The sequence below is a fragment of the Sphaerisporangium sp. NPDC005289 genome (genome assembly GCF_040607455.1).
Classification (GTDB): Bacteria; Actinomycetota; Actinomycetes; order Streptosporangiales; family Streptosporangiaceae; genus Sphaerisporangium; species Sphaerisporangium rhizosphaerae.
The window spans coordinates 228,726-286,396 of sequence record NZ_JBEXGS010000002.1; the positions used below are offsets into that span (position 1 = coordinate 228,726).

The following is a 57,671-nucleotide window of genomic DNA, read 5'->3' on the forward strand; positions in this document are numbered from 1 at the left end:
ATGTCGCCGGTCTGCTCCAGGTGGGCCGTGGCCAGTTCTGCGTCGCTCAGGTGCGAGGTGTGCATGATCACGCGGGCGGCGCGCTGGATGCGTGCCTGGATCTGCACCTGCCACTGGTCGGGAACGGTCACCGTGCGGCGCGAGATCTCCTGGAACAGCGCCTCCGGCGAGGCCGCCGAGGTGAGCACCTCCCGGTAGGAGCCGTGGTCGGGGAACCCGTCCCGGCACTCGGCGGCGCAGATGATCGTCCCCCCGGGCCGGACGACCTGGGCGGCGGCGCTCATGCCCTTCACCGACTGGTAGAGGTTCTGGTCGAGCGGGAAGCCCGCGTTGGTCGTCACCACCACCTCGAAGGGCTCGGCGACCGGCCGCATCGCCGCGGCGCGGGCGGCGGCCGTGGCGGCGGCGTGCATCGGCGCCAGGTCGCCGCCGAACGCCCGCACGATCTTCTGCTCGCGGTTGAGCACGACGTCCAGGGCGAAGGTGACCCCGGTCCCGGCGGCTATCGCCCGGACGTCGTCGTGGACGGGGTTGCCCTCGATGACCCCCCAGGTGGCGCGCGGGTCGCCGATGCGGGCCGCGTCGTGCAGCGTCAGCACCGTCTCCAGGGCGGCGAGCCCGGGCGCGACCAGCTTGGGACCGCCGGAGAAGCCGGCGAAGAAGTGCGGCTCCACGAAGCCGGTCGTGATCCGCACGTCCGCGTCGGCCCACTCACGGTTGAGCCAGACGGGCACGTCCTTGCCGAAGCGGCCCATCCAGCGCAGCGACGAGGCGTCGCGCGCGTCGTGGTTGACGATCCGCACCGCGTCCACCACCTGATCGCCGAACATCGCCCGCAGCTCGGTGTCGGTGTTGCCGCGGTGGGTGCCGGTGGCGACCAGGATCACCACGTCGTCCAGGTCGACGACGCCGTCCAGCTCGGCCAGGATCGCCGGGATCATCAGATGGCGGGGCTGCGGCCGGGTGCCGTCGCACGCCGAGATCGCGACGGTCTGCCCGCGGCTCACCCGTTCACGCAACGGCGGACCGGCGACCGGCTCGCGCAGGGCGCGCCGCAGTTCCGCCGCCTCGTCACCGGCGGCGGCCCTGTCCACCGGGGTGATCACCGTGGTGCGCTCGTCCGGCAGGTCCACGGCGAGCCCGCCGGTGCCGTAGGCCAGGTCAACCCGCATGGTCCAGCTCCTTCCACAGCGCGTCCGGCAGGTCCGTCTCGGTCAGCCTCACGTCCTGCGTGATCTCCTCCGGGCTGCGCGCGCCGATCAGCACCGTGGTCACGGCCGGATGCCGGTGCGGGAACCGCAGCGCCGCCGCCGGCAACGGCACCCCGTACGACGCGCAGATCCGCTCCAGCTCGCCGGCCCGTGCGAGGACCTCGGGTGGGGCGGCGTCGTAGTCGTAGGTGGCGCCCCCGGCGAGCACACCGCTGTTGAAGACCCCGCCCGCGATGACCGCGACGCCGCGGCGCTCGCACTCGGGCAGCAGTTCCGCCGCCGCCGACCGGTCGAGCAGCGTGTAGCGGCCGGCCACCAGGACCACGTCGACGCCGGTCTCCCGGACGAACCGGGTCAGCATCTCGGCCTGGTTCATCCCGGCCCCGATGGCGCCGACCACGCCCTGGTCGCGCAGCTCGGCCAGCGCCGGGTACGCCTCGCCCGCGGCCTGCTCCCAGTGGTCGTCCGGGTCGTGGATGAACACCAGGTCGAACCGGTCGAGCCCGGTGCGCCGCAGGCTGTCCTCCAGCGAGCGCAGGACGCCGTCGCGGCTGTAGTCCCGCATCCGCACATACCCGGTCCGGCCGGGGAAGCCGTCCTCCTCGCCGTCGCCGGGGACCAGCACGCGGCCGACCTTCGTGGAGACGACCGCCTCGCCGGCGCCTTCGGGCAGTCCCCGCAGGAAACGCCCGAGGCGCTCTTCGGCCAGCCCGCTCCCGTAGTGCGGCGCGGTGTCGAAGTAGCGGATCCCCGACTCCCACGCCGCGGCCAGCGTCCGCTCCGCCTGCGCCTCCTCCACCGGGGCGAACAGCCCGGCGAGCGGTGCGGTGCCGAGCCCGTACGCCCCGAGGCCGGCTCTCATGACCCCGTCGGCCGTAGCCGCAGGCCGGCCATGCCGCCGTCGACGGCCAGTTCGATGCCGACGGTGGAGCCGGACGCGGGGCTCGCCAGGTAGGCGACCGCGGCGGCGACCTCCTGCGCGCCGACCAGGCGGCCGTGCGGCTGCCGGGCGGCCAGCGCGGCCCGTTCGGCCTGCGGGTCGGGGGCGGCGTCCAGCAGCCGGCCGATCCAGGGGGTGTCCACGGTGCCGGGGTTGACGCAGTTGACGCGGATGCCCTCGCGGATGTGGTCGGCCGCCATCGCGCGGGTGAGCGCGAGCACCGCGCCCTTGGACGCCGAGTACAGCGCCCGCTGGGGCAGTCCGGCCGTGGCCGCGATCGAGCAGGTGTTGACGACCGCCGCGTGCGGGGATCGGCGCAGGTACGGCAGGGCCGCGCGCGTGACGCGAACCATGCCCACGACGTTGAGGTCGAACACCCGCAGCCACTCGGCGTCGTCGTTGTCGGCGACCGTGCCCTGCGCGCCGATGCCCGCGTTGTTCACCAGCACGTCGATGCGACCGTACCGCTCGGCGACCGCCGTGACCGCCCGGCGGACGGCGGCGTCGTCGGTGACGTCGCACACGAACTCGGTGTCCCTGAGGTCCAGGACCGCGACCTGCGCACCCCGCGCGGACAGCTCCTCCGCGACGGCCTGCCCGATGCCGGAGGCGCCGCCGGTCACCACGGCCACCAGCCCGTCGAACTCGCCCCGCGGCTCGCCCCCGCTCATCGTCCCTCCCGCGCCGGTTCGCACGCGCGCGGGCCGGCGGTGCGCCCGGGAAGCGCTCGGCCGGCGCTCACGCCTGCCCCATCCGCTGACGCTGGCGGCCCAGGCCGTCGATCTCCAGCTCCACCACGTCGCCCTCGCGCAGGTACGCCTCCGGGCCCATGCCCATCGCCACTCCCGCCGGGGTGCCGGTGTTGATCACGTCGCCCGGCTCCAGCACCATGAACTGGCTGAGATACCAGACCACGTGGTGCACGCCGAAGATCTGGTTCTTGGTGTCGCCGTTCTGGCGCGGCTCGCCGTTCACCCACAGCCGCAGGCCGAGCGCCTGCGGATCGCCGACTTCATCCGCCGTGACCAGCCACGGGCCGAGCGGGTTGAACGTCTCGCACGACTTGCCCTTGTCCCACTGGCCGCCGCGCTCGATCTGGAACTCGCGCTCGGAGACGTCGTTGGCGACGGCGTATCCGGCGATCACCTCCGCCGCCTCCTCGGGCGAGGACAGATAGCGGGCCGTGCGGCCGATGATCACGGCCAGCTCGACCTCGTAGTCGGTCTTGACGCTGCCGCGCGGCACCAGGACCTCGTCGTCGGGGCCGACGATCGTGTTGGACGCCTTCATGAACACCACCGGCTCCGCCGGAACGGCCGCCCCGGTCTCCTCGGCGTGGTCGGAGTAGTTCAGGCCGATGCAGACGACCTTCCCGGGCCTGGCCACGGGGGCGCCCACGCGCTCGTACGGCCCGGCCTCGGGCAGGCCGCCCTCGGAAAGGGCCGAGCGCACCCGCTCGACGCCGCCCCCGGCCAGGAACCCGCCGTCGATGTCCGGTGTGATCGACGACAGGTCCAGGACGCGGCCGTCGGGCGCGAGCACGCAGGGACGTTCTCCGCCCGCCGGGCCCACTCGCAACAGCTTCACGAACTGCCTTCTTCCGCTTGGTTCAGGGATGGTACGAATTATGGCGAGCCTGGCAGATTCATCGGGTCGCGGTAAAGCCTCACACCCCGAGTGGATCGTCCAGATCGCCGACGACCTCGTATGGCACCATTATTCACGTCACATTGATCGGATGTTTGGATCACAGATGGATGACCTCCTGCGCCGGCTGAACGACCGGCTGAGCGCCGAGACTGCTCTGGTCGTCGCCTACTCGGGCGGCGCCGACTCCGCGTTGCTCGCCTTCGCCGCCGCCCGCGTGCTCGGCGCGCGGGCGCTCGCGGTCACCGCGGTCTCCCCCAGCCTGGCCGCCGCCGAACGGTCGGCCGCCCGCGCGTTCGCCCGGCGCCACGGCCTGGCGCACCTGGAGGTCTGCACCGACGAGGCCGAGCGGCCCGAGTACGCGGCCAACGGCCGCGACCGCTGTTACCACTGTAAGTCGGCGCTGTTCGACGCGCTCGCCCCGCTGGCGGCCGCGATGGGCGCCCGCATGGCGCTCGGCACCAACCTCGACGACCTCGGCGACCACCGGCCCGGTCAGCGCGCGGCGGCCGAGCGCGGCGCCGTCACCCCGCTGGTCGACGCGGGGCTGACCAAGGCCGACGTCCGCGCCCTCAGCCACGAGCTGGGCCTGGTCACGGCGGACAAGCCCGCCGCGCCCTGCCTGGCCTCGCGGGTGAGCTACGGCGATCCGGTGACCCCGGAGATCCTGCGCAAGATCGAGACCGCCGAGGCCGCCTTGCGCGACCTGGGGTTCCCCGTCTGCCGCGTCCGCGCCCACGCCCAGGGCACGCTGGCCCGCGTCGAGGTCCCGAGCGAGGAGATCCCCCGCGCGGCCGAGGTCCGCACCCGCATCGACGCCGCCGTCCGCGACGCCGGCTTCACGTTCTGCTCGCTCGACCTGTCCGGCTTCGCCTCCGGCCGCCTCAATGCCCTGCTTCCGCTGCTTCCGCTCTGACCGGCTTCGCCCGGCCGGGACTACAACAGGTGAGACGTCGGATGTATGACGTATGTTGAATTGTTATGATCAGCGCTCGCGGTCCGCGGCGGTGGACGGCGCGGGCGAGCGACGTCCAGGCGGTTGAGAGAGCGCTCCGCCACGGACCGGCAAGCCCCGCCGAGGCAGGTCGCCTCGGCGGGGTCGCCGGATCTCAGCCGCCGGATCTCAGCCGTGGAGGCTCAGCTGCGGGTCCACTGCTGGTTGGTCCCGCCGTGGCAGGTCCAGATGTGGATCTTGCTGCCGTTGGCGGTGCCGTTGTTCGACACGTCCAGGCACTTGCCGGAGCCGACGGCGGTGACGCTGCCGTTGCTGTTGAAGGTCCACTTCTGGTTGTTCTGGCCGTTGCAGTCCCAGATGATGACCGCGGTGCCGTCAGCGGTCCCCGCGCCGTTCACGTCCAGGCACTTGCTGCCGTAGACGCGCAGTTCACCGGCGCTGGTGGAGGTCCACTTCTGGTTGGCCTGCCCGCTGCAGTCCCAGATGTCGACCTGGGTGCCGTTGGTCTGGCTGGAGTTGGGCACGTCCAGGCACCTGCCCGACCCGGTGCCCCTGATCGCGGTTCCCGTGCCCGGGCTCGGTGACGGCGAGGGAGAGGGGGTGCCGCTCTGGGGTCCGGCCGACGCCATCACGGACTGGGCGCCCGACGGCCAGTTGCCGTTGGAGACGGTGACGTTGTTGTTGACGACGTTGCCGCGGTCGCCGTTGGTGATGTTGGTGCTGCTGTTGCTCGTCCAGTTGCCGGTGACGGTGAAGTTGCCCATGTTCTCCCCGCCCCAGTAGTTGGCGGTCGCCCAGGTGCCGATGGAGGAGAACACGTTGTTGCGGACGGTGTAGTACTTGGAGCCCTCGTCGAAGTACACCCCGAAGTAGCCGTTGGTCCGCAGGCAGTAGTTGTCGCTGATCACCGCGCTCGGGTTCCACGAGAGCGTGTAGATGCACCCGCCGTCGGTCATCTGCTGCATCACGTCGTGCACGTAGTTGCCAATGAGCTGGTTGTTCGACGCGGTCGTCGCCGTGGTGTAGCGCGGCTGGTAGTTGTACAGACCGCGGTTGGTGTAGGAGGTGTTGCCGCCCGGCTCGTTGGCGCCCCAGCCGTACCCGATCGACATGCCGGTGTAGGGCAGGTTGTAGACCTCGTTGTGCGAGATCAGGGCGGTGCTGACATAGGTGGGCAGCACCGAGACGATGCCGCGGTAGTCCAGGCCGAGGTCGTGGATGCGGTTGTTGCTGACGGTGATGTTCCGGTTCACCATGCGCTGGTCACTGGGGTGGTGGGCGTCGGCGCGCACGCCGCCGATCACGATGCCGCCCGCCGAGTTGCGGGCGATCTCCGACCGGGTGACCGTGATGTTGCTCGCGCCGAGGCCGACGCCGCTGGCGTGGGCGTTGGCGTCGTTGCCGATGCCGATGGCGGTCTGGCCGAGGTTGGTGAACTGGGAGTCGGTGAAGGTGATGTTGTTGGCCGCGGAGACCTGGACGGCGGCGGGCATCTGGAACCAGTTCGGCCGGGCGGCCTCGAACTGCTGGCAGCCCTCGTTGCAGGAGCCGAAGCTCGGCCAGTTCCAGTTGCCGGCGATGTAGGAGCCGGTCTGCTGGTCCACGAATCCCTGGTTGCTGCTCGGGCCGAGCCAGCTCGTCCCGGTGAAGGTGATGCCGCTGAAGGTGATGTGGTGCGCCGGCGCGTCGTAGGTGCCCCCGACGTCGACCAGGGACTGCAGCACCGGCAGCTCGACGCTGAGGTTGCTCATGTTCTGCCCGGAGGCCGGGATGTAGTACAGGACGCCGGTCCCGGGGTTGATGTACCACTCGCCCGCCGAGTCGAGGAACTCGTAGGCGTTCTCCAGGTACAGCGGCCCCGCCCGGTGCGGGCTGGCGAAGACGTCGTAGCCGAAGTTGTTGTTGTTCCAGGCGGGCTGCTGCATCGTGATCATGCCGCCGCTGATGCTCTGCACCGGCACGTACCGGTCGGTGAAGGAGCCGATGCTCTCCATCTCGACCCGGTTCTGGTTGGCGAGGTTGTTCAGGTAGCTCAGGGCGGAGTTGCTGAACCTCATGCCCGTGCTGCTGGCGGTGAAGTCGCCCCGGTTGACCTGGGTGCGCGCGCGGGTGGCGAGGGCGCCGTTGACGTAGAGCTGCCGGGCGTCGATCCCGGTCCCGACACTGGCCCGCCAGATGTTCTTGCCCGAGTCGGCGATCGACCAGCCGGTGACCGCCCTGGCGCCGCTGATCACCGGGTGCGCCGAAGCGGCCGCCCGCCACACCACCTGGTATCCGTTGGCGCCGGAGTCGGCGGCGGTCAGCCGCAACGGCGCGGACTGCCGGTACACCCCGTCGGCCAGCTCCACGACGATGTCACCGGACATCCCGCCGACGCGCGACCGCACCGCGGTCTGCGCGCCGGTCAACGAGCAGGGCTGGGCGGCGGTGCAGTCGGTGCCGGTGCCGGAAGGGGAGGCGTAGAGCGTCGTGGTGGCCGCCGAGACGGGAAGGACGGGCGCCACCAGCGCGGCCGCGGCGGTCAGTCCCAGCGCGGCGACCCCGGCCGACACCAACCTCCGCACCACGGATTTCGACAATTGCAACATGGGACCTCCTGATAGGGGTGGGGGGTGCGGAAGGCGGAACGCCCTACCGAAGCCGGTCCAGCGGGGCCGGCGCAGGTCTTCGTCAAGCGGTGCCGGGAGGCGCGCGGCCACTCCGCCACCGGCACCGCCGGCCACGGCGCCCGCCGCCCATCGCCGCTCACTTTCCCCAGAGCGGCCGGTGATCCCGGCCCTCTGCTGCGGAAGGTAATTCGTATGACGTAAGCCGTCAATAGGGTGTCCGCGGCCGCGCCCGCCGCGCGAGAGCCGAGGCGGGGACCAGGCGCCGGCGGCACGCCCGGTAGACGCGCAGGCCAAGCCGCCGGGCCCGTTCACCGCTCCGCAGGGATGCGGACCCGCAGGGGCATGAAAGCTTCATGGAGGCGGCCCGGCCGCCTCCGCTCCGACGCGCGCGACCACCGCCTGCCGGGCTCTTCGTCACGGCGCACCGGCGGCGATCACGGCCGAGGCTCGGACCGGAGCGACATCGGACAGGGGGGCTCGCCAAACATCACCCGTATGATGTGTAATGTCTTTACGGTGAAGTACAGTGGGGGTCAAGTCGTGACGCCGTCTGCGGCGCGCCATCCGGAGGGGACATGACGGCATCACAGCATGCAGAGGTGAGTGCTACCACTCCCCCGGTGTGGGCGCGACGACCGGCCAATCTCGCCAAGGCGGTCACCGCCGAGCTGGTGGAACGCATCGTACGCGGAGTGCACCCTCCCGGCGTGGCACTGCCCCGCGAGGCCGACCTGTGCGAGACCTTCTCGGTCAGCAGAACCGTCATCCGCGAAGCGGTGAAGATCCTCCAGGAGAAGGGCCTGGTGCAGGTCCGTCAGGGCTTCGGCACCCTCGTCACTCCGCCGACGAACTGGGACATGCTCGACGAGCTCGTCCTCGGGGTGACCATCGCCGAAGACGAGTCCCTCGCCATCCTCGACGACCTCGTCGTCACTCGGCGCCTGCTGGAGTCCGACATGGCGAACGTCGCCGCGCGCCTGGCGGACGAGGAGACCGTCGAGCGGCTGCGCGCTCTGGTCGACCGCATGGACGAACTGGTGGAGGATCCGCTCACCTACGCCGACCACGACCGCGCCTTCCACGACACGATCATGCAGAGATCCGGCAACCGCATCGCCCGGGGTGTGGTCCGCTCCCTGGAGAAGCAGGCCATCAACACCGCCCGCTACATGGGCCGCACCGAGCCCGCGTTGTGCGTGGCCTCCAACCAGGGCCACCGGCGCGTCTACGAGCGCATCGCGGCCAGGGACCCGGCGGGTGCCGCCGAGGCGATGTTCACCCACATCACCGAGGCGTGGCTGGTCCGCCGCACCGGCCGAAGCGCACCCGTCCGCCTGCAGCGATAGCACCGGGCGCACTTGTGCGCGTGCAGCGGTGACTCCGGGCGCACGGGTGCGCCTGCAGCGGTGACTTCGGCCACGGCCGTCCCGGTCACCTGACGCCCCGCCCGGGACGCCACACCGCCCCGCCCGGGACGCCACACCGCCGCGCACGAGGTGGGTGAGGTCACCGAAGCGGCGGGCCGCCGAGGCCGATCCCCGGCACGCCGTGGCGGCCCCCGGTCCAGCCGATCCGCGCCCCCGCCGTCAGGCGCCGAGCCGGTAGAACGCCGACGCGGTGCCCGACCAGATCGCCTGCCTTTCCGGCACGGCCAGCTCGCCGATCAGCTCCTCCACGGCGCCCCGCCAGGCGACGGCACCGGTCCCGAGCTCGGCGAGGGGCCAGTCGGATCCGTACATCAGCCGCTCCGGGCCGAAGGCCTCCAGCGCCACGCCGACCACGCGGCGCAGCCCCGCCCGGTCGCCGCCGCGCGGCATTCCGGCCAGCCCGGAGATCTTCGCGTAGGCGTTGGGCCGGGCGGCGAGCTCGCGCAGGCCGGCCTCCCAGCCGGCGGGGTCGCCGGTCTCGGCGATCCCGCCGAGGTGGTCGACGACGAAGCGGACCTCAGGGTGCGCGGACACGACGGCCGCGGCCGACGGCAGCTGCCACGACCGCACGACCAGATCGAAGCCGAGGCCGCGCGCGGCCAGCCCCTTCAACCCCGTCGCCACCTCGGGCCGTGACAGCCAGCCGGGATCGGGGTCGATGTGCACCAGGTGGCGGATGCCGACCAGCCTCGCGCACGCGGCGGGGTCCAGCGCGTCCACCTGCGCGGCGACATCGCCCGTGAGGTCGATCCAGCCCACCACCCCGGCGATGCGCGGGCTCGGGTGGGCCAGCAGCCGCCGTGTCTCGGCGGCGCTGTTGCTCGACTGCACGACGACGGCGGCCTGAATGCCCGTCGAATCGAGCATCCGCTCCAGATCGCCGGGCGCGAAGTCCCGGTCGATCGCCGCCATCGTCGCCGGGTCGATCCACGGCTGGGGGTCGGTCCGCCGGTTCCAGAGATGGACGTGCGCGTCGATGGAACCGCTCACGGCAGGTGCCAGATCTCGTCGAGCGGCTGCCACAGGGCGCCGGGATCGCGCTCCTCGACGATGCGCACCTGGCACGGATCGGTGTGGGTCCACCACTCGCGTGTCACGGGGTCCTCGGCGATGCGGGCCATGTCGGCGGCGTGATCCTCGCCGACGTACTCGTAGTAGGCGAACAGGGTGTCGCCGACGATGAAGATGGAGTAGTTGGTCACGTTCGCCTCGCGCAGGGTCTGCTCCACCTGCGGCCAGACGTCGCGATGCAGTTCCAGGTACTCCTCGCGGCGCTCCGGCCGGACCCCGACGACCAGGGCGTGACGCTCGACGCGGCGCCCGGCGCTCACGACCCCACCCGTTCCACCGCGGGGGCGCCGATGGGCTCGTCCTGACGCGAGTCGGGGACGATGCGCAGGCCCGCCCGGTTGGGACGGACATGCGGCCCGGTGGTGGCGGCCGGCGGGTTGGCGGCGCGCACGGCGTTGATGTGCTCCTCGTCCACCCGGATGCCGATGCCCGGTTCGTCGCCGAGGACGATCCCGCCGTCCGCGAACTCCTGGTCGATCGTGAGACCGACCGGCGAGGAGAGGTCCTGGACCTCGAAGGTCAGGTGGTTGGGCACCGCCACGGCGGCGTGCGCCAGGGGGTTGCCGTGGTAGGCCACCGGGCTCACCGGCAGGTCGAGGCTGTGGGCCACGGCGGCCACGCGCAGGAAGTGCGTGATGCCCCACACGTTGCCCACCTGGACGATGTCGACGGCGTCGGCGTCCAGCAGCGGCCGGTACTGCTCGAGGCCGGTGAGGTTCTCGCCGGTCGCGACGGCGGCGCGGATGCCCCGCCGGACCGAGGCCAGCCCGGCCGCGTCCCAGCGCCGCACCGGCTCCTCGATCCAGGTGAGGTCGACCGTGCGCTCCAGCGCCGTGACGAACCGGACGGCCTGCGAACGGTTCCACGACTCGTTGGCGTCGAACATCAGGGCGGGATGCGCTGAATTGCGCCCGAGGACGTCCCGCAACGCCTCCAGCCGGCGCAGGTCGTGCGCCAGATTGCGGCCGCCCTTGAGCTTGCCGGCGCTGAACCCGCGGTCGGCGAAGCGCTCGTACAGGCGTACCAGGGCGTCGTCGTCGAGGGCGATGTCCAGCCCGGAGGCGTAGCCGGGAACGAACCGGTCCAGGCCGCCGAGGGTGCGCCAGAGCGGCTCGCCGGCCGCCTTCGCCTTGAGGTCCCAGAGGGCCATGTCGATCGCGCCGATGGCGCCGAACGTCGCGCCCGAGTGGCCGGTCTTGAACACCCGGGCCAGCATCCGGTCGTAAAGCGCCGAGACGGCCCGGGGGTCCTCGCCCTCGACGGCGCCGAAGACGCGGTCGATGTCGCCGTGCGCACCGAGTCCGACCCCCTCGAGACCGCTGTCGGTCTCGAGGATCAGCACGTGCACCTCGGTACGCGGCTCGGGCATGACCCCGTTGGCGTCGCCGATCAGGCGTCCCCAGTCGTGCTCTGTTGTCAGGCTGCGATAGCCGGTGACCTTCACATTGCTCCTTTGGCAGGGTTTCGGCTCACTCCTTGGTGCCGCCCGCCGTCATGCCGGCGACAAGGAAGCGCTGCGCGAAGAGAAAGACGATCAGCACGGGCAGCACCGAGATGACGGTCGCGAGCGCGAGCGTCGGCAACTGCACGGACTGGGCCCCGGCGGAGCTGGGGTTGAACGCCGGGGTCGAGGCGAGCAGGGAGGTCAGCCCGACCTGGATCGGGTACCCCTCGCTCGAGGGCAGCATCACGAAGGGCAGGAAGAAGTTGTTCCAGCTCTGCACGAAGCTGAAGAACGCGACGAGCGCGATGATCGGCGCGGCCAGCGGCAGCGCGACCCGCGTGAACACCTGGAGCTCGCTGCACCCGTCGAGGCGGGCCGCCGCGAGCAGGTCACGCGGAACGCTCGTCGAGAAGTAGATGTAGGTGAGATAGACGCCGAACGGGAAGAACGACATCGGCAGGATGACCGAGAGCGGGCTGCCGATCAGCCCCACCACGTTCAGCTCCAGGAAGATGGGCAGCACCAGCGCGGTGTTCGGGATCAGCATCACGATCAGCGTCAGCACCAGCAGCAGCCGCCGGAAGCGGAACTCCGTCAGGGCCATCGCGTAGCCCGCCGGGATGCTGGCGATGAGCGTGATGACCAGCGCGCCGAGCGCGTACAGCGCCGAGTTGCCCACCCAGGCGGTCACCGCGCCGTCCTGGAAGCCGAACAGCTGGTCCCAGTTGGCGGCGAATTCGCCGAGGCTTCCGGGCAGGAACGGACTGTCGATGATGAGCCCGCGCGCCGACTTCGTCGTCGCCAGCAGCAGCCAGACGATCGGGATGGCGAAGAAGAGCACGAAGACCACGACCACGACCGCCACGATCGTGCGGCCGCTCCAGCCACCCAGGCCGCTGCGGCTCTTGGCGTGGCGGCCGGCGTCCACTGTCGTCATGGGCTCAGCCCCTCTCGAACAGGCCGCCGCGCGTCACGAAGACGGCCGACAGCGCGAGGGCGATGACCAGCAGCAGCAGCGAGATGGCCGCCGCTCCGTTGAAGTCGTTCTGCTGGAAGGCGTACTGGTAGGCGAGCTGGTTGAGCGAGTAGTCGTTGGGCACCACCGCGTTGCTGGCCTGCGAGAGCAACTGGGGCTCGACGAACAGCTGCGTGCCGGCGGCGAGCGACATGATGCCCATGTAGGAGATCCACTTGCGCAGCAGCGGCAGCTGGACGCGCCAGGCGATCTGCACGGTGGTCGCGCCGTCGATGCGCGCCGCCTCGATCACGTCGTGGCTGATGTTGTTCAGCGCGCCGTACATGATGACGATCCAGCCGCCGGCGCCGGTCCAGAAGGCGATGATGGCGAAGACCGGAGGCAGATTGCCGGGCACGATGGTCTGCACGAAGCTCGAGAAGCCCAGCAGGTGGAGCAGCCCGGATACCGGGCTCGCGGTCGGGTCGAGCACGAACAGCCACAGCAGCACGCTGGAGGCGCCCGCCAGGGCGCCCGGCAGGTAGAAGATGAAGCGCAGCGTCCGGCTCATCCACCGCACGCGCACCGCGTGCACGACGATGGCCAGGAACGAGACCAGCACCACCAGGGCGACCAGCCAGATCACCAGGTACAGCGCGACGTGCGTGACGGCCGGCCCGAAACGGAAGTCGCCGACGACCTTGACGAAGTTGTCAACGCCGGCGAAGCCGCCGTCGCCGGTGGTGAACGCGAGGTAGAGGGCGTAGAACGCGGGCAGGATCCCGAACGCGACCGCGAGGATCGCGTACAGGGCGATGAAGGCGTAGCTCATCGCGCTGCGTTCTGCGCCGTCACCGCGGCCGGCCGGCCGCCTGTGCGCGTTCACCACCGGCGGGGCGGCTTCGCCCGCCGTCGTCATCTCACTTGACCGTGTAACCATTGACCTGGGCTTGGTTCTTGATGGCGGTCTCCCATTCGGGAAGCAGGTCGACCAGGCTCTTGCCGCCGGCGATCGCGGGAGTGACCGTCTTGGCCCAGATCGCCTCCTGGCTGAAGATCCCCGAACCCCATCCGGTCCAGATCTCCGAGCCGGCCTTGACCAGCGCCTGCAGGTCGCCGGCGTAGTAGCCGCTCGACTCCTGCTTCTTGATCCACTTGTCCGCGGCCGGAGCGTAGGCCGGGAAGCCGGGAGCGAGGTTCACCTGGTAGTCGTCCGCCGTCGTGACGAACTCGACGAACTTCTCGGCCGCCTTGAGGTTCTTGGAGTGGCTGCTGACGAACCAGGTGCCGCCGCCGACGTTGCCGGTCACGGCCTCCTCGCCCTTCCATGCCAGCGGCGCGGCGACGCCGAGCTGCCCCTTGGGGACGTTGAGGGACTGCGGGTTGTTGAAGATGGCGCCCGCGTACCAGGCCGGGCCCGGCATCATGAGCACCTTGTCGGCGTACTTCTTCACGAACTCTGGGGTGAAGACGCTGATGTTGGGGGTGGTGCCGTTCTTGACCAGCGTGTCGAGCATCGCGGCGACCCGCTTGCACTCATTGGTGCCGGTGCTGACCGTCACCTCCTTGGGACCGGTGACGCCGTTCGCCTGGCACTTGCCGCTCCACATGTAGATCTCTGGGGCGAAGGCGTCTCCGACGGTCCCGACGATGTAGCCGGCGTGCTCCTGGGCGACCTTCTCACCGATCGCCTGGTACTCCTCCCACGTCGTGGGGACGGAGTAGCCGAACTTGTCGAACAGGCTCTTGTTGTACCAGAGCACCACCTGGGCGAGGTCGTTGCGGAGGCAGTAGACCTTGCCCTCGACGGTGCATGGGTTCAGCGAGCCCTTGGTGAAGTTGTCGAGCGTGCTCTGCGGAACCAGCCCGTCACTGAGCACGGCCGCGTACGCCTGCTTGCCGTTGGTCTTCTGGCTCGCCCACGCCGCGTCGTTGTTCTGCGACGAGAAGACCACGTCCGGCCAGCCGCTGCCCGCCTGGTCGAACAGCTGGATCTTGGTCCGGAAGGAGTTGGAGCCGTTCGCCGAGCCGTCGTAGGTGACCACGTTCAGCTTCGCGTCGGGGTTGGCCTTCTTGAAGGCGTCCACCGCGCTCGACCGGTCGGCGTCCACCCACACCGTGATGGGGGCCTTGTCATCTTGCGCGGCCTTCGGAGCCCCGTTGGACCCGGAGGAGGCGCCGCCGCCGCCTCCGCAGCCGGCCACCGTCAGTGCGATGGCGATGGACCCGGCACCGGCGATGCCCATCCATCGGCGCGTACGTCCCGCCTTTGTGCTATCGACCATAGGAGTGTCCCTGTCTGGACGGTCATGTTGACGAGCTGTTCATCGGGTCGAAATATAAGACCATACGTATTATGTTTGCAAGGGTTCCCTTCACCTCGTGGCGCAAGCGATAACACCTGCCACAGGGGGTGGGGCGCTCCGGCGATCCCCTCCGCGTCCCCCGAGCTCAAACAAGTGGCGCATCGGTGCAACATCACGATGAAACTTTCAGCACAAGGCGCTCGCGGACGATGTGATCCGGCCCAGCAAGGAGCGGCCGGAGTCCCGCGCGGCGCCGACGATCACCCGGGCCGGCGCTTGACGCAGCTCAGCACATCGTATTTGCTCCGCCGCATCACCTGTCCACGAGCGAGGGGCCGGCCCCGTCCAGTGAATGTTACCGCTAACACCCCGTCCGCCACCCTCGCCGCGACCGGCCGCCGCGCATGGGCGCCGTCGTCCCACCGGCCGTGGTGACGACGGCCGCCCCATCGCGCGGGCCTCTGGGACGAGAACGGCAACGACCACGATCATCGGCTTATCACGGAGGAATCAGATGCGCAGGATTCTGAAATGGGCGCTGGCGGCGTCACTGGCCGCCGGGTCCCTGGTCGCGGTCGGCGGCGCGACGTCGCCGGTCGCCGCGCTGGAGAACGGGCTGGCCCGTACCCCCCAGATGGGATGGAACGACTGGAACAGCTTCGGCTGCAACGTCAACGAGACGCTCATCCGGCAGACGGCCGACATCATGGTGTCCAGCGGCATGGCGGCGGCGGGCTACAAGTACGTCAACATCGACGACTGCTGGTCGACCAAGAGCCGCAACTCAAGCGGTGACCTGGTGGCCGATCCGCAGAAGTTCCCCAGCGGCATCAAGGCCCTGGCCGACTACGTGCACGGCAAGGGGCTGAAGCTCGGCATCTACTCCTCGGCCGGCACCACCACGTGCGCCGGGTACCCGGCCGCTCTGGGCAACGAGCGCCGCGACGCCAACCTGTGGGCCTCGTGGGGCATCGACTACCTGAAGTACGACAACTGCGGCGACCACCAGGGCAAGAACGGCCAGCAGCGCTACACCGCCATGCGTGACGCGCTGGCCGCCACCGGCCGGTCCATCCTGTACAGCCTGTGCAACTGGGGCCAGGAGAGCGTCTGGACCTGGGGAATGGCGACGGGCAACTCCTGGCGGACCACCGGCGACATCCAGGCCAACTGGAACTCCATCACCGGTCTGCTGGACCAGCAGGTCGGGCTGGACGCCTACTCGGGGCCCGGCGGCTGGAACGACCCCGACATGCTGGAGGTCGGCGTCGGCTCGCTGACCGCCACCGAGGGCCGGGCGCACTTCAGCCTGTGGGCGCTGCTGAACGCCCCGCTCATCGCCGGCAACGACATCCGCTCGATGAGCTCCGACACTCGCACGACCCTGACCAACACCGAGGTCATCGCGGTGAACCAGGACTGGGGCGGCAGGCAGGGCACCAAGATCAGCGATAACGGGAACCTGGAGGTGTGGCGCAAGCCCATGTCCAACGGCTCGGTCGCGACCGTCCTGCTCAACCGCGGCACCAGCACCGCGACCGTCTCCACCACCGCCACCGCCCTCGGGCTCGGCTCCGGCTCCTCCTACTCGGTGCGCGACCTGTGGGCGCACACCACCGGCTCCTCCGCAGGGACGATCAGCGCCTCGGTGCCCGCCCACGGAGCCGCCATGTACATCGTGTCCGGCGGCGGCACCCCGCCCAGCCCGACCCCCACGCCCACCCTGCCGGCGGGCGGCTCGATCAAGGGCACGGCGTCGGGACGGTGCCTGGATGTCAACAACGCCGGCACCGCGAACGGCACCGGCGTCATCATCTGGGACTGCAACGGCCAGACCAACCAGCAGTGGAGCTCCACGAGCGCTAGTGAGCTGCGGGTCTACGGCAACAAGTGCCTGGACGTGAACGGCGCGGGCACGGCCAACGGCACCGGCGTGATCATCTGGGACTGCAACGGGCAGAACAACCAGAAGTGGCGGTTCAACTCCGACGGCACCATCACCGCCGTCGGCGCGAACAAGTGCCTGACCGCGGCCGACAACGCCACGGCCAACGGCACCAAGATCGTCATCTGGGACTGCAACGGCGGCGCCAACCAGCGCTGGGCCCGCGCCTGACATCCTCCGGCCCCGCCCGGGGCGGTCCCGTCCGGAGCGACTCGCGCTCCGGACGGGACCGCTGAAATATTCACGGCGGAGGCCGGGCGGGTAAGCCGGCTTGGCCCAGGTAGACGCGGGCGCGGAGCGCCCGGCGGCCCGGCACCGCCTTGACGGGGCCGGGCCGCGTCGTATTTGCTCCGCCGCACACCACCAATCACGACCCCGGCCTCGACGCGGTTGGTGTTAGCGGTAACAGGCGCCGGGCCGATCGTGATCGCCGGACGAGGCGGGCCGCCGACGTCTCACGTGAGCACGAGCACCATGAGGCACCGATGTTAGCGCTAACAGGCATCGGATCCCGTCTTCGGAGACGTGCGGGGCCCGGCGCCCACCAGAGGGCCGCTCCCCGGGACGACGGGGCGCAGAGGGAGAATTCACCACCTCAGGAGTGAACGTGAGACCAGCGATTCCACAGCCCGCCAGAGCGGGGTTCAGGCGCGCAGCCGCCTGGCTCGCGGCCCTGCTGTGCATGATGACCTTGCTCCCGGCCGCCGCGGCCCGGGCGGACAACCCCATCGTCCAGACCGTCTACACCGCGGACCCGGCTCCGCTGGAGTACAACGGCCGGCTGTACCTGTACACCGGGCACGACGAGGACGGCTCGACGTACTTCACCATGAAGGACTGGCGGGTGTGGTCGACCACCGACATGGTCAACTGGACCGACCACGGTTCGCCGCTCAGCGTGGCCACCTTCAGCTGGGCGAAGTCGGACGCGTGGGCCGGCCAGACGATCTACCGCAACGGCAAGTTCTACTGGTACGTCCCGACGACCAACCGGTCGACCGGCCGGATGGCCATCGGAGTGGCGGTCTCCGACAGTCCCACCGGGCCGTTCAAGGACGCCATCGGCCGCCCGCTGGTGGAGAACGGTGAGATCGACCCCACGGTGTTCATCGACGACAACGGCCAGGCCTATCTGTACTGGGGCAACCCGCACCTGTCGTACGTGAAGCTGAACACCGACATGATCTCCTACTCGGGCGGCGTGTCGCAGATCCAGCTCACCACCGCCGGCTTCGGCAGCCGCAGCGGGGACGCCAACCGGCCGACCCTGTTCGAAGAGGGGCCGTGGGTCTACAAGCGCGACGGCCTGTACTACATCGTGTTCGCGGCCAAATGCTGCTCGGAGTTCATCGCCTACTCCACGGCCACCAGCCCGACCGGCCCGTGGACCTACCGGGGAACGATCATGCCGACGCAGGGCGGCAGCTTCACCAACCACCCCGGCGTCATCGACTACAAGGGCAATTCGTACTTCTTCTACCACAACGGCGCGCTGCCGGGAGGCGGCGGTTACACCCGTTCGGTCGCCGTGGAGAAGTTCAGCTACCGATCCGACGGCACCATTCCCACGATCAACATGACCACGACCGGCGCTCCCCAGGTGGGCACGCTCGACCCCTACGTCCGGCAGGAGGCCGAGACGATCGCCTGGGAGTCCGGCGTGGAGACCGAGGCCGCCAGCGAGGGCGGCATGAACGTCGGCTGGATCGAGAACGGCGACTACGTCAAGGTCAAGGGCGTGGCCTTCGGCAGCGGCGCGACCACCTTCAACGCCAGGGTCGCCTCGGGCGCCGGCGGCGGCAAGATCGAGCTGCGCCTGGACGGCACCAGCGGCACGCTGGTGGGGACGTGCTCCGTCCCGGGCACCGGCGGCTGGCAGGCGTGGACGACCGTCTCCTGCTCGGTCAACGGCGCGACGGGAACCCACGACCTGTACTTCAGGTACACCGGCGGCAGCGGCACCCTGTTCAACGTGAACTGGTGGCAGTTCACCGGCTCCGGCGGCCCGAGCCCCACTCCGACGCCCACGCCCACGCCCACCCCCACGCCGACCCCGACTCCCACCCCCACTCCCACGCCGACCCCCACTCCCACCCCGACGCCCACGCCCACGCCGACTCCCGGCGGCGCCTGCAGCGCGGTCTACCGCACCACCAACTCCTGGTCGGGCGGCTTCCAGGGCGAGGTCACGGTGACGGCCGGCAGCTCGGCGATCAACGGCTGGACCGTCAAGTGGACCCTGGCGAGCGGGCAGAGCATCACCCAGCTCTGGAGCGGCACGCTGAGCACCAGCGGCTCCGCCGTGACGGTGAAGAACGCCTCCTACAACGGCTCGCTCGGGGCGTCCGCCTCGACGACGTTCGGCTTCACCGGCGGCGGCAGCCCGTCGACGCCGACCCTCACCTGCACCAGCCCGTGAGGACGGCGGCACCCTGACGACGGTGTGGGTGCGCCGCTGTGGCGGCGCACCCACACCGCGTCGTCCCTACCGGGTCACGCTGAAGTCACTGAAGCCGAACTGCCCCGTCACGCCGGCGGCGTGCGAGGTGGCGATCAGTCCGGCGTCCTGCGTCTCGGCGATGCCGGGCAGGGTGACGGTCGGCCCCACCTTGGTCCAGTCGGTGCCGTTGGTGGAGTAGTAGCCGCTGACCCCGTCGGCGCCGCGGACGAGACGGACCCAGGCCGGCGCCTTGACCCCCGAGGCTCCGGCGAAGGAGTCGAGGTACCCGTTGCCGTTGGCGTCCCACTGGAAGGCGACTCCGTTGCCGGGGGTGACGACCAGGGCGGCGTATCCGGGCGACGACGCGGCGGCGGTGAGGTCGTTGCGGATCACCACACCCGCCTTGGCCCAGGCGTTGGTGTTGTCCATCTGGGTGACCCGCGCGGTCACGGTGGCGGTTCCCGCGACCGCGTCGTCCTGGTAGAGGGCGCCGTACTCGTCGAAGGAGCCGCCGCCGTCCTGCCAGATGTCGGTCCCGGAGGTCAGGATGGCGTACGCGCCCGCGGCCTCGGCGAACCGGCTCGGCACCGAGCCGTGCCCCTTGAGGGAGGTCAGCGGGTTGAGCGCGGTCACCGTCGCCGACCGCTTCAGTTCGTAGTCGGTCTTGCCGGCCCGGAACCTCACCGACACCGCGACCGGCGCGCGGCTGACCGGCGCCGCGAACGACGCGGGCGCCGTGATCTTCCAGGTCGCGGTGACCGAGGCTCCGGGAGCGAGCCCGGGCTTCGCCGGCTTGCCGGCCGATTCGGCCTGCCAGCCCTCGGGGACGGTGACCGAGGCGCTCAGCTTGTCGGCGCGGCCCTCACTCACGTTCGCCACCGTGGCGGTGAGCGTGGCGGTCTCGCCGGCGCTCACGTTGGCGGGGTCGACCGTGAGATAGGCGCCGAGCGGAGGCCGCTGCGGGTCCGGGGACCCGCGGTACGGGCCCCTGGGGCCGGCGTTGTAGATCACCCGGCCGGCCTCGATCGGCGGGTTGCCGGCGGAGATGGTGACGTTGTCACGGGTGAGGTTCCCGCGGCTCCCGTTGACGATCCCGGTGATGGCCGGGTTGGTCGTGTAGTTGCCGACGAGCGTGAAGTCGCCGGTGTGGTTGCCGTTCTGGTTGTTGGCGTGCGCCCACTGCGCGGCGGTGTTGACGAAGACGTTGTGGCTCGCGCTCAGGTACCGGGAACCCTCGTCGAAGTACAGCCCGAGCTGCCCGCTGTTCTCGCAGAAGTTCTCGTCGATGGTGCTGCGCGGCATCGCCGAGAGCGTGTAGATGCAGCCGGCGTCGAACATCGTCTGGACGACGTTGCGCACGTGGTTGCCCACGACCCGGACGTCGCTGGAGGTCGTCGGCGTGTCGTAGACCGGCTGGAAGTCGTAGAGCCCGCGGTTGAGGTACTCGGGGCTGCCCCCGGGGTCGTTGGCGCCCCAGCCGTAACCGAGCCCGATGCCGGTGTAGGGCATGTCGGAGACGTAGTTGTGCTCGATGGTCAGACGCGTGACATAGCTGGCGAAGATCGCGTCCTGGTCCAGGTACTCGCGGGCGGTCGCGTAGACGCGGTTGTCGCTGAGCCGGATGTCGCTGTTGACCATGCGGGGGTCGGAGGGGTGGTGGGCGTCGGGCCGTACGCCGCCGACCATGATGCCGCCGCCGGCGCTCGCGGTGAACGTGCTGCCCTCGACCGCGATGTCGTGCGCGCCCAGCCCGACACCGGAGGCGTGGGCGTTGGCGTCGTTGCCGATGCCGAGCGCGAGCGAGCCGAGGTTCACGAAGGTGTCACCGGTGAACCGGACGCCCTGCGCCGCCGACACCTGCACCGCCGCGGACGACTGCGCCCAGCCGTTGCGCGAGCCCTCGAATCCCTTGCAGCCGAACGCGCAGGAGGTGAAGGCGTCGGCCGGACGGTCGGGCTGGACACCGGAGATGAACACGCCGGTCTGCTGGTTGGCGTACCCGTCGGGCGAACTCGGGTGCAGCCACGTGGTGCCGGTGAAGGTCAGGCCCTCGAACCGCAGGTCGCGTGCCGGCTGGTCGTAGGTGCCGCCCACCTGGAGCAGCGACTCCAGCCGCGGCAGCTCCACGCGCGCACGCGAGAGGTCCTGTCCGGGGAGCGGCTTGTAGTACAGCGTCCCGGCGGTGGTGTCCAGGTACCACTCGCCGGGCTCGTCGAGGAACCTCTTGGAGTTCAGCAGGAAGAACGTCGGCGTGCGGAGCGGCGACTGGATGGTGTCGTAGCCGTAGGTGTTGTTGTCCCACGCGGGCTGCTGCATGACCACCGTGGAACCCGAGATGCTCTGCACCGGCGCGAACCGGTTGGTGAAGGACAGCATCGCCTGGAGTTCGACGCGCTTCTGGTCGGGCAGCGTGGCCAGGTAGCCCAGGGCGGGGTTGTCGACGGTGAAACCGGTCGCGTTGAGCGTGATGTCGCTGCGCGCGATCTTGATCCGCGCCCGCTGTGCGAGAACGCCGTCGACGTAGAGCTGCCGGCTGTCGAATCCGCTGCCGACCTGGGCCTTGTAGACGCCCGTGGCGGCATCGTCGGGTTCCCAGCCGGTGACGGGCTTGGCGCCGCTCAGTACGGGCTTGGCTCCACGCGCGGCCTTCCAGGTCACGGTGTGCCCGGCGCGGCCGGAGTCGGCGGCGTCGAACCGCAGCGGCGAGGTCAGCCGGTAGGTGCCGTCGAGGAGTTCGACGGTGACGTCGCGCTTCCCCTCGGCCGCCGCCTCGCGCGCGCGTCTCTGTGCTTCCGCGAGGGTCGCCAACGGCCGGCCGGCACTGCCCGGACCCTTGTCGTCGGCGTTCTCGGCTCCGGCGGGGGCGACCACGATCGTGTGGCCCGCCCTGGCCGCCTCGGCCTGCACGGCGACCGGTGCAATGAGTGATCCCATCGTGATCAGCAGGGCGGCGGATGCCGCGACCGATGTTCGCCTGTGCGACATGAGCGACGAACGCACGTGTGTTCCCTTCTTTCGGCACGGGGAGAGGGATGGCTGCACGACGGTCAACGTCGAAATGGGTCACCCGGTGCGACCGCCGGTATACGTCCTGAATGTCCTGTTGATCACCATCCGCGCAGGAACGTAACTCGTATGACGTCCTACGTCAATACCGATGACACACGCGTACGCCTCGGTATCGCAGGCATTGAGGGTGAAACTTACATTTCGGCCGACCGGCAGAGGCGAGGGCGATTCCTCACCGCCGCCGCGACGCGCTCGCGTGACGACCGCCCGCGCGACCGACGGCGCCCCGAGGGGAACCGCCGACGTTGAGCAGGGCATATGGCGGCGTGGACGCCATATGGGGCCGGAGGCGGCGGACGGGTTCCCGGAGGCGCGACGGCGAGGCGGGGACCTGGAGAGGCCGCACGGCACGCGGAGCCCGATGTGCTAAGTCTGAAACTTGCGTCTTGACGGACCGTCACCTTGGGCCGGTAATTAGTACCTATGTCTCCGAGAGGATCTCTCGGAGCAGGCGCAGGAAGCGTGGCAACGCCGATGGCGCCGAGCGGTTTTCTTCGACCTCGCATGCCATCACATCGAGTCCGCAAGGACACGTACAAGATTGTTAGCGCTAACACTGCCTCGGAGGCCGCCGGCGGATCCCCTGGCGGCCCGTCCCTCAAGGCCGCGGCCGCCCCTGGTCACGCCGGTCCGGCCGGCGTCTCGTCACATCGATTTCGCCTCTCACCGAAAGGACCCCCCATGAGCCGGCGAAGAGAAAGCACGGTGCGCGTCGCCGTGAGAGTCGCGGTCGCGCTGCTGACCATCGCGATGATGTCCCTGATAGGCGCCTCGGCCGCCCAGGCGGCGGTCGGGATCACGATCAACGGTGGTTCCGGCGGCCGCACCTTCGACGGCGTCGGCGCCATCAGCGGCGGCGGCGGCAACAGCCGCCTGCTCATCGACTACCCCGAGCCCCAGCGCAGCCAGATCCTGGACTACCTGTTCAAGCCCGGGTACGGCGCGGCGATGCAGATCCTTAAGGTCGAGATCGGCGGCGACACCAACTCCACCGACGGCGCGGAGCCGAGCCACCGGCACACCTCCGGCGACCTGAACTGCAACCGCGGCTACGAGTGGTGGCTGATGGAGCAGGCCAAGGCCCGCAACCCCAACATCAAGCTGGTCGGCCTCTCGTGGGGCGCCCCCGGCTGGCTCGGCAACGGCAACTTCTGGTCCCAGGACACCATCAACTACCTGGTCGACTGGCTCGGCTGCGCCAAGAACAGCCACGGGCTGACCATCGACTACCTCGGCGGCTGGAACGAGAAGGGCCGCAACCTGAACTGGTACGTCAACCTGAACAGCGCGCTGGACTCCTACGGCTTCGGCAACGTCAAGATCATCGCCTCGGACGACTGGGGCTTCGACGTGGCCAACGACGCGGCGAACAACACCGCCTTCCGCAACGCCGTCGACGTGTTCGGCGGCCATTATGTGTGCGGCTACCGCGGCGCCCAGCAGAACTGCCCCAGTTCCACCACCGCCATCAACTCCGGCAAGGTGCTGTGGGCCAGCGAGAACGGCTCCGATGACTACAACGACGGCGCCAAGGCGCTGGCGCGGGGCATCAACCGGGACTACATCGACGGGAAGATGACCGCCTACATCAACTGGCCGGTCATCGCCGCGATCCCGCCGAACCTGCCCTTCTCCACGATGGGCGTGGCGGTGGCTCCCCAGCCGTGGTCGGGGTACTACGCGATCGGCAAGAACGCCTGGGTGATGGCGCAGACCACCCAGTTCACCACGCCGGGGTGGAAGTACCTCGACTCCTCCACCGGCTACATCGGCGGCAACCGCAACAACGGCAGCTACGTCTCGCTGAAGTCGACCAACAACTCCGACTACAGCACGATCATCGAGACCATGGACGCCACCGCCGCCCAGACGCTGAACTTCAACGTCACCGGAGGCCTGTCCACCGGCCAGGTGCACGTGTGGGCGACCAACCTGAACTCCGGCAACGCCTCCGACCACTTCGTCCACACCACCGACCTCACGCCCTCGGGCGGCGCGTTCTCGCTGACCGTGCAGCCCGGTTACGTGTACACGATCACCACCACGACCGGCCAGGGCAAGGGCACCGCCACCAGCCCCGCCCGCGGCTCGCTGGCCCTGCCCTACTCCGACACCTTCGACTCCTACGCCACCGGCCGCGAGGCGAAGTACCTGCAGGACATGCAGGGCTCCTTCGAGATCACCGGCTGCGGCGGCGGGCGCACCGGGCAGTGCGTGCGCCAGATGGCCCCCCGCCAGCCGATCCTGTGGACCGGCGGCTCCCACCCCTACGCCCTGCTGGGCGACCTCGGCTGGGCCAACTACACCGTCTCCACCGACGTGCTGCTGGAGCAGAGCGGCTACGCCGAGGTGATCGGCAGGGCCGGCGGCCAGCACTCCTTCGGCCCCGAGGGGTTGAACGCCTACTACCTGCGCGTCAGCGACACCGGCACCTGGCAGATCCTGCGCAACAACATCGACAACCAGATGACCACGCTGCGCAGCGGGACCGTCGCCTCCCTCGGCACCGGCCGCTGGCACACCCTGACGCTCGGCTTCTCGGGCGGCACCATCACCGCCGGCATCGACGGCGCCCAGGTGGGCTCGGTCACCGACGGCACCTGGGGCGCCGGCCAGGTCGGCATCGGCACCAGCACCACCGAGACCGCCCAGTTCGACAACCTCACCATCACCCCCGGCCAGGGCGGCGGCACCGGAAACGGCAACCTGCTGCGCGGACAGGCCTCCGGCCGTTGCATCGACGTGCCGAACCAGTCGCAGACCAACGGCACCCAGGTGGCGCTGTGGGACTGCAACGGCGGCGCCAACCAGCAGTGGCCCCTCACCTCCGCCAAGCAGCTCCAGGTGTACGGCACCAAGTGCCTGAGCGCCGAGAACGGCGGGACCTCGGCCGGAACCCGGGCGGTCATCGGCGACTGCAACGGAGCGACCAGCCAGCAGTGGAACCTCAACGCCGACGGCAGCGTGACCAACGTCCAGTCCGGGCTGTGCCTGGACGCCAACAGCGCCGGCACCGCCAACGGCACCACGGTGATCCTGTGGACCTGCAACGGCGGGACCAACCAGAAGTGGACCCGCACCTGACCTGACACGGACGGCCCGTCGTGGCGACCACCGGCCACGACGGGCCGGCTCAGCTCCCGTGCCGCGGGCCTGCCGATGATCCGCGCCGGCGGGCCCGCGGACGGACCGGAGTCACTGCGGAGCCGGACCGCTGGTGCGGGCGGCCGGGTGGTGACCGTCGGCCGAGGAGAACAGGAGCTGCTGGATCTCCCTGCGATAGTCCTCCAGCGTGTTGTCGATGTGGGCCGCCGCGGCGCGGGCCGCCGCTTCGGGATCGCCGGCGCGGATGGCCCGGTAGATGGCGCCGTGTTCCTCGACGGCCTTGGCCGCGTGCCCGCCCACGGAGCCGCGCAGCCCGATGATGGCGGACTGGGCCTGGAGCCGGCGGGCCTCCCCCACCGCGATCTGCAGGAACACGTTGTGCGAGGAGGTGGCGATGGCGGCGTGGAAGGCATCGTCGCCCTCGTTGAACACATCCACGCGTCCGGTCTCGAACCCGTGGCGGCACACCTCGGCCGCCTCCTCGATGGCCCGCAGCTCCGCCGGGGTGGCGCGGTGGGCGGCCAGCCGGCTGGTCTCCATCTCCTGCGCCCGCCGGAACTCGAACAGCATGTAGACGTGGTCGAGGTCGGTGGGGAGGAACAGCGATGCCAGCCGCCCGGCGCCGAGCATTCCCTCGTCGTCGGCCACGTACAGGCCGCGGCCCTTCTGGGCGCGCACCCGGCCGAGCGCGGAGAGGATCTTTACCGCCTCGCGGACGACGGTGCGGCTGGTGCCCAGCCGCTGCGCCAGGTCGTTCTCGGTCGGCATGCGGTCGCCCGGGCGCAGGCCCTGCCTGGCGATGAGCTCCAGCACCTGCTCGGCCGCCACCTCGTAGCCCGGCCGGTATCCGCCCTCGCGTGGGGTGTCGGTCACGGCGCTCCTCCCTAGCGATCTCAGCCAATTATGACCGAGTGCCATGCCGCGTCAGGCGGTCCGGACCTCGCCCTTCGGTCGCGTACCACCAGGGGTTTCACATCGAGGGCCCATCCGCCCGCCAGGCGCCTTAGGACCGGACATCGGCGGTGGCGCCTCCACGCCTCCCATGCCACACTGACTGTTATAGAACTCACTCAAGAGTTATAGAACGATCGGAGCATGGCATGCGAGAGGTGTCGCCATGGCGCGAACCGGTCCCGCCGGACGGGACGATGGGCGAGCCCCGGGCGGGAGGACGGTTCGGCGGGTACGGCGGACGGTACGCGCCGGAGTCCCTGGTCGAGGCGTGCCGCGAGGTGGAAGAGGCGTTCCGGGAGGCATGGGCCGATCCGGGCTTCCGCGGCGCCCTGGCGCGGCTGCTCGCCGTGCACGCCGGGCGGCCCACCCCGCTCACACCGGCCCGCCGGTTGTCGCAGGCGCTGGGCGTGCGGCTGTACCTCAAGCGCGAGGATCTCACCCACACCGGGTCCCACAAGATCAACAACGTGCTCGGCCAGGCCCTGCTGGCCACCCGGATGGGACGGCGCAGGCTGATCGCCGAGACGGGAGCGGGCCAGCACGGGGTGGCCACCGCGACCGCCGCCGCGCTGCTCGGGCTTGAGGCCACGGTGTTCATGGGCGAGCGCGACATCGAGCGGCAGGCGCTGAACGTGTTCCGGATGCGCATGCTGGGCGCCGAGGTGGTCCCGGTGACCACGGGCAGCCGCACCCTCAAGGACGCGACCAGCGAGGCCATGCGGCACTGGGTGGGCGCGACCGGCGACGCGCACTACTGCATCGGCTCGGTCGTCGGGCCGGATCCGTACCCGTGGATGGTCAGGGAGTTCCAGCGGATCATCGGCGACGAGGCCCGGCAACAGTGCGCCGCCGAGCTGCGGACCGGCGTCCCGGACCACGTGGTCGCGTGCGTGGGCGGCGGCTCCAACGCGGCCGGCACGTTCGCCGGATTCGCCGACACCCCGGCGCGCCTGGTCGGCGTCGAGGCGGAGGGCGGCGCCGGGGCGGCCCGCGGCCGGCTCGGCGTCCTGCACGGCTGCCGCTCGCTGTTCCTGCAGGACGACGACGGGCAGATCACCGAACCGCACTCCATCGCCGCCGGGCTCGACTATCCGGGAGTCGGCCCGGAGCACGCCCACCTGCGCGACCTGGGCCGGGCCCGCTACGTCACGGTGACCGACGAGGAGGCGGTCGGCGCGGCGGTACGGCTGGCGCGCACCGAAGGCATCGTCCCGGCGCTCGAATCGGCGCACGCCCTCGCCTGGGTGATCCGCGCGGCGGGCGGCGACCTGCCGGCGGGATCGACGGTGCTGATGACGTTGTCCGGCCGGGGCGACAAGGACCTCACGACCCTGAAGGAGCTGCTGTGACCGACCCCACCACCCTGGCCGCGGGCGCGGTCGAGCGCCACCTGCGCGCCCGCCGGGACACCGGCCGCGGCCTGCTCATGCCGTACGTCACCGGAGGGATCACGGCCGGCTGGACGGACTATCTGCGGGCGTTCGCCGCCGCCGGCGCGGACGCGATCGAGGTCGGCCTGCCCTTCTCCGACCCCACGCTGGACGGCGCCACCATCCAGCAGGCCAGTGACGCGGCACTGCGCCGGGGGGCGAGCGCGCGCCGGATCCTCGCCGACCTCGCCGAGGCGGGTGATCCGGGCGTGCCGCTGGTCGCCAGCACCTACTACAACCTGGTGCTGCACGACGGCCCCGAGGCGTTCTGCGCGGCGCTGCGCCGGGCCGGCGTCGGGGGCCTGATCGTGCCCGACCTGCCGGTGCACGAGGCGGCCGAGCTCACCGGCGCGGCCGCCGCCAACGGGATCGAGCCGGTGCTGCTGGCGTCGCCCGCGACGCCGCGGCCGCGGCTGGCCGAGATCGCGCGCCGCAGCCGCGGATTCGTCTACGCGGTGTCGGTGATGGGCACCACCGGTGAGCGGGCCGCCCTCGCCGCCTCGGCGGCGGAGCTCACCGAGCGGATCAGGGACCTCACCGACCGGCCGGTCTTGCTAGGATTCGGCATCTCCACCCCGGACCAGGCACGCGAAGCCCGCCGGCACGCCGACGGCGTGGTGGTCGGCGCCGCGGTCATGCGGCGGGTGCTCGACGGCGCCGGGCCGGACGACCTGCGGGCCTTCCTCGCGACCCTGCGGCGAGCCCTCGACCAGGAGTGTGACCGACCACGATGACCCCCGACGCCGGGCACGAGGCGAGATACCGCGCCATCGCCGCCGACCTCGCCGCGAAGATCCGGTCGGGACACTACGCCCCCGGTGAGGCCCTGCCGCCGCAACGGGAGCTGAGCGCCTCCTACGGGGTGACCCTGATGACGCTGCGCCAGGCGTTACGGGAGCTCAGCGACGAGAGGCTGATCGTGCAGAAGCCCGGCAGAGGCACCTTCATCGCCCCGCCGCACACGGCCTACCAGCTCGACTCGCTCCGCAGCCTGGTCGACGACCTGCGCAAACAGGGCCATGACGTGCGCACCGCGGTGGCCGGACGGGCGGTGCGCCGGGCCCCGTCCCGCATCGCCGCGCAGCTGCGGCTGCGTCCCGGCGACACCGCCCTGCGGCTGGAGCGGGTCCGCGAGTTCGCGGGCCGTCCCGCCGTGCACCAGGTGTCCTGGGTCCGGCGGCCGGCGGCCGACCGCATCCGCGACCGCGACTTCACCGCCGTCTCCCTCTACACCGCCCTCGCCGACGCGGGAGTGACGGTCGCCCGGGCGTCGGAGGTGGTGCGGCCCGGTCTGCTCGACGCCGCCGCCGCCCGCCATCTCGACGAGCCGCAGGGCAGCCCGGTGCTCGTCAGCCACCGGATCACCTACGCGCTCGACGCCACGCCCGTGGTGTCGGACCATGCCACCATCCTGGGCAGCATGATGGAGATCCGCGCCGAACGCGCCGCCACCGGCCTGTCGCTCACCTGGGGCGCCACCAGTTGAGGCGCTGCGCCGCGACCGGTGGCCGGTCGCGGCGCGGCGCGTGGTGCCGCTCAGAGGTGCGGCGGGCCCGCGACCGTCACAGGTTCGTGATGGTCCACAGGTTGTTGCCGTTGCCGTTCGGCGTCCACATGCCGACGTCGGAGCCGGCGCCGGTATAGCCCATGCCGTCCAGGGCCGTGCCGGTGGCGCGGTTGATGATCTGGTAGCGGCCGCTGCCGGTGTCGTTGAGCCGCCACTGCTGGTTGTTGTTGCCGTTCGACGATGCCTGCTTGGCGATGGCGCCGTTGGAGCCGTTGCCCTGGCTGTCGATGACCAGGCCGTTGGTGCGGTTGACGATGCGGTACCAGCCGCTGCCCAGGTCGACGAGCTGGAACTGCTGGTTGTTGCCGCCGTTCCAGTTCCACTGCTTCAGGTTCGACCCGGAGGCGACGTTGCCGGCGCCGTCCAGCACCAGCCCGGTGGCGGCGTTGGAGACCCGCACGTAGGTGGACGGCGGCGGCGTCGTCGTGCCAGTGCCCGTCAGCTTGTACGTTTGGCCGGCCTGGCCGGTGAACCGGACGACGTCGGTCTCGGGCTTGGTCACGGTGACGGCGCCGCCGGTCGCCACGTCGACCACCTGGGAGGTGCCGGTGAAGATCCGGTTGCGCACGTTGACCGTGCCGTCGCGGTCGAACTTGACGAGGATCTCGGTGGCCGCGCCGGAGGCCCACGTCGCGTCCACGGTGTAGCCGCCGCGCCCTCGCAGGCCCTGCACCTTCCCGGCCGGCCAGGCGGACGGCAGTGCCGGCAGCACGTTCAGCTCGCCGGTGTGGCTCTGCAGCAGCATCTCGGCGATGCCGGAGGTGGCGCCGAAGTTGCCGTCGATCTGGAACGGCGGGTGCAGGTCGAACATGTTCGGCGCGAGCCGGGCCGTCGTGACCAGGAGACGGATGAGCGTCTGCGCCCGGTTGCCCTCCTCCATGCGCGCCCAGTAATTGATCTTCCAGGCGAGCGACCAGCCGGTGCCGTCGTCGCCGCGCAGCTCCAGCGTCCGCCGCGCCGCGGTGTACAGCGAGGGGGTGCCCCGCTTGGTGATCTGGTTGCTGGGGTGCAGGCCGTACAGGTGGGAGATGTGCCGGTGGTTCTGCTCGGTCTCCACCCAGTCGTACAGCCACTCCTGGATGTTGCCGCGCGAGCCGACCTTCATCGGCGCGAGCCGGTCACGCGCCGCCAGGACCCGCGTACGGAAGTCGGCGTCGGTGCCGAGCACCTGGCTGGCCTGGGCGCAGCCGTTGAACAGATCGCGCAGGATCTGGTTGTCCATCGTCGGGCCCGCGCACACGCTGACGCCCGAGTGGTGCGGCAGTTCCGGGGAGTTGGAGGGGTTGGTGACCAGGTATCCGAGGCTCGGTTCGCTCACCAGGGTGTCGAGGAAGAACTGCGCGGCGCCCTTCATCGCGGGGTAGTACTGCTGCAGGAACCCGACGTCGCCGGTGAACTGGTAGTGGTCCCAGATCATGGTGGACAGCCACGCGCCACCGGTCTGCCACATGCCCCACAACGCGCCGTCGACGACCGACGAGGCGCGCCAGGCGTCGGTGTTGTGGTGGGTCACCCAGCCGCCGGCGTTGTACTGCACCCGGGCGGTGCGGGCGCCGGTGACCGCGAGCTCGCTGATCATCTTGAACACCGGCTCGTAGCACTCCGACAGGTTGGTGGTGTCGGTCGGCCAGTAGTTCATCGGCAGGTTGGCGTTGATGGTGTACTTGGAGTCCCACTGCGGGGTCAGCGAGTCGTTCCAGATGCCCTGCAGGTTGGCCGGCTGCGAGCCGGGGCGCGAGGAGCTGATCAGCAGGTAGCGGCCGTACTGGAACAGCAGCACCGAGAACTGCGGGTCGTTGGTGCTGTTGTGCTGCGCGATGCGCACGTCGGTCGGCTGGTCGGCCGCGGAGGTGCGGCCGAGATCGAGCGTCGTGCGCCCGAACAGCCGCTGGTAGTCGGCCACGTGCCGCGAGCGCAGGTCGTCGTAGGTCCTGGCCACGGCCGCGCTCAGGTAGTTGCGGGCGATGCCCTGGTAGTCGCCGCCGACGTTCTGGTAGTTGACGTAGCTGGAGCCGATGGAGATCAGCAACGTCACGCTGTTGGCGCCGCGCACCTGCAACGTGCCGCCGGAGCTGGTGACGGTGCCGCCGTCGGCGACCGCCCTGGCCAGCGCCAGGAACCGCACCGAGCCGCTCTTGCCCTCGAAGTCGCCTGAGATGCCGTCGAGGCCCACCGTCGTGCCGTCGGGACTGCTGCGTGTCGTCCGCTGCGGGCTGTCGAACGTCGCGGAGAAGGTGATCGAGCCGGCCCGGTCCGCGGTCAGGCGGATGGCGATGACCTGGTCGGGCGCGCTGGCGAACGTCTCACGCCGGTAGTTGATGCCGTTCTGCGAGTACGTCGTCGCCGTGGTGGCCGTGGTCAGGTCCAGCAGCCGGTTGTACCCCGAGACCCCACTGGAGCCGCCGCTGAAGGTGAGCCGCAGGTTGCCGACGGTCTGGTAGGCCAGCTGGCCCGCCGGGCTGCCCAGCATGTTCTGGTCGATCAGGGTCTGGGCCTGGCTCCACTGGTTCGCGAAGACCGCCTGCCGGATCTGCGACAGCGCCCCCGCGCCGCGCGTGTTGCTCTGGTCGTACGGCCCGCCGGCCCACACGGTGTCCTCGTTCAGCTGCAACCGTTCGACGTCGACGTTGCCGAACACCATGGCGCCCAGGCGCCCGTTGCCGATCGGCAGCGCGCGCAACCAGTCGGTCCCGGCGCTCTCGTCGTACCACAGCGCCAGATCGTTAGCGGCGGCCACCTGCGCGGGCGCCACTGACGCGGCTCGCGCGGCCGCCGTCCACTGGAACGGCATCAGCGCGGCGCCGGCGCCGGCCGCGCCGAATCGCAGCACTTGCCGACGCGACAAATCAGACATATTGCTTCTCCATCCCGAAGGGGTTGCGGACGGTGCTCCAGCCCCGGCGGACACCGCGGGACGCAGCCGGGGACCGTAGAGGAGCGGCCGGCGTCGGGAGCCACGGACGTCGGGACATTGGACGGATGGTTCCTTCCTGACATGAACGTTTAGTCAGGCATGACGCGCGCCGCCGCGCTGCCGGAATAGGGCGTTGCTCGCAGAGGTGCCGCCCCTGCTTCGCAAAGGATCTCGTTGCCAGACACCCGACGTTAAGCGGGCATTTCCAGGTGTCAAGCGGGGCCGACGCCATGCTGTGCGGGGACAGGTCGGACCTCTACCTCAGCGCGGTGCGGCGTCGCCCCCGGACCAGGAGTTTCGACGCCGGCGCCGGCCGGAGGAGGGCTTCTTCGGACGCGGGAGGAGGCCGGGCGTGCCGCGCCCGCTCTGAAAGTTTCCCGGTGACATGGGATGACGACGGCACCCTCTCCCCCGCACCTCGCGCGACCGCGCACCCCCCCAGCACCCCCGAATCACCGGGTGACGGCCGCCCCGGCGAAGGTACGAGCCCAGGAAAGCCGACCGCGCAGACATCCCATGTCGAGGACGCCACTCCTCCCCCGTCTCCACCTATGCACCGGCGGCCTGCGCCGCGGTGGCGAGATTCGCACGTTCGGTTCAGGACGGCCGCCCGGGGCAACGGCCTGGTGACTACACCGACACCGCACCCCGGGCCGACCGCGCAGCGCCACGATCCGGATCCCCCGGCACGGAGCGCACAGCAGGAGATCGGCACCGGGGGCGTGCGGGCTGTACCGCGGAATCCGCGCTTACGTCGAGACGACCGTCAGACGGCCGTGCGCGACCACTGCTGGTTGGTGCCGGTGTTGCACGTGTACTGCTTGAGGACCACGCCGTCCGCGGTCGAGGCGGAGGGCACGTCCACGCATTTGCCGCTGTGGCGTGCGCGGAGCTGGAAGTAGCCGCCGTTGGCGACCATCTGGAACTGCTGGTTGTTGCCGGTGCCGCAGGTGTACTGGATGAGTTCGGCGCCGTCGGCGGTCGAGGCGCTGGTCACGTCGAGGCACTTTCCGCTGTGGCGGCTGATGACGCGCCAGTAGCCGCTGCCGGCGTCCTGGAACTTCCACTGCTGCCAGGCGTTGCCGCCGTAGGTGTACTGGTCGACGCGCGCGCTGTTGGCGGTGCTCGCCTGCTGGACGTCCATGGCCTTGCCGCTGTGGCGCACGGTGAGGCTGTAGAACGTATCCGGCGCCGGCGTGGGGGTGGGGGTGGGGGTGGGGGTGGGGTCGCCGACGTTGTCGCCCCAGGCGTACCGGACCCGGTTGGCGCCGTAGCCGTTGCGGGTGGACAGGTTGAGGGTGGTGCCGCTGCCGCCGAGAGCGAACATCGAGTAGTGGTCGTAGCCGAGGCCTGCGGTCACCTTGCCGCCGAGGGCTGGCCAGTAGGTGCCGCCCATCTGGTTGTCCCGCATCACCTGGGTCACGGCGCGGAGGTAACGCACGAAGTTGTCGGTGCTGTTCGCGTCGCCGTAGTTGAGGCCATCGGACATCGGCGCGCCGAACTCGGTCACGACCGCGCGGGAGGCGCAGTTGCCCAGAAGCGACTGCATGTGGCTTCGGAAGCCGTCGTAGGTCATCGCGCTGTAGAAGAAGGTGTAGTAGTGGAAGGACAGCAACGTCGAGTTGAAGCGGCTGTCGTTGCAGATGTCCCGCAGGTCCTGGCTGAAGCCGGTGCCGCCGATGAGCACCCGGCCGGGCGCCGCCGAGGAGTGAGTGCTGAGCCAGTTCGCCGCGACGTTGCGCCACTCCGACGACGAATAGCCGTGCGGCTCGTTCATCGGCTCGAAGTAGACGTTGCCGTTCGACCCGTACGTGCCGACCACGCTGGACCACATCGCGTTCCATGCGGCGAGGTTCGTGATCCTGCCGCCAGAGGCGGCGCCATCCTCCCAGTAGGCCAGGATGACCTTGAATCCACGGTCGGCGGCGGCGTCGATGGCGCCGCGGTAGGCGTTCCACCAGGTCGTGTTGGCCACAGTGTGCGTGTTGATGGGCAGCCGGACGGTGTTGACCCCCATCAGGTATTCCATGCTGTCGTAGATCGAGTTGGCCTTGGCCCGTACCGTCGCGTTGCTGTCGGACTGGCTCAGGCCCTGCACAACGAGCGGGCCGGTGCTGAAGTTGTCACCCAGCACGGCCCAGTTCATGCCTCGGAACTGGCTGGTGGCGGCATGGGCCGATGGCGCGGACACGAGGGCTGCCGCTGCGGTGAGCGCGGTCACCACAAGCCCGATCAGCAACCGGTGTAACGGCCGGGTGCTCCGCGATGGTCCTGATGAGCGACCATCAGAGGCCATGATCATTGCCATGAAACTCCCATCACTGGATCTGAATTACTGGGCACAAACGTGCACTTGTGCACATCGTGGTGCTGACGTACGTCCGAGCCACGAGATGTCGGGCATGCCCAGCACCGGCCTGCCGCTCGGGTTCCAACCGTTGTTGATCATGGTCCACCGATGGACGGCGGTGCCGCCCGCGGCCTGGAAGAGCTGACGGTGGCCGCAAGACGATGACAGGAGACCTCCAGCATCGTGAGCTGCGGCCGCCCGGAGACAACGGGCGACGTCGCGGCCGCCTCGCCGCAGCCGGCAGCCATGAAGCGGCAACGGGAACAACGGGCGGGAGGGCGGGCATGGCTATGGATGAACGGCGGGTGGGCCGGTCGGAAACATCGGAAAGGACCGGCTCTCCTTGTCTCCACACCTCTCCCATTGTTAGCGTTAACAAATAAATGTCGATCACCCACGGGGGCCTCACGCTAGAGAGGAGGCGGAAGTGCGTCAACAGAAAGGGAGACGACCCGCTCGAACCGCTGGTCCGCGACGGATGCCGCTGTAAGTTTCAGGCGGACTTCCTGGCCGCTCCAACGCCCGGTCGTCCCAACGCGACTCCACCGCGCCCCCGGCCGCACGCCCCGCTTCTCCCATCGCGCCCGGTTGGTTCTGCCGGGAACCTTGATCAGCCGCAACACGCCTTGCCACGACGGCTGTACGAGCGGGCTCGCAGCCGCGCGACACCCGGAAGAGAATCGGCCGCATCAAGCATCTTGATCAGGGACTCGACGGAATCGTTCATGGTGCTCGTCGCACCGTCTTCGGACATGGGGCGAGCATGCGCCTTCAAGTCGACTTGAAGTCAAGCGCCGGACAGCAGGCATGACAGGTCCCCTGGCGAGGAAGGCCGGCCTTGGTACCGGCCACAGTGAAGCCCATGTAAGGAGGCCGCCGACGCCATCGCCAAGCTCGTCCGCTCCTAGATCACAGAACTTTCGACGAAAGGTCGATCGACATGAGCATCGGTCCTGCCCTCTACAGAGACCCGGCAGGGACGTCGGCCGAGCCAAAGCCGCAGTAGTGGGAAGCCAGACTTACCGGGGCACCCCGCGCTCCCCTCAGCTTGCGAGCGGTCTTCCACCAGACGGCTGCACGGCACGTCGCTGGGGCTGAGTTCTCGTCGCATCACGACGACCATCGACCGCTCGCCTATGGCGGATCGTCCCGCATTCTGCGTTCCAGGAACAGCACGTCACGCCAGACGCCATGATGCCGGCCGATGCGCTCGCGCGTGCCGACGACGCGAAACCCGCAGGCTTGGTGCAGCAGCAGGCTGGGACCGTTCTCGGGGAAGATGCCGGTCTGGATGGTCCATACCCCGGCGGTCTCGCTCGCGTCGATGAAGGCGTTGAGCAGGTCACGGCCGATACCACGCCCACGGCAGGACGGATCGACATAAATGCTGTGCTCGACCACTCCGGCGTAGACGGACCTGTTCGACACACGCGAGGCCGCGATCCAGCCCACGACATGGTCGGTGTCCGGGTCGACGGCGACATAGCGAAGCCGGCGGAGCTTGCCCTGGTCGAAGTGGTTCCAGGTGGGGGCGGTGGTCTCGAAGCTGGCGTTCCCCGTGTCGAGCCCGGCCTGGTAGATGGCCAGGACCCGGGCGGCGTCCGCCTCGCGCATGGGGCGAATGGTGATACCCGGCGAGGAGGCCGAGCTCGCCCGTACAGCTCCCTCGGACGGTCTGGTCGCCTCCTCGTAGCCCACCCCGCCGAAGGTGTCCGCTGCACAGTCAGAGACCGACTCGCCGGAGAGCGCGGCGCCCGTCAGATCCGAGCAGTCGTGCACGGCCTCATCGTGTGCCATCGCGTGGTCCTTACTCGCAGGTGGGGGTCACCGGAGCGGGACGGCCCATCACCACGTCCGCGGCGGTGGGAAAGCAACGTACGCAGGTCTCGTTGATGCGGTACAGACTCGCGGTGCCGCGTCGCTCCACCAACACGAACCGCACCTCGGCCAGAATCTTCAGATGGTGGGACACCGTCGACTGGCCTATGTGCACGGCTTGGACGATCTCCCCCACCGTCAGGGGCTCCCGGTGCCGGGCCAACAGCGACACGATCTGGATGCGAGTGGCGTCGGCCAGAGCCTTGAACCAGCTCGCGTACTCCTCTGCCGAGTCCCGTTCGAGCGGGATGACTTCTCTATTCATCTATCATCGACGATAGTAGATGAACTACCCCCAGAGAAGCCCTTACCGTCCATCGCCACAAGGAGTGCGGTCGCGGTCCGAGGAGTAGGATGTTTTGAAAGTCATCTAATTTGACAGCGCTCTAAGCACTGCGGCACGCTAAGTTTGCTTAGACAGGCTTCGAAACAAGTCCGGTGCGACTGGCCGGGATCGGCATACACGAGGATGCGGAGAGGCGATCATGAGTGACGGATGCTGCGGCCCGGTGACCCTGGACATCGAGCCCTTCTCCTCCAAGACCGACTCGCATGCCCTGCCGATCGTGGTGATCGGCGCGGGACCGGTCGGGCTGGCCGCCGCCGCTCATCTCGCCGAGCGCGGCCTGGACTTCCTGGTGCTGGAGGCCGGAGGTCAGGTCGGCGCCTCGGTGGCCCAGTGGGGGCAGGTGCGCGTCTTCAGCCCTTGGCGGTACAACATCGACGCCGCCACCCGCCGTCTTCTCGAAACGAGCGGCTGGACGGCCCCGGACCCCGACTGGCTCCCGACCGGCGCCGAGCTGATCGAGAACTACCTCACCCCACTCGCCGCCCATCCCGCGATCGCGCCCAGGCTCAGGCTCGGTACGAAGGTCACGGCGATCAGCCGCCTCGGGTACGACCGGGTACGCACCAAGGGACGCGAGCAGGCGCCGTTCCTCATCCGCCTGCACAGCGGAGAGGAGATGCAGGCCAAAGCGGTGATCGACGCCTCCGGCACCTATGCCAACCCCAACGCCCTGGGAGCGAGCGGCCTGCCCGCTCACGGTGAGCCAGAAGCGGTGGAGCTCGTCGACCACGCTCTGCCGGACGTGCTGGGCGTCGACCGCGGCGCCTACGAGGGCCGTCGCATCCTGGTCGTCGGCGCCGGTCACTCCGCCGCCACCACGCTGCTCGCCCTGGCCGAGCTCAGGGACACGCCGATCACGTGGGCCATCCGGGCAGGCAGCGCCGCGCGTACCTACGGCGGAGGCGACGCCGACGCGCTGCCGGCGCGCGGTGCGCTGGGCACCCGTCTGCACGCCCTGGTCGAGTCAGGACGCATCGATCTGGTCACCGGCTTCTACACCCACCGCATCACGGTCACCGATGACGGGCTGGAGGTGATCAGCCGTGACCCCTCCGGGGCGGAGCGGTCCATCACCGCCGACCGCATCGTGTCGGCCACCGGCTACCGTCCCGATCACTCCATCGCCGACGAGCTGCGGCTGGACCTGGACCCGATCCTCGGCTCCACTCGCGCGTTGGCGCCGCTCATCGACCCCAACCAGCACTCCTGCGGCACCGTACCGGCTCATGGCGTGGACGAGCTGGCCCACCCCGAGACCGGTTACTACACGGTGGGCGTCAAAAGCTACGGACGCGCCCCCACCTTCCTGATGGCCACCGGCTACGAGCAGGTCCGCTCCGTGGTGGCGGCGCTGGCCGGAGACTGGGAGGCGGCCCGCGACGTCCAGCTCGACCTTCCCGAGACGGGCGTGTGCTCCTCCAACCTCGCCGAGGCGCAGGAAGCGCGCGTGGGCCTGGCGACGGGCGTCAGCGGAGGGCTTCTCGCCACACCGCTGCCCCTGGTGAGCGTCGACTCCGGTGGCGGCTGCTGCGGCTGACTCGGGGCGCCAGGGTGCCGGAGTGAGTACCGTTCCACCGATCGCCGCCTCGGAGAACCGGAGCGGCGATCGGCCTCGGGCCCGCCACGGCCGGCGGATCGTCGCCGCCCTGGCCGTGACCCAGACCATCGGCTACGGCGTCCTCTACTACGCCTTCTCGGTGTTCCTCACACCCATGCGACGCGACCTGCACGCCGGCGCCCCGCAGGTCGCCACGGCGCTCACCCTGGCGGTCCTGACTAGTGCCCTGTGCGCGCCGCTGGTCGGACGGTGGGTCGACGCACGAGGCGCCCGTGTCCTGATGACCGCAGGGTCGGTGCTCGGCACGCTGGCCCTGCTGGCCTGGTCGCGCGTGGAGAACCTGCCGCAGCTGTACGGCGTGTTCGTGGCGGTCGGGCTCGCCTCGGCCATGGTCCTGTACGAGCCGGCGTTCGCCGTCGTGGTCGGCTGGTTCGACGCGCGCCGGCGGGCCGGGGCGCTGCTGGCCATCACGATCGTCGCCGGGTTCGCTTCCACGATCTTCCTGCCGCTGTCGGGCCTGCTGGTCGACCGATACGGCTGGCGCCACGCCGCGGTCGTCCTGGCCCTGCTGTACGGGGCCGCCGCGGTTCCGCTGCACGCCCTGGTCCTGCGCCGCGGCGGCCGCTCGCGCTCCGAAGCCGCGGCGTCCGATGCAGAGTCGCAGCGGGCCGGCGTGGTCCGCGCCGCGGTTCGCGAGCGGGCCTTCTGGCTACTGGTCACCGCCTTCGCCGCGCACGCCGCCGCGGTGGCCACGGTCGCCGTGCTGCTGATCAGCTACCTCATCCGGCTCGGCCATCCCCCGGTCTTCGCCGCCGGAATCGCCGGATTGCTCGGCGTGCTGTCGGTGACAGGACGACTGGTCACCACCGGCCTGCAGCGTCGCGCGGGCATCGCCGTCGTGGCCGCCGGCATCCTCACCGCCCAGGGCATGGCGGCGCTGCTACTGCCGGTGGTCGGGCGCAGTGCGGCGGGAGCGGTCGGCTGCGTGCTGGCGTTCGGGATGGGCTTCGGCGTCGCTGCCGTCACCCAGCCGCACCTACTCGCGGAACGGTACGGCACCACCGCCTACGCCACGTTGGCAGGGCGCATCGCGTTCTTCTCGATGACCGCGAGAGCCGGCGCGCCGCTTGGCGCCGCCGCCCTGGCGCAGGTCGTCGGGTATGGAGCCGTGATGGGCGTGGTCGCCGCCGCCTGCGCGGCGGGGGCGACCGCGCTCGTCGCCTACCACCGCGCGTCACGCGGATAGCCCCGAAGCTCAGGCCGCGCCGGAGTCCAGCTCGGCGATCAGCTGTCCTATCCGCGTCCGGACCTCGTCCCGGATGCGGCGGACGGTGTGGATGTCCTTGCCTGCGGGGTCGTCCAACTGCCAGTCCTCATAGTGCTTACCCGGAAAGATCGGGCAGGCGTCACCGCAGCCCATGGTGATCACGACGATTGAGTCAATGATTATTGAGGAGAATCCTACCGCCGGCACCGGCCCGGAATGAGGGGCCGTCGGCGGCCGGCGCACGAGCAAGGCACGAAGTTGCCCGGCAGGATGCTGCCTGGGTGGATCACTTTCATGATCCGGCGCTGAACATCAGAGTGTTCCCCGTGAGCGGCCCATCGCGATGGGAGAGACGTCATGGTGGAGCAGGAGGGCGCTGTGCCCCGAAAAGGCGACGGTGTCACGCGCCGAGGTGTCCTGCGCGGCGCGATACTCGCGAGCGCCGGCACGGCCGCGGGCGGGGTGTCAGGCATTGTCCCTTTCGCAGGTCAAGCGGCATACGCGGCGGCGCCGGTGACCGCAGGTTCGGGTGGGACCTCCATGCCGGACTTCAGTGAGGGTTCGGCCGCGCTGACGCCGGACAAGGTGGTGCACAGCGCGTGCCAGTTCTGCAACAGCAACTGCAGGCTCGAAGTATCGCTCAAGCTCGGCCGGGTCCTGGAGGTCCGGGGCGAGCCGAAGGACCCCGTGCAGGACGGCAACCTGTGCGTCAAGGCCCCCATGATGACCGAGCTCGTCTACAACCCCCTGCGGCTCACCACGCCGCTGCGGCGCGTCTCGGGACGCAAGGGTGACCCCGACAGCCGCTTCGAGCCCATCTCGTGGGACGACGCGCTGGACGTCATCGCCCGGCGCTGGCTGGCGCTACGCGACGCCGGAGAAGCCCGCTCCATCGCCAACCGGACCACCGGCCGACTGCCCCGCGGCACCGGATCGCTGGTCGGCCGCGTCTTCTCCCTGCTGGGCAGCCCCAACGACACCGATGTCGGCCCGGTCTGCAACGACGCGGGCGGCAACGCCCTGGCCACCACCTTCGGCCTGGGCAACTTCACCAACGGCTACGGCGTCGACGGAGCCACCGGCAAGGAGGACCTGGGGGCGGCGAAGTTCTTCCTCTTCCTCGGGACGAACCAAGGAGAGACCCACCCGGTCACCTTCGCCCACCTCCTCCGCGGCAGGAAGCGCACCGGCGCCAAGCTCGTCGTCGTCGATCCTCGGCACACGCCCACGAGCGTGCACGCGGACCAGTGGATAGCGCCGAAGCCGCACACCGATTTCGCGCTCGTCCTGGGCATGCTGCACCACATCGTGACCAAGGACCTCTACGACAAGGCGTTCGTGGCACGCTGGGTGCTGGGCTTCGAGGATCTGCGCAAGCATCTGGAGGCCGAGGCGTACACTCCGGACTGGGCCGCGGGCGTCACCGGGGTGCCGGCCGCGACGATCCGGCAGCTGGCCGTGGACTACGCCACCGCGCGCCCGGCCGCCATCTTCTGCAATGCCGGCATCTCCCATCAGCTCGGCGCCTTCGACACCTACCGGACGCTCACGATGCTGGCCGCGATCACCGGCAACATCGGCGTGCCTGGCGGCGGCTGCAACTTCATGCACAACACCTGGCCCGGCGGCCTCAACCTCCCGGCCCTGAAGGTCACTACCCCCGAGCGCGGACCGGCTCTGCCCGTCGGCCCGGACGCCTTCGCCGAGTCGATCCTCAACGGCAAGCCCTACCGCCTCAAGGCCGTGATGACCGAGGGCAACCCGCTGATCAGCTCGGCGAACACCGGCAAGGTACGGGAGGCGTTCGCGAAGCTCGACTTCTACGTCTATACCGGCCTGTTCATGGAGGAGGCGGCGTACTACGCCGACATCATCCTGCCGGTCTGCAGCGGCCTGGAATTCGAGGGTGTGTACATGCGCCGCGACGACCGGGCCATCCGATGGCAGGACGCCGCCGTGGAACGCGTCGGCGAGTCGTGGTCCGACACGGAGATCTGGATCGGCCTCGCGCACGCCCTGGGCCGCAACGACCGCCGGCGTCCCAGCTCTTACTGGACCGACGCCTTCCCGCTGGAGTGGAAGAGCTATCCGAAGCTCTGGGACACCTTCGTGGCCAACACCCCGGGCATGGGCGGCATGACCCGCGAGCGCCTCCGGGCGCGCACCGAACCGCTGCGCTGGCCGTGCCCCACGACGGACCACCCCGGTGTCAGCACGCTCTATCTGGACCACCCGAGCTGGTACAAGGCCGCCGAGGCGCTCGACCCCGCCAACCGCGGCAAGAGGTTCCTGACCCCTAGCGGGAAGATCGAGATCACCACCCCGGACCTCGAGCGCAGGCTCGCGCCGAGCGGCCATCACGCGCTGCCGACCTTCTACACCCATCCCGAGGTCACCGGCGCGCACCCGACCATCGCCTACGAGGACCGGTACATCTCCAACCCCATCAACCCGCAGGCGCTGACCCAGCCGGTGCGTCTCGGCGTGCCGGGCTCCAGCGCCGTCCACCGGAGGTTCCCGCTGATGGGAATGACCGGCCGGCCGAGCGTCGTGCACTTCGCCTCGGTGACCCACTGGACCCCGACCGGGGAGCGGCTCAACGGCGTCCGCCTGGTGCAGATCCACCCGAGCACCGCCCAGAAGCTGGGGATCGCGCAAGGCGACACCGTCGTGGTCGAGAGCCCGCGCGGCGCGGTGACCGGCACCGCGCTGCTCGACGCCGGCATCCGTACCGACACCATCTACCTGCCCAACACCTTCGGCCCCGCCCAGCGGGTCGGCGACCTGTACGACGATCCGCGGTACGAACCGGCGAACATGCTGGTCGACGACGGGTTGTACGACAACCTCTCCGGTCAGCAGGCGTACAAGTGCTTCGCGTGCAGCGTCCGGAAGAAGTGACCGGCGGGCCGTCCTGACGACCGTTGACAGCGCTCCATTTACTCAACCAGAATTGAGTGAATGGAGCGCGACGGACCACTTTCCATCACGGCGAGGGCTCGTGTCCACGCCGCTCTCGGTGATCCGATCCGCCTGTCGATCATGGACATGCTCGCGCTCGGTGACGCCTCACCCCGGGAGATCGGCGACGCCCTCGGGCTGCCCAGCAACCTGCTGGCCCACCATCTCAAGACGCTCCAGGACGTCGGCCTGGTGGAGCGGACGCGGTCGGAGGCCGACCGTCGCCGCACCTACCTCCGGATGGTCCCAGGCACGCTCTCCGGTCTGACGCCCGTCACCGTGCGGCAGGCGCCGCGGGTGGTCTTCGTCTGCGCTCACAACTCCGCCCGTTCACAGCTGGCCGCGGCGCTGTGGGCCGACGGCAGCGACGTTCCGGTGGCCTCCGCCGGCACCCGACCGGCGGCGCGAGTGCACCCCTGCGCCGTGGCGACGGCGCGCGATCACGGCCTGACGCTGGAAGGCTCCCGGCCAAGGCGCATCGACGAGGTCGTCCGCCCGGACGACCTCGTCGTGGCGGTGTGCGACCAGGCCCACGAAGGACTCGCCGGTACCGACCACCTGCACTGGTCGGTACCGGATCCGGTGAGCCGCGAGACCGGAGAGGCTTTCGAGCGGGCCTTCCACGAGCTCGCCGACCGGGTGTCCCGGCTGTCCGCGGCCGTTCGGCCACCCGGCGAGGCGACGGGCTGACCGTCACATCGAAGCGGATACCTCACATGGCCGTGAGCCACATGGCCGTGAGCCCGGTCAGGCCGCGATGTCCCATCCGGCTCCGGGAACCAGCGGGGGCAGGGGCGAGTCGTCCCAGCCGGCGGGTATGCCCGCCCCGGCCGGGTGGACGGGGCCCGGCTCGGCGGCGTCAGGCCTCGCAGGCATGAGAATGTACGGTTCGAGCGGCATTTCTTCCTTCCTATCGTTCTCGGTCAGCGATTTCTCGCGGGAACAGGCGCTTCGCCGAGACGGTGCGCGCGCACCTCGGCGAGGAAGCCGGCGGCATAAGGGCGAAGGTCCGGTTCCTGGGTGGAGCCGAACACTTCCAGCCGCAGGGCCGGTCCGCGTCGCGGCCGGCCGTCGTCCCCGGCGGCGTAGGACAGCACGAACGACGGATCGGTGAGCGCGCTCAGGCGCACGATCCGATCGGCCTGGTCGGAACCGGAGCCCGGGTCGACCAGATGCGAGGGGACGGCGACGAAGCCCAGCCGGCTCTTGAAGCCGAACAGGCCGGGCTTCACCATGTGGCCGTACAGGTTGGGGTCGCTCCCGAGGCTCACCCAGCCGAAGCCGCGCCGGCGGGCCTCCTCGATCACCCGCATGTACAGCAGACGCGGCAGCCCGGCGGAGCGGAGCCGGGGCGTGACCGCCGAGAAACGCGCCCGCACCTCGTCCTTCGGCCGGGACTGGAGGTTGAGGCAGGCGCCGGCCAGGTCGTCGCCGTCCCACGCGCAGACGGCGAAATAGTCGTCGGACGCGGCGAGGATACGGTCCTTGTTGGTACTGGCCCCGGCCCAGCCGTGGCGCATCTTTCCGACCTCGTTCTCGTACAGCGGGAGGAACGTGTCGAGCAGCGCCGCCGAGACCGGACATACCTCGAAACGCACGCCGTTGCTCGCGACCCTGCGGCGCGCGGCGAAGACGTTGCGCCTGTCCTTGCTCGGCAACCGGGCCAGGAACGCCTCCTCGGTCCCGGCGGTGGCCGCCCGCCACACCACGACCTGCGGTTTGGGGAAGAATCCCGCGCTCGCCAGGTCCGGCCACCTGTCCATCGGCGGGTCCTGCACCCGCACGACGTCGACCTCGCCACGGTGCGCGAGCCAGTCACCGCTCAGCGCCTCGTCCGGTGTGACGACCGCCATCGGCACTCCGAAGGCCATCTTCCGGATCACCGATCCTCACGTCCCATCTCAGCCGGGAGCACCGCCGAGAGCGCTTCTCCCGGGGGGTCGAGCAACCGCGCCAGGCGGTCGAGCGCCGTTGCGACCGTGCTGTAGTAGACCCACGTTCCGCGCCGGTCCGCGGTGATGAGACCGGCGGCCCGGAGCACCTTCAGGTGGTAGGAGATCGTCGGGGACGACAGGTCGAAGTCCTCGGACATGTCGCAGACACAGACCTCCCGGTCGGGATGGGAGGCGATCAGCGAGAGCAGCCTGAGCCGGACCGGATCACCCAGCGCCTTGAACATCGGCGCCATGTCCCCCGCCACGGAGGCGTCGAGCACTCCGCGCGTCAGTGGCGCGTACCCGTCGAACGCGGCCGATTCCATCGCGATCAGCTCCCGGCTCGCACGTCGTCATCTCCGCGGACATCACCATCGGCCCCGCGCCGGAACATCCTCAGCCGTCCCTGCTCGTCGTGACCGTTTCGAGCGCACGGCCGGACGCGGAGTCCGTCGGGACCGGCGCTTCGGTGCGTTCGGCAGGCGTGGAGCCGTCCACCAACGCGCGGAACCGGCGCAGCCGCAGGCTGTTGGTGAGCACGAACAGGCTGGACGTGGCCATGGCGGCACCGGCGATCATCGGGTTCAGCAGGCCCAGGACCGCCAGGGGGACGGCGGCCACGTTGTAGGCGAAGGCCCAGAAGAGGTTGCCCTTGATCGTCGCGAGCGTCCGCCGGGACAGCCGCACCGCGTCGGCGGCCGCGCGCAGGTCGGGGCGGACGAGGGTGATGTCCCCGGCTTCGATGGCGGCGTCCGTCCCGGTGCCCATGGCGATGCCCAGGTCGGCCTGGGCGAGGGCGGCGGCGTCGTTCACACCGTCGCCCACCATGGCGACGACCCGCCCTTCCTGCTGCAACCGCTTGATGACCTCCACCTTGCCGGCCGGCATGACCTCGGCCTCGACCTCGGTGATCCCCACCCGCCCGGCGACGGCCTGCGCGGCCCGCGCGTTGTCCCCGGTGAGCAGGATCGGCCGCAGGCGCAGCCGCCGCATCGCCGCCACGGCGTCGGCGCTGGTCGGCTTGACGGTGTCGGAGACGATCAGAAGACCCCGCACCTCTCCGTCCCAGGCGACGAGGACCGGGGTCATGCCGCGGCGCTCCGCCTCGTCCTGCGCCTGACGCAACTCGGGAGGCAGCGGGGAGGTGGTCTCCAACCATGTGGCGCGGCCGACGCGTACCCGCACGCCGTCGACCTCGCCGGATACCCCGCGACCGGGGTTGCCCTCGAACGCAGAGACGACCGGCAGTCCGCCGAGGCGCTCTCGCGCACCGGCCGCGATGGCCTTCGCGATCGGATGCTCGGACGCGTCCTCCAGCGCGCCGGCGAAGGTGAGGATCCGGTCCTCGTCCTCCCCGGCGCGCGGCACCACCTCGACCAGCCGCATCGCTCCAGCGGTGACGGTGCCCGTCTTGTCCAGGACGATGGTGTCGATCCGCCGGGTCGACTCCAGGATCTCGGGTCCACGGATGAGGATGCCGAGCTGGGCGCCGCGTCCGGTCCCGACCAGCAGTGCGGTCGGGGTGGCCAGGCCGAGCGCGCACGGGCAGGCGACGACCAGCACGGAGACGGCGGCGGTCAGCGCGGCGGCGACGTCCAAGCCGTTGCCGAGCCAGAATCCGAACGTGGCGGCCGCGATCGTCACGACGACGGGGACGAAGACCGCGGCGACCCGGTCGGCCAGGCGCTGCACCGGGGCCTTGCCGGTCTGCGCCTCGGTGATGAGGCGCGACATCTGGGCGAGCTGGGTGTCGGCGCCGACGCGGGTGGCTCGGACGATCAGTCGCCCGCTGGTGTTGACGGTGGCGCCGACGACGGCCGATTCCGGTCCCACCTCCACCGGGACGCTCTCCCCGGTGAGCATGGAGACGTCCACGGCCGAGGTGCCCTGCACGACGACGCCATCGGTGGCGATCTTCTCGCCTGGCCGGACCGAGAAGACCTCCCCGACGGCCAGCCGGTCCACCGGGATGCGGACCTCGTTACCGTTCCTCAGCACCGCGACGTCCTTGGCACCGAGCCGCAGCAGCGCCCGCAGCGCCGCTCCCGCCCGTCGCTTGGAGCGATGCTCGGCGTAGCGTCCCGCGAGGATGAAGACCGTGAGGCTCGCCGCGACCTCGAGGTAGATGTGGTGCAGTCCCTCACCGGACACCGGTCGCATCACGAACGGCATCCGCATGCCAGGAAGCCCGGCGTACCCGAAGAAGAGCGCGTAGAGCGACCAGCCGAAGGCCGCGATGACACCGAGCGACACCAGCGTGTCCATGGTGGACGAGGCGTGCCGCAGGTTCTTCCACGCGGCGCGGTGGAACGGCCACGCTCCCCACACCGCCACGGGCGCCGCGAGGGTCAGCGACAACCACTGCCAGTACGTGAACTGGAGCGGTGTGATCATCGCCATGGCCACGACCGGGACCGCGAGCGCGGTGGAGATCAGGAGCCGGCGTCGCATGACGGCGAGCGCCGCGTCGTCCGTGTCCTCGGCGTCCTGGGCGTCCTCACCCTCGCCGGCGGCCCGTTCGGTGCCGGGCTCGGGTTCGGGCTCGGGCAGCGCCGCCGTGTATCCGAGCCGCTCCACCACGGCGATCAGCTCCTCGACCGGGACGCCCGGGTCGTGGACGACGTGCGCCTGCTCGATGGCGAGGTTGACCTCCGCCTGGACGCCCTCCATGCGGTTGAGCTTGCGCTCGATGCGAGCCGAGCACGAGCCGCACGTCATGCCACCGATCAACAGGGTGACCTCAGAGCGGTTCGCGATCGGCAGAGCTGATGCGGACACTGGTTCGTCTCCTTCCGACCGCGCCTAGAACTCCACCGGCGGCACGACGGTCCCCAGCGCGTACGACAGTGCGAAGACCACCGCGAGCGCGACCAGGAAGCCGGCCAGCTTGGTGCGGGGTTTCATGCCAGGACCCCGGCGAAGCGGTATCCACTGCTCTCCACCGCGCCCCGCACGGTCTCCTCCGGCAGGGGAGCATCAGAGCCGAGCCGCATCCGGCCGCTCTTGGGATCGATTTCGATCACTTCGACGCCGGGGATGGCCACGTCCACGGCGTTCCTGACGCGCTTCGCGCATCCCCCGCAGGTCATGCCTTCCACCGCGTACGTGGCGACGACGCTCACAGCTGTTTCCTTTCAGTGCGCCGGTCCGGACGGCCCGGCGATGCTCGATGTGACGGCGTCAATGGCGGGCGACGCCGACGTTCGCCTGCGCCGCCTCGGTCAGGAACGCCCGGATCCTGGCCAGCGCCTCGCCGATCACCTGAGGGCTGTCCACGTAGGAGATCCGGACATGGTCGGGTGCGCCGAAGTCGGCGCCCGGGACGACGGCGACCCGGGCCGCGCTCAGCAGATGACGGGCGAAGTCGGCGGCGCTGCGGATCGTCTCGCCCTGCCAGGCGAGGCCGTAGGTGCCGCTCACCTCGACGAAGGCGAAGAACGCCCCCATGGGTTCGACGTCGAGCCGGAGGCCGGGCAGTCCGGCGAGCCCCGCGCACAGGGCTCGCCTGCGCTCGTCCAGCTCCGCCCTGCGGGCGTCCAGCTCGGCGACCGGCTCGTCCAGCAAGACTGCGAGAGCGGCGTGCTGGGAGATGGTCGAGGCGGCCGACGTCGTGTGCCCCTGCAGTGCGGCCATGGCCGATATCACCGGCTTCGGCCCGGCGGCGAACCCGACCCGCCAGCCGGTCATCGCGAAGGTCTTCGACAGGCCGCCGACCGTGATGGTGGCGGCTCGCACGTCGGGCCCGAGGGAGGCCATGGCGGCGAACAGGCCCTCCTGGTAGACCAGGTCGCCGTAGATCTCGTCGCTGACGATGGTGAGCCCGGCGCCCAGCGCCACCTCGGCCAGGGCCGCCAGCTCCCGCCGGTCGTAGACGACTCCGGTGGGGTTGGAGGGGCTGTTCACCAGCAGGACCTTTGTCCGTGGGGTGATGCGCTCGGCGACCGCCTGCGGGGTCATCTTGGATCCCGTGCCGGGCCCGGTCGGGAGGATGACCGGTGTGCCTCCGGCGAGGGTCACCATGTGCGGGAAGCTCACCCAGTGCGGGGCCTGGATGATCACTTCGTCCCCGGGGTCGAGCAGCGCGACGAAGACGTTGGCGAGTGCCTGCTTGGCGCCGTTGGTGATGATTATCTCTTCACCGGTGTAGGGCGCCTGCCACGCGCGCGTCAGCCGTTCGGCCACGGCCTGCCGCAGTGGCGGGATGCCGGCGACGGCGGTGTACCGGGTCCGGCCGTCGGTGATGGCTTTGATCCCGCCGTCGGACGCCTCCTGCGGAGTGGGAAATGCCAGTTCGCCACTGGTGAGGTTGATGACGTCGACACCCTCGGCGGCAAGTTGTTTGGCGTGCGCGTCGAGCGCCGCGGTGCTGGAGGGCGGCAGCTGTGCCGCACGGCGACTGAGCATGCTCTCCCCTACTTCGCTCGCACGTCGAACCGCATCGTGGCCGGGGCGCCCGACCCGCGGTTCACCTGGACGCTGACGACCCAGTAGCCGGTCATGCCCAGGACGAGTTTGGACTCGTAGGTCTCGCCGTTCCTGGTCGCCACGTGCTCACCGCCGCGCATGTTCATGCTCGGCATGTCGTAGTTGACCTTGACGGTCGCGTCGGTGACGGCGGCGCCCGAGGAGTCGTGGATGGTGAACTGCCCGGTGGCCGCCGTGCCGCCCTTCGCGGGGCATGGGTTGGTCGTGAACCGCACCGTGAGCCCGGCGCTCTGCTTCTCGGTCTGGCATGCCGCCGGCGAGGAGTTGCCATCGGCCCTGCTCTGCGCGCAACCTGCCACGGCGGTCACCGCGATGATCGCGGCCGCCGCGGCTCGAAGTGAGCGCCTGCTCATCGGCTTCCTCCTGGTACGTAGCGTGCTATCCGCAGCACGACTTCTTGGCGGTGGCCGCGGCCTTCTCCTCGGTGACGGGCTTGGGACCGCAGCAGGAGCTCTTCACGGCGGGAGCCTCGGTCTCAGCAGTGGAAGCCTCGGTCTTGGTCGCGGCGGTCTTCGGACCACAGCACGAGCTCTTGGTCTCGGCCTGGACGACGGGCAGCGGCTCGTTCTTGGCGGCGGACCAGAAGAGCTGGCTGACGCTCGGCTCGGTGACGGACATGGGTCACTTCCTTCCAGCGGGTAGGGCGATTTCTCCGGTCTGGACCTTGCAGAGCTCGGCGAGCCGGCCCTCACCCGTGAGGAGCTCCACGGGTCTGCCGCTCTCGACGATCCGTCCGTCTTCCAGGACGAAGACGCGGTCCAGGTCTTCGACGAGGGCCAGCCAGTGCGCGACGACCACGGCGGTGCGGCCTTCGAGCAGCCGCCGGATGGCGGCCAGGACGGTCCGCTGGCGGGCGGGGTCGACGCTGGAGACGGCCTCGTCAAGAATGATCACTCGGGGGTCGGCGAGCATGGCGCGAGCCAGGGCGACGAGCTGGCGCTCCCCGACCGACAGGCGCGAGCCGCGCTCCCCCACCCTGGTCTGGTAGCCCTTGCTCAGCTCGCCGATGACCTCGTCGGCGCCCACGGCGCGGGCCGCCTGTACGACCTGCTCGTCGGTGGCGTCCGGCCTGCCGAACCGGATGTTCTCCTCGACGGTGCCGTCGAAGAGCTGCGCCTCCTGGCTCACGAGCAGGACCTGGCCGCGCACGGACGACTTGGTCGCCTCGGCGATGTCGTGGCCGTCGATGCGGATCGAGCCGGAGGTGGGCGTGTAGAAGCGGACCAGCAACTGCATCAACGTGCTCTTGCCGGCGCCGCTGGCGCCGACGATGCCGATGTGCTCGCCGGCCCGTGCTTCGAGGGACACTTCGTGCAGCACCTCGACGCCGTCGACGTAGGCGAAGCTCACGCCGTCGATCCGTAGGTGTCCCTGGACCTCGGGCAGCGGGTCACCCGTGTCCTCCTCCTCGGGCAGGTCGAGCACCTCAAGGACGCGGTGCGCCGACACCGCCATGTCGGAGGCCTGGCCGAGCTGGTTGGCCACGTCCCGCACCGGGTTCAGCATGCGCTTGGAGAACAGGGCGAACGCCGCCAGCGTGCCGGCGGCCAGGGCCGCGCCCTGCGCCATGCCCATCGACGCCATCATCGTGTTGGTGCCGAGCAGCATCCAGGTCATGGGCATCATGCCCGCGGCCAGGTCGAAGAAGAAGCCGGAGCCGAGGGCGTGCCCGTTGATGATCTGCAGCCCGCCGAAGAAGATCAGCAGAGCCAGGGCGATGTGGACGGTGAACCCCAGGTAGGAGGTGAGCCACAGCCGCTTGGTGGACAGCCTGTTGTGCACCTTGGTGTACCCGGCGGACCTGCTCTCCAGGTCGGCCATCATGCTGTCTTCCTGGCCGAAGGCGCGGATGTCCGCGAGCCCGTCGATGCGCTGGTTGAGGTAGCCCACCACGGAGTCCCATGATTCGCGCTGCCGCCGGGTGTCGGCCTTCAGGTGGCGGGTCCAGCGCAGCGCGATGAGCACCATGACGGGGATGACGATCAGCGTCGGCAGGGCGACCCCGGGGCTCAGGGCCAGCAGGAACACCGCGAACGCGACGAACCACACGGCGCTCTGGACGAGCTCCAGGCCGGTCTTGGTGATGTACCCGCGGAAGCGCTCGGCCTCGAACAGCACACGGGTGACCCAGGTGCCGCTGGCCTGGGACACGTGACGGGACAGCTGCAGGTTGTGCAGGCGCGCCACCAGGTCGTTCCGCAGGGTGACCGTCAGCCGCTCGTTCACCCGGATCATCGCGATGTTGTAGGTGATGCGGATGACGTTGTCCAGCACCGCGAGCACCACCAGGTTGATCGCGGTGCCCCAGACGGCGTCCATGTTCCCGGTGACGATGTGTCCGACGCCGACCATCACCGTGTACATCTGGGCGATGGTCATGATGGAGCTGAAGATCGTCACGATGGTGGCCACCGCGATCCATCCGATGTGCGGCCGCAGGTAGGGAAGGAAGCGCCTGACCGCGCGGCGTAGCGTCTGGTTGACCTCGAAGTCGGTGAGCACGGGTTCGGCGGCCGTCTCAGTCATTGGCCTGACCTCCTTCCGGCAGGCCGGCGGGCGCCAGCGGCCGTTCCGCCGGTTGGTCGTCCTGGACGGCCCGTCGCACGGAGTCCGGCTCCGCCAGGACGCCGTTCTTGAGGGCGATCACCCGGTCGACGTAGCGGGTCACCGCGAGCTGCTGGGTGGCGATGACCAGCGTTCTGCCCTGGCGCACCCGCATGATGGTCTCCAGCAGCTCCACTTCGGTCTCCGCGTCGAGGTTGGCCGTCGGGTTGTCCAGGAGCAGCACCGCCGGGTCGACCAGCAGGACGCGGGCCAGGCCGACGCGCTGCCTCTCACCGGCGGACAGGTCGACCGCGTCGGCCGCCAGCGTGCGGTCCAGCGGAATGTGGCGCAGACCCGCCGCTTCCGCCGCCTTGGCGACCTCATCGGCGGTGGCGTCAGGCCGGGCGAAGCGGATGTTGTCCGCCAGGGTGCCCTCGAAGATCCACTGGCGCTGCGGCAGGCACACGACCTGCCGCCGGATGGACGCCAGGTCGTACTCGCGGGCGTCGGCGCCGTCGTACAGGACGAAACCGGACTCGGGGTCGCGCAGGCGGGCCAGCACGTGGACCAACGTCGTCTTCCCACTGCCGGTGGGGCCGATGACGGCGACCGCCTCGGCGGGTTCGATGGTCACGCTCACCCCGTCGAGCACCTTGCGGTCACCGATCTCCACGACGATGCCGGCCGCGGAGACCGCGCCGGCGGGAGCGGGCATGGGCCGGTTGTCGGACCGCGGGTTCAGCACCGATGGCGCCTCGATGATGCGCAGCAGCCGCTGGGCGATGACCACCGATCGGAAGACGCCGTTGGCGTGCATGGTCACCTGGTGCATGCTCATCTGAACCATCATGATCAGCGCGACGAGGGCGACGAGGCCGCCCACCGTGAGCGCGCCGTCGACGACCGCGCCGCCACCCAGCCACAGGGCGATGGGGGTCGGGAGCGCCCCGATGACGTTGAGGATGGCCTCCCACCGGCTGTAGGTGGTCTTCATGCTGCCGCGGCGGGCGGAGAGCTCTTCGTTGATCTTCTGCAGCCGGCCGGACGCGTCGTCCTCCCGCCCGAAGGACTTCACGACGCCGATGTTGGCCAGCGACTCCCCCACGCCGGACAGGAGGTTGGTGAACTGTCCTTTCACGTCGACGAAGACCCGCTGGAGGCGCCCTTGGACGCTCAGGTTGCCCAGGATCACGATGGCGAGCGGGATGGAGGCGACCAGCGTGGTGCGGACGTCGATCAGGAGCGCGACCAGGTACATCACCACGGTGACCAGCGCCTGGTTGAGCAGCTCCAGCACGCCGCCGTTGGTGAGGCCGCGCACGAAGACGGCGTCGGAGACCAGGCGGGTCAGCGCCCGGCCGCCCGACGCCTCCGCCGTGTCGGCCGGCCCCAGCCTGAGCAGGCTCCGGAACAGGTCGTGCCGCAGGTCGTTGACCGCCTTGCTGGCGACGGTGAAGCGAATCTGCTTGCCGAGGTGGAGCAGGGCGGCGGAGGCCGCGCCGATGGCGAGGACACCGAGGGCGACGGCGAGCAGCAGTCCGGGATCGCCGCCGAGAACGCCCGCGTCGATGGCCACCCGGATGATGAGCGGGATGGCGATGGTGCTCAGCAGCCCGGTCAGCATGGTGATCGTGGCCACGGTCATCGCCCGGCGGTAGCGGAGAGGGTAGCCGTAGATGAACCGCAGTGCGTGAAGCGACTGTTTCACTTGCCTCTTCCTTTCGGCCCGGGCCGTCGCACGTGCCTGACGCGCGGCGCGGCGGTGCCGCTCGGGGCGCCGGCCGCGCCGCGCCTTCTCACACGGATCGGCCTCGGCTTAGTCGCAGCACGCACACGCGCAGCTGCATTCGGCGCCGTCTTCCGCGGCGTCTTCGATGCCGCTGGTCTCGCAGCAGCCCGAGCCGATCATGTCTTCCGCCATGACCCCTCCTCTCCGCTAATTTGATGATTCCAAGATTATCGAATCAGATCACCTGACCGCCGTCAAGGCGGGAGACGGACCGGCGGGCTCAGCAGCAGGACGTGTGCGGCTTGGTCACTGATGACTCGGCCTGGGCCATGGGTTCCACGCGCAGATCGAGCTGATCGAGGATCCGCTCGAGGTCCCGGGTGACCTGGTCACGGCTCTCGCCGGCCAGAACGATGCGGCCGAAGGCGCCGCCGCGGGCGTGGTTGATGCCGAGGACCGCCTCGCCCGGCTTGACGTCGATCTCGACGAGGGGCTCCACCGGCGACTCCAGCCCCTGGACCGCGTGCAGCGCCTCCTCGCGGTACCACAGCCTCCCCTCCTGCTCGAAGACGATGCTCTGGTACCGGCCGACGGGCGCCTTCGGCGCCTCCGGCTCCGGCTGACGGCCCAGGGCGGCCTCCACCGCGACCAGAGTCGGCTCATAGCCGGTGGTCGCGGCGATCAGCGCCACCCCCTGACCGCCCGAGACCCGAGGGTTGACCTCCACGACCCTCGGCCCGGCGTCGGTCAGCATGAACTGCAGCAGGGCCACCCAGTCGTCCAGCCCCAGCGCGGCCAGAGCACGTTCGGTGAGGTCGGTGAGGCGCGCGAGCTCCTCGCCGGAAAGGGCGCCCGGGAACCAGCCGCCCAGCTTCACGAACTTCGGCGGCGGCCCCACTTCGCCCACGAACACGTAGAGGACCTTGGTCACTCCGCCGGTCCGGCTCGCGAACACGCCGATCTCCGGGCCGACGAGGTACTCCTCCACCAGCGCGCTGTCCCGGCCGCCGTCGAGGATGTCGCCGACGGCGGCGGCGACCTCCTCGGAGGAGGCGCAGTACATCAAGCCCGCGGCGCTGGAGGCGTCCCGCGGCTTGACCACGACCGGCAGGCCGATCTCCTTGGCCGCCGTCGTGCCCTCCTCCACGCTGCCGACCACCTCGTGCCGGGTGACGGCGATGCCGGCCTCCGACAGGCGCCGGTGGGTGGCAGCCTTGTCATTGCAGTCGCGCGCCGCCTCGTAGGTGATCCCGGTGGTCAGCCCCAGGCGCTCGCGCAGCAGGCCGGCCAGCGGGACCAGCCGGTCCACCTGACTTACCACCGCGGTGAACGGCCGGATCGCGTGCACGCGCCGGATCTGCTCGATGACCCCCTCCCAGTCGTCGAAGTCGACCTCGAACGGGATGTCCGCGGCGGCGAACAGTTCGAGCGGGATGAACTCGTCGGCGAAACCGACCTCGTAACCGGTGCGTTCCTTCAGCATCCTGACGGTGCGCTGACCGCCGAGCACCAGCACGCGCGTCGGCTCGGCGGCGTGTGGTCCTGTTCCTTCTGACACGTGGTCACCGTCCTGGTCTGGGGGCAGAGATGGGTCTCAGGTGCTGCTGTCGCCGACCCGCGGTCGCAGGCGGCCCACCGCGTCCTGGTAGGCGGGCACGAGCCGGGTCTCGTCGTCGGCGTAGACGACCACCCGCCCGTACACGCCGCCCTCCGCGTGGTCGACGGGGAAGACGGTCTGCCCCGGCTCGACGTCCATGGAGACCACGGGCGCGGGTGCCTCGCCGACTTCGGCGAGCGCGCGAGGGTCGTACTCGACGGCGCCCGCCTGGTCGAAGGTGAGGCATCGGTACATGACGTACCGGGCGACCGGCGACCGCCGGGTCACCGGCCGGCCGAGGGTCACCTCGACGGCGGCCCGTACCAGGTCGACGCCCGACACGGCCTCGGTCACCTCGCACAGTCGTCCACCCGGTGGGCGGAGGCTCACGTTGACGACGACCGGGCCTTCGGGCCCGAGCCGCACCTGCGTGTGCGCGACTCCGTTTTCCAGGCCCAGCACGCGCAGGGCCTCGGCGACGAAGGCGCCCAGCTCGGCCTCCTTCTCGGGGCCGAGCCCGCTGGGATGGTCGTATCCGATCTCCAGCGGCCGGGCTCCGGGCGCCGTGTGCTGGGCGAGGATGCCGGCCACGTCGGTGACACCGCCTGCGGTGACGGTCTGCACCGCGTACTCGGGACCGTCGATGTACTCCTCGACCAGCAGGTCGGGATGGTCCTCGGTCCGCAGGGCGACCACCGCCGCGGCGACCTCCTCAGGCCCGCGGCACACGCGGGTCCCCTTGCCCCTGGCCCCGGTGACCTTCTTGACCAGCACCGGGTAGTCCAGGCGCGAGGCCGCGGCCTGCGCCTCATCGGGGTCGCCGACGAGGTGGTGGGCGGGGACGGGGACACCGCCTCCCGCGAGGGCCAGCCGCATGCGGAGCTTGCTGTCGCAGTTCATCGCCGCGGACATCGCCGGCCCCGCCACACCGAGCCGGGCGGCGAGGTAGCCGGCGAGAGGAAGGTGGGCATCGTAGACGTTCACCACGCCGCCGAAAGGGCGCGCGTCGTGCAGCCCGCGCAGCAGGGCCTCGGTGGCCGCCCAGTCGCCGAGATCGACGTCCAGGGGCAGGTCGACGACGCAGGCGAGGTCGAGAGGGGTGGGGTCGCCGAGAAGTGTCGTGCGGACGTCCATCTCGGCCAGCACGTGCACCACCCGCCGACCGGCGACGCAGATGACGTTCGGACGGCCGTCGCCCGTCTCCGCGCGCATCAGCAGCACCTGCTGACGACTTCGAGCCCGTCCGCCGAGGCCCGGGCGGCGGATTCCAGGCGCCGGCACCACGCGTGCAGCAGGGCGTCCTGCCGACGGTCCGCCGTCTTCACCGCCAGCATGAGCGGGGTCCCCACGGCGCCGTACCGGCGCTTGATCGGCGCGTTCCCCCGGCCGAGGTCGAGCACGCGCGCGTCCGTCGTGACGGCGGCCTCTATGGTGTGCGCCAGCATGGTGTGGTACGGCTCGAACGCGGGATGGTCGTCCGTCCGCAGCCCGGCGATCCACAGCGACCACTCCCCGCCGAACTGCCATCCGGCGAACATGGCGACGGCGCCGGCCTCGTCGGCGGCCACGACCGTCCTCTCGTAGGGACGAAGGTGGCGATGGAGGGCCTCCAGGTAGGCGGCGGGGAACACCTCGATCGGCGTGCCGTGGGCGGCCAGCAGCTCATGGGCCAGCCGCACCAGCGTGCCGGTCTGCGGCACGCTCTCGGTGACGGTCAGTCCCCCGGCCCGCAGGCGCTGCTCCCTCCACAGCTTGCGCCGGCGCCGTCCTGGCAGCGTGGCCCAGTATTCGGCCGGACTGCCATAAGTCGTGTCGATCCTGTACGCGGTCGAGACGTGCGCGGTGGCGTATCCCCGGCCCATCAGCCCGCCCGCGAAGGCGTCGGCCGGGAGGTTGGCGATTCCCCAGGCCCACGCGCCGAGCCGGGCCGCCGCCCGTTCGAGGCCGTCGGCCAGCGCCATCGCGGCGCCCGCATGCCCGGGCAGGGCCAGCGGCCCGCCACGCAGCGCGGCGAGGCTGTGCGCGAGAAGCATCGGCCCCCTCTCCCGCAGCCAGGCCGACTCACCGAGCGAGTAGGCGTAGTCGAGCCGGGGGCAGTGGTGAACGAGATACGCCGGGCAGACCCCCACCGGCTCCTCACCGCGGTACGCCAGCAGATGCGCGGGCTCGAACTCCCCAGGAGGGGCCTCCTCGAAGGCGGCCAGCCATTCGTGGCTGTAGAAGATCGTCCCACCGCTGCGGCGGACGATGTCGTTCCACACCTCGCCGTCGATGTCGGCGACTCCGCGCGCGAGCGCCAGTCTGTGTCCGTCGGCGGTCTCCCCGAGGTCGATCATCCACGGAGGCGTGGTCGTCCGGCTCGTCATGGTGACCTCAGCAGCAGGACTTGAATTCACGGCTGTCCGATCGCGATGTGGCCAGGTCGTCCGTGGGAGTCACCCGCAGATCGAGGTGTTCCCGGATGCGGCGGACGCCGTCGGCGACCTCGGCCCGCGTGTCGCCGAAGACAACAATGCGGCCGTACACGCCGCCTCCCGGATGGTCCTTAGGCAGGACGGGTTCGCCGGGCGCGACCTCGACCTCCACGATCGGGGGGATCGGGCCCGGAAAGGCCGATGGGTCGATGTCCGTCCGGTACGTCACCAAGCCGGGCTCGTCGAAGACGACGCTGCTGTAGAGAGCGTGCGCGGCGCGCGGCGGCCCGGCGTCGACCGGCAGGCCCAGCGCGAGCTGCGTGGCCGCCACGGTCATGTCCACACCGGACACCGCGGTGGTCATCTCGACCAGCCTGCCGCCGGGGCGCCGCGCGTTGACCTCGACGACGCGGAAGCCTTCCGGTCCGAGGCGCACCTGGGTGTGGCTGATCCAGTCGGTCACGCCGAGCGCGGCCAGAGCGGCGGTGACGACGTCGGCGAGAGTCGCCTCTCCGGCGGCGTCCAGACCGCTCGGATGCTCGTACCCGAGCTCCACGAAGACCGGCGGCTCGGTCATGTGCTGGCGGAAGACGCTCAGCAAGCGGGTGCGACCGGC

43 protein-coding genes and 1 pseudogene (2 of these 44 cut by a window edge) are annotated in these 57,671 nt (G+C 70.3%); 12 read left to right on the forward strand and 32 right to left on the reverse strand.

The annotated features are described in order from the left end of the window. The 4 genes from larA to ABZT47_RS03835 all read right to left on the reverse strand — a co-directional run. Positions 1–1,172, reverse strand: the 5' portion of a protein-coding gene (gene larA / locus ABZT47_RS03820) for a nickel-dependent lactate racemase (RefSeq protein ID WP_354835847.1). The gene continues 88 nt to the left of window position 1, outside the view; the window shows 1,172 of its 1,260 coding nt (coding positions 1–1,172); it begins with the start codon at positions 1,170–1,172; its stop codon lies off the left edge, out of view. Further along, positions 1,162–2,073 (reverse strand): aldo/keto reductase, encoded by a 912-nt coding sequence (locus ABZT47_RS03825; RefSeq protein WP_354835849.1) that lies wholly within the window; start codon positions 2,071–2,073, stop codon positions 1,162–1,164. Before ABZT47_RS03825 ends, larA begins: the two co-directional genes overlap by 11 nt. Next, positions 2,070–2,822 carry an SDR family oxidoreductase gene (locus tag ABZT47_RS03830; protein ID WP_354835851.1) on the reverse strand — a complete coding sequence of 251 codons (753 nt, stop codon included), beginning with the start codon at positions 2,820–2,822 and terminating at the stop codon, positions 2,070–2,072. Before ABZT47_RS03830 ends, ABZT47_RS03825 begins: the two co-directional genes overlap by 4 nt. Positions 2,823–2,889: 67 nt before the next feature. Continuing rightward, positions 2,890–3,738: a fumarylacetoacetate hydrolase family protein gene (locus ABZT47_RS03835; protein ID WP_354835853.1), complete on the reverse strand. Its 849-nt coding sequence runs from the start codon at positions 3,736–3,738 to the stop codon at positions 2,890–2,892. Positions 3,739–3,904: 166 nt separating this feature from the next. Here ABZT47_RS03835 and larE point away from each other — a divergent pair, with 166 nt between their 5' ends. Beyond that, positions 3,905–4,714 carry an ATP-dependent sacrificial sulfur transferase LarE gene (gene larE / locus ABZT47_RS03840; protein WP_354835855.1) on the forward strand — a complete coding sequence of 270 codons (810 nt, stop codon included), beginning with the start codon at positions 3,905–3,907 and terminating at the stop codon, positions 4,712–4,714. Positions 4,715–4,935: 221 nt separating this feature from the next. Here larE and ABZT47_RS03845 read toward each other — a convergent pair whose 3' ends face one another. Continuing rightward, positions 4,936–7,341, reverse strand: a complete 2,406-nt coding sequence (locus ABZT47_RS03845) for a ricin-type beta-trefoil lectin domain protein (protein ID WP_354835857.1) — start codon at positions 7,339–7,341, stop codon at positions 4,936–4,938. Between the two features lie 620 nt (positions 7,342–7,961). Here ABZT47_RS03845 and ABZT47_RS03850 point away from each other — a divergent pair. Further along, positions 7,962–8,708 carry a FadR/GntR family transcriptional regulator gene (locus ABZT47_RS03850; RefSeq protein ID WP_354835859.1) on the forward strand — a complete coding sequence of 249 codons (747 nt, stop codon included), beginning with the start codon at positions 7,962–7,964 and terminating at the stop codon, positions 8,706–8,708. 240 nt (positions 8,709–8,948) lie between these two features. Here ABZT47_RS03850 and ABZT47_RS03855 read toward each other — a convergent pair whose 3' ends face one another. The 6 genes from ABZT47_RS03855 to ABZT47_RS03880 all read right to left on the reverse strand — a co-directional run bounded on the left by ABZT47_RS03855 (position 8,949) and on the right by ABZT47_RS03880 (position 14,544). After that, the gene (locus ABZT47_RS03855; RefSeq protein WP_354835861.1) at positions 8,949–9,779 is read right to left on the reverse strand and encodes an amidohydrolase family protein; all 831 of its coding nucleotides are present in this window, start codon (positions 9,777–9,779) and stop codon (positions 8,949–8,951) included. Beyond that, positions 9,776–10,120 (reverse strand): L-rhamnose mutarotase, encoded by a 345-nt coding sequence (locus ABZT47_RS03860; RefSeq protein ID WP_354835863.1) that lies wholly within the window; start codon positions 10,118–10,120, stop codon positions 9,776–9,778. The genes ABZT47_RS03855 and ABZT47_RS03860 overlap by 4 nt, the downstream gene beginning before the upstream one ends. Beyond that, a complete protein-coding gene (locus ABZT47_RS03865; protein WP_354835865.1) occupies positions 10,117–11,304 on the reverse strand; it encodes a mandelate racemase/muconate lactonizing enzyme family protein in 1,188 nt (395 codons plus the stop codon). Before ABZT47_RS03865 ends, ABZT47_RS03860 begins: the two co-directional genes overlap by 4 nt. 25 nt (positions 11,305–11,329) lie before the next feature. Next, positions 11,330–12,241 carry a carbohydrate ABC transporter permease gene (locus ABZT47_RS03870; protein ID WP_354835867.1) on the reverse strand — a complete coding sequence of 304 codons (912 nt, stop codon included), beginning with the start codon at positions 12,239–12,241 and terminating at the stop codon, positions 11,330–11,332. Positions 12,242–12,245: 4 nt separating this feature from the next. Further along, the gene (locus ABZT47_RS03875) at positions 12,246–13,091 is read right to left on the reverse strand and encodes a sugar ABC transporter permease (protein WP_354835869.1); all 846 of its coding nucleotides are present in this window, start codon (positions 13,089–13,091) and stop codon (positions 12,246–12,248) included. Positions 13,092–13,179: 88 nt separating this feature from the next. Then, positions 13,180–14,544 (reverse strand): extracellular solute-binding protein, encoded by a 1,365-nt coding sequence (locus tag ABZT47_RS03880; protein ID WP_354835871.1) that lies wholly within the window; start codon positions 14,542–14,544, stop codon positions 13,180–13,182. Positions 14,545–15,079: 535 nt separating this feature from the next. Here ABZT47_RS03880 and ABZT47_RS03885 point away from each other — a divergent pair. Both ABZT47_RS03885 and ABZT47_RS03890 read left to right on the forward strand, forming a co-directional pair. Continuing rightward, positions 15,080–16,681 carry a ricin-type beta-trefoil lectin domain protein gene (locus ABZT47_RS03885; protein ID WP_354835873.1) on the forward strand — a complete coding sequence of 534 codons (1,602 nt, stop codon included), beginning with the start codon at positions 15,080–15,082 and terminating at the stop codon, positions 16,679–16,681. Positions 16,682–17,117: 436 nt separating this feature from the next. Beyond that, a complete protein-coding gene (locus ABZT47_RS03890; protein ID WP_354835875.1) occupies positions 17,118–18,929 on the forward strand; it encodes a family 43 glycosylhydrolase in 1,812 nt (603 codons plus the stop codon). 66 nt (positions 18,930–18,995) lie between these two features. Here the strand turns inward: ABZT47_RS03890 and ABZT47_RS03895 are convergent, their stop codons facing one another. Further along, positions 18,996–21,884, reverse strand: coding sequence for an NEW3 domain-containing protein (locus ABZT47_RS03895; protein ID WP_354835877.1), 2,889 nt, complete (start codon positions 21,882–21,884; stop codon positions 18,996–18,998). Positions 21,885–22,700: 816 nt separating this feature from the next. Between ABZT47_RS03895 and ABZT47_RS03900 the strand changes: the two genes are divergently transcribed. Continuing rightward, entirely contained in the window at positions 22,701–25,103 is a 2,403-nt protein-coding gene (locus tag ABZT47_RS03900; protein ID WP_354835879.1) for a ricin-type beta-trefoil lectin domain protein, read from the forward strand. Positions 25,104–25,214: 111 nt separating this feature from the next. On the opposite strand, the gene ABZT47_RS03905 is transcribed toward ABZT47_RS03900, so the two are convergent. Further along, positions 25,215–25,997 (reverse strand): FadR/GntR family transcriptional regulator, encoded by a 783-nt coding sequence (locus ABZT47_RS03905; RefSeq protein WP_354835881.1) that lies wholly within the window; start codon positions 25,995–25,997, stop codon positions 25,215–25,217. Between the two features lie 227 nt (positions 25,998–26,224). Here ABZT47_RS03905 and trpB point away from each other — a divergent pair, with 227 nt between their 5' ends. From trpB to ABZT47_RS03920, 3 genes are read left to right on the forward strand one after another with little or no spacing between them, the layout of a single operon-like run. Continuing rightward, positions 26,225–27,427: a tryptophan synthase subunit beta gene (trpB, locus tag ABZT47_RS03910; protein WP_354835883.1), complete on the forward strand. Its 1,203-nt coding sequence runs from the start codon at positions 26,225–26,227 to the stop codon at positions 27,425–27,427. Then, positions 27,424–28,242 carry a tryptophan synthase subunit alpha gene (gene trpA / locus ABZT47_RS03915; RefSeq protein ID WP_354835885.1) on the forward strand — a complete coding sequence of 273 codons (819 nt, stop codon included), beginning with the start codon at positions 27,424–27,426 and terminating at the stop codon, positions 28,240–28,242. The genes trpB and trpA overlap by 4 nt, the downstream gene beginning before the upstream one ends. Continuing rightward, the gene (locus ABZT47_RS03920) at positions 28,239–28,994 is read left to right on the forward strand and encodes a GntR family transcriptional regulator (protein ID WP_354835887.1); all 756 of its coding nucleotides are present in this window, start codon (positions 28,239–28,241) and stop codon (positions 28,992–28,994) included. Before trpA ends, ABZT47_RS03920 begins: the two co-directional genes overlap by 4 nt. Positions 28,995–29,070: 76 nt before the next feature. Here the strand turns inward: ABZT47_RS03920 and ABZT47_RS03925 are convergent, their stop codons facing one another. The 4 genes from ABZT47_RS03925 to ABZT47_RS03940 form a co-directional block, all read right to left on the reverse strand. Continuing rightward, positions 29,071–31,905, reverse strand: coding sequence for a glycoside hydrolase N-terminal domain-containing protein (locus tag ABZT47_RS03925; RefSeq protein ID WP_354835889.1), 2,835 nt, complete (start codon positions 31,903–31,905; stop codon positions 29,071–29,073). 850 nt (positions 31,906–32,755) lie between these two features. Then, complete coding sequence (locus tag ABZT47_RS03930) at positions 32,756–34,135, reverse strand: RICIN domain-containing protein (RefSeq protein ID WP_354835891.1); 1,380 nt, start codon at positions 34,133–34,135, stop codon at positions 32,756–32,758. A gap of 1,338 nt (positions 34,136–35,473) precedes the next feature. Further along, positions 35,474–36,136, reverse strand: coding sequence for an N-acetyltransferase family protein (locus tag ABZT47_RS03935; RefSeq protein ID WP_354835893.1), 663 nt, complete (start codon positions 36,134–36,136; stop codon positions 35,474–35,476). A gap of 10 nt (positions 36,137–36,146) precedes the next feature. Beyond that, positions 36,147–36,482 carry a metalloregulator ArsR/SmtB family transcription factor gene (locus tag ABZT47_RS03940; RefSeq protein WP_354835895.1) on the reverse strand — a complete coding sequence of 112 codons (336 nt, stop codon included), beginning with the start codon at positions 36,480–36,482 and terminating at the stop codon, positions 36,147–36,149. A gap of 220 nt (positions 36,483–36,702) precedes the next feature. Here ABZT47_RS03940 and ABZT47_RS03945 point away from each other — a divergent pair, with 220 nt between their 5' ends. Together ABZT47_RS03945 and ABZT47_RS03950 are read left to right on the forward strand one after the other, a co-directional pair. Next, a complete protein-coding gene (locus ABZT47_RS03945; protein ID WP_354835897.1) occupies positions 36,703–38,103 on the forward strand; it encodes an FAD-dependent oxidoreductase in 1,401 nt (466 codons plus the stop codon). 22 nt (positions 38,104–38,125) lie between these two features. Then, positions 38,126–39,370 (forward strand): MFS transporter, encoded by a 1,245-nt coding sequence (locus ABZT47_RS03950; protein ID WP_354835899.1) that lies wholly within the window; start codon positions 38,126–38,128, stop codon positions 39,368–39,370. Between the two features lie 9 nt (positions 39,371–39,379). Here the strand turns inward: ABZT47_RS03950 and ABZT47_RS03955 are convergent. After that, positions 39,380–39,562: pseudogene (locus tag ABZT47_RS03955) on the reverse strand (heat-shock protein HtpX); the annotation flags it as partial. 369 nt (positions 39,563–39,931) lie between these two features. Between ABZT47_RS03955 and ABZT47_RS03960 the strand changes: the two are divergent. After that, positions 39,932–42,292: a molybdopterin-dependent oxidoreductase gene (locus tag ABZT47_RS03960; RefSeq protein ID WP_354835901.1), complete on the forward strand. Its 2,361-nt coding sequence runs from the start codon at positions 39,932–39,934 to the stop codon at positions 42,290–42,292. 60 nt (positions 42,293–42,352) lie between these two features. Further along, positions 42,353–43,042: a helix-turn-helix domain-containing protein gene (locus ABZT47_RS03965; RefSeq protein ID WP_354835903.1), complete on the forward strand. Its 690-nt coding sequence runs from the start codon at positions 42,353–42,355 to the stop codon at positions 43,040–43,042. Positions 43,043–43,099: 57 nt separating this feature from the next. Here ABZT47_RS03965 and ABZT47_RS03970 read toward each other — a convergent pair whose 3' ends face one another. The 14 genes from ABZT47_RS03970 to ABZT47_RS04035 form a co-directional block, all read right to left on the reverse strand. Beyond that, positions 43,100–43,228, reverse strand: coding sequence for a hypothetical protein (locus ABZT47_RS03970; protein WP_354835905.1), 129 nt, complete (start codon positions 43,226–43,228; stop codon positions 43,100–43,102). Between the two features lie 47 nt (positions 43,229–43,275). Next, positions 43,276–44,205 carry a GNAT family N-acetyltransferase gene (locus ABZT47_RS03975; RefSeq protein ID WP_354835907.1) on the reverse strand — a complete coding sequence of 310 codons (930 nt, stop codon included), beginning with the start codon at positions 44,203–44,205 and terminating at the stop codon, positions 43,276–43,278. 26 nt (positions 44,206–44,231) lie between these two features. Further along, positions 44,232–44,612, reverse strand: coding sequence for a metalloregulator ArsR/SmtB family transcription factor (locus ABZT47_RS03980; RefSeq protein ID WP_354835909.1), 381 nt, complete (start codon positions 44,610–44,612; stop codon positions 44,232–44,234). A 70-nt stretch (positions 44,613–44,682) separates the two neighbouring features. Next, entirely contained in the window at positions 44,683–47,064 is a 2,382-nt protein-coding gene (locus tag ABZT47_RS03985; RefSeq protein ID WP_354835911.1) for a heavy metal translocating P-type ATPase, read from the reverse strand. 122 nt (positions 47,065–47,186) lie between these two features. Then, positions 47,187–47,408 carry a heavy metal-associated domain-containing protein gene (locus ABZT47_RS03990; protein WP_354835913.1) on the reverse strand — a complete coding sequence of 74 codons (222 nt, stop codon included), beginning with the start codon at positions 47,406–47,408 and terminating at the stop codon, positions 47,187–47,189. Positions 47,409–47,466: 58 nt separating this feature from the next. After that, positions 47,467–48,690, reverse strand: coding sequence for a pyridoxal phosphate-dependent aminotransferase (locus ABZT47_RS03995; protein WP_354835915.1), 1,224 nt, complete (start codon positions 48,688–48,690; stop codon positions 47,467–47,469). A gap of 8 nt (positions 48,691–48,698) precedes the next feature. Continuing rightward, positions 48,699–49,124, reverse strand: coding sequence for a FixH family protein (locus tag ABZT47_RS04000; protein ID WP_354835917.1), 426 nt, complete (start codon positions 49,122–49,124; stop codon positions 48,699–48,701). A 25-nt stretch (positions 49,125–49,149) separates the two neighbouring features. Continuing rightward, positions 49,150–49,389, reverse strand: coding sequence for a hypothetical protein (locus ABZT47_RS04005; protein ID WP_354835919.1), 240 nt, complete (start codon positions 49,387–49,389; stop codon positions 49,150–49,152). A gap of 3 nt (positions 49,390–49,392) precedes the next feature. Beyond that, positions 49,393–51,297, reverse strand: a complete 1,905-nt coding sequence (locus ABZT47_RS04010) for an ABC transporter ATP-binding protein (protein ID WP_354835921.1) — start codon at positions 51,295–51,297, stop codon at positions 49,393–49,395. Further along, a complete protein-coding gene (locus tag ABZT47_RS04015) occupies positions 51,290–53,023 on the reverse strand; it encodes an ABC transporter ATP-binding protein (protein ID WP_354835923.1) in 1,734 nt (577 codons plus the stop codon). The genes ABZT47_RS04010 and ABZT47_RS04015 overlap by 8 nt, the downstream gene beginning before the upstream one ends. Positions 53,024–53,324: 301 nt before the next feature. Beyond that, a complete protein-coding gene (locus ABZT47_RS04020; protein WP_354835925.1) occupies positions 53,325–54,602 on the reverse strand; it encodes an ATP-grasp domain-containing protein in 1,278 nt (425 codons plus the stop codon). 36 nt (positions 54,603–54,638) lie between these two features. Continuing rightward, the gene (locus ABZT47_RS04025) at positions 54,639–55,853 is read right to left on the reverse strand and encodes an ATP-grasp domain-containing protein (protein WP_354835927.1); all 1,215 of its coding nucleotides are present in this window, start codon (positions 55,851–55,853) and stop codon (positions 54,639–54,641) included. Next, positions 55,853–57,007: a GNAT family N-acetyltransferase gene (locus ABZT47_RS04030; protein ID WP_354835929.1), complete on the reverse strand. Its 1,155-nt coding sequence runs from the start codon at positions 57,005–57,007 to the stop codon at positions 55,853–55,855. Before ABZT47_RS04030 ends, ABZT47_RS04025 begins: the two co-directional genes overlap by 1 nt. A gap of 7 nt (positions 57,008–57,014) precedes the next feature. Continuing rightward, positions 57,015–57,671, reverse strand: partial view of an ATP-grasp domain-containing protein gene (locus ABZT47_RS04035; protein ID WP_354835931.1) — the 3' portion only. 630 nt of this gene lie beyond the right edge of the window; 657 of the gene's 1,287 nt are visible here — the last part of the coding sequence; its start codon lies off the right edge, out of view; the stop codon is at positions 57,015–57,017.

Bases quoted from the DNA above. Each gene is read 5' to 3' on its own strand.
- ABZT47_RS04010 (WP_354835921.1), bottom strand. From the start codon at position 51,297: ATGACTGAGACGGCCGCCGAACCCGTGCTCACCGACTTCGAGGTCAAC.
- ABZT47_RS03945 (WP_354835897.1), top strand. From the start codon at position 36,703: ATGAGTGACGGATGCTGCGGCCCGGTGACCCTGGACATCGAGCCCTTC.
- ABZT47_RS04030 (WP_354835929.1), bottom strand. From the start codon at position 57,007: ATGACGAGCCGGACGACCACGCCTCCGTGGATGATCGACCTCGGGGAG.
- ABZT47_RS03965 (WP_354835903.1), top strand. From the start codon at position 42,353: ATGGAGCGCGACGGACCACTTTCCATCACGGCGAGGGCTCGTGTCCAC.
- ABZT47_RS03975 (WP_354835907.1), bottom strand. From the start codon at position 44,205: ATGGCGGTCGTCACACCGGACGAGGCGCTGAGCGGTGACTGGCTCGCG.
- ABZT47_RS03845 (WP_354835857.1), bottom strand. From the start codon at position 7,341: ATGTTGCAATTGTCGAAATCCGTGGTGCGGAGGTTGGTGTCGGCCGGG.
- ABZT47_RS03970 (WP_354835905.1), bottom strand. From the start codon at position 43,228: ATGCCTGCGAGGCCTGACGCCGCCGAGCCGGGCCCCGTCCACCCGGCC.
- ABZT47_RS03900 (WP_354835879.1), top strand. From the start codon at position 22,701: ATGAGCCGGCGAAGAGAAAGCACGGTGCGCGTCGCCGTGAGAGTCGCG.
- ABZT47_RS03930 (WP_354835891.1), bottom strand. From the start codon at position 34,135: ATGAACTGGGCCGTGCTGGGTGACAACTTCAGCACCGGCCCGCTCGTT.
- ABZT47_RS03875 (WP_354835869.1), bottom strand. From the start codon at position 13,091: ATGAGCTACGCCTTCATCGCCCTGTACGCGATCCTCGCGGTCGCGTTC.
- ABZT47_RS03995 (WP_354835915.1), bottom strand. From the start codon at position 48,690: ATGCTCAGTCGCCGTGCGGCACAGCTGCCGCCCTCCAGCACCGCGGCG.
- ABZT47_RS03825 (WP_354835849.1), bottom strand. From the start codon at position 2,073: ATGAGAGCCGGCCTCGGGGCGTACGGGCTCGGCACCGCACCGCTCGCC.
- ABZT47_RS03885 (WP_354835873.1), top strand. From the start codon at position 15,080: ATGCGCAGGATTCTGAAATGGGCGCTGGCGGCGTCACTGGCCGCCGGG.
- ABZT47_RS03830 (WP_354835851.1), bottom strand. From the start codon at position 2,822: ATGAGCGGGGGCGAGCCGCGGGGCGAGTTCGACGGGCTGGTGGCCGTG.
- ABZT47_RS04025 (WP_354835927.1), bottom strand. From the start codon at position 55,853: ATGCGCGCGGAGACGGGCGACGGCCGTCCGAACGTCATCTGCGTCGCC.
- ABZT47_RS03880 (WP_354835871.1), bottom strand. From the start codon at position 14,544: ATGGTCGATAGCACAAAGGCGGGACGTACGCGCCGATGGATGGGCATC.
- ABZT47_RS03895 (WP_354835877.1), bottom strand. From the start codon at position 21,884: ATGGGATCACTCATTGCACCGGTCGCCGTGCAGGCCGAGGCGGCCAGG.
- ABZT47_RS03870 (WP_354835867.1), bottom strand. From the start codon at position 12,241: ATGACGACAGTGGACGCCGGCCGCCACGCCAAGAGCCGCAGCGGCCTG.
- ABZT47_RS03980 (WP_354835909.1), bottom strand. From the start codon at position 44,612: ATGGAATCGGCCGCGTTCGACGGGTACGCGCCACTGACGCGCGGAGTG.
- ABZT47_RS04005 (WP_354835919.1), bottom strand. From the start codon at position 49,389: ATGTCCGTCACCGAGCCGAGCGTCAGCCAGCTCTTCTGGTCCGCCGCC.
- ABZT47_RS03960 (WP_354835901.1), top strand. From the start codon at position 39,932: ATGCCGGACTTCAGTGAGGGTTCGGCCGCGCTGACGCCGGACAAGGTG.
- trpB (WP_354835883.1), top strand. From the start codon at position 26,225: ATGCGAGAGGTGTCGCCATGGCGCGAACCGGTCCCGCCGGACGGGACG.
- ABZT47_RS04000 (WP_354835917.1), bottom strand. From the start codon at position 49,124: ATGAGCAGGCGCTCACTTCGAGCCGCGGCGGCCGCGATCATCGCGGTG.
- ABZT47_RS03940 (WP_354835895.1), bottom strand. From the start codon at position 36,482: ATGAATAGAGAAGTCATCCCGCTCGAACGGGACTCGGCAGAGGAGTAC.
- ABZT47_RS03920 (WP_354835887.1), top strand. From the start codon at position 28,239: ATGACCCCCGACGCCGGGCACGAGGCGAGATACCGCGCCATCGCCGCC.
- ABZT47_RS03935 (WP_354835893.1), bottom strand. From the start codon at position 36,136: ATGGCACACGATGAGGCCGTGCACGACTGCTCGGATCTGACGGGCGCC.
- larE (WP_354835855.1), top strand. From the start codon at position 3,905: ATGGATGACCTCCTGCGCCGGCTGAACGACCGGCTGAGCGCCGAGACT.